The 55,450-nt window shown below is 63.0% G+C and carries 58 protein-coding genes, 1 tRNA gene, 2 pseudogenes and 1 riboswitch; of the genes and pseudogenes, 21 read left to right on the plus strand and 40 right to left on the minus strand.

Annotated elements, in window-relative coordinates; all coding sequences use genetic code 11:
• Positions 1–1,127: chaperonin GroEL (groL, locus tag M727_RS0122895; protein ID WP_027154611.1), on the minus strand; the 1,127-nt coding region annotated here is incomplete at its 3' end.
• A gap of 62 nt (positions 1,128–1,189) precedes the next feature.
• Positions 1,190–1,486, minus strand: coding sequence for a co-chaperone GroES (groES, locus tag M727_RS0122900; RefSeq protein ID WP_006203049.1), 297 nt, complete (start codon positions 1,484–1,486; stop codon positions 1,190–1,192).
• Between the two features lie 222 nt (positions 1,487–1,708).
• Here groES and M727_RS0122905 point away from each other — a divergent pair, with 222 nt between their 5' ends.
• The gene (locus M727_RS0122905; protein WP_027154612.1) at positions 1,709–2,644 is read left to right on the plus strand and encodes a helix-turn-helix domain-containing GNAT family N-acetyltransferase; all 936 of its coding nucleotides are present in this window, start codon (positions 1,709–1,711) and stop codon (positions 2,642–2,644) included.
• A gap of 99 nt (positions 2,645–2,743) precedes the next feature.
• Here M727_RS0122905 and M727_RS0122910 read toward each other — a convergent pair whose 3' ends face one another.
• On the minus strand, positions 2,744–3,574 hold the full coding sequence (locus tag M727_RS0122910) for an AraC family transcriptional regulator (protein WP_027154613.1): 831 nt from the start codon (positions 3,572–3,574) through the stop codon (positions 2,744–2,746).
• Positions 3,575–3,839: 265 nt separating this feature from the next.
• Positions 3,840–4,041, plus strand: a riboswitch (cobalamin riboswitch).
• Positions 4,042–4,127: 86 nt separating this feature from the next.
• On the opposite strand from M727_RS0122910, the gene M727_RS37105 reads away from it, so the two are divergent.
• Genes M727_RS37105 through M727_RS0122925 form a run of 4 tightly spaced genes read left to right on the plus strand, consistent with a single transcriptional unit; the run spans position 4,128 to position 6,926 of the window.
• Positions 4,128–4,691 carry an ABC transporter ATP-binding protein gene (locus tag M727_RS37105; RefSeq protein ID WP_245268864.1) on the plus strand — a complete coding sequence of 188 codons (564 nt, stop codon included), beginning with the start codon at positions 4,128–4,130 and terminating at the stop codon, positions 4,689–4,691.
• Positions 4,688–4,936 (plus strand): hypothetical protein, encoded by a 249-nt coding sequence (locus M727_RS43170; RefSeq protein ID WP_245268866.1) that lies wholly within the window; start codon positions 4,688–4,690, stop codon positions 4,934–4,936. Before M727_RS37105 ends, M727_RS43170 begins: the two co-directional genes overlap by 4 nt.
• Positions 4,933–5,880 carry an ABC transporter substrate-binding protein gene (locus M727_RS0122920; RefSeq protein WP_027154614.1) on the plus strand — a complete coding sequence of 316 codons (948 nt, stop codon included), beginning with the start codon at positions 4,933–4,935 and terminating at the stop codon, positions 5,878–5,880. The genes M727_RS43170 and M727_RS0122920 overlap by 4 nt, the downstream gene beginning before the upstream one ends.
• A 29-nt stretch (positions 5,881–5,909) precedes the next feature.
• On the plus strand, positions 5,910–6,926 hold the full coding sequence (locus tag M727_RS0122925) for an iron ABC transporter permease (RefSeq protein WP_084646850.1): 1,017 nt from the start codon (positions 5,910–5,912) through the stop codon (positions 6,924–6,926).
• Positions 6,927–7,197: 271 nt separating this feature from the next.
• Here the strand turns inward: M727_RS0122925 and M727_RS0122930 are convergent, their stop codons facing one another.
• Positions 7,198–9,432 (minus strand): exopolysaccharide transport family protein, encoded by a 2,235-nt coding sequence (locus M727_RS0122930; RefSeq protein WP_027154616.1) that lies wholly within the window; start codon positions 9,430–9,432, stop codon positions 7,198–7,200.
• 258 nt (positions 9,433–9,690) lie between these two features.
• Here M727_RS0122930 and M727_RS0122935 point away from each other — a divergent pair, with 258 nt between their 5' ends.
• The 4 genes from M727_RS0122935 (at position 9,691) to M727_RS0122950 (ending at position 14,306) form a co-directional block, all read left to right on the plus strand.
• Positions 9,691–10,254: a polysaccharide biosynthesis/export family protein gene (locus tag M727_RS0122935; protein WP_027154617.1), complete on the plus strand. Its 564-nt coding sequence runs from the start codon at positions 9,691–9,693 to the stop codon at positions 10,252–10,254.
• A gap of 5 nt (positions 10,255–10,259) precedes the next feature.
• Positions 10,260–11,390, plus strand: a complete 1,131-nt coding sequence (locus M727_RS0122940; protein WP_027154618.1) for a glycosyltransferase family 4 protein — start codon at positions 10,260–10,262, stop codon at positions 11,388–11,390.
• 124 nt (positions 11,391–11,514) lie between these two features.
• A complete protein-coding gene (locus tag M727_RS0122945; RefSeq protein WP_027154619.1) occupies positions 11,515–13,050 on the plus strand; it encodes an undecaprenyl-phosphate glucose phosphotransferase in 1,536 nt (511 codons plus the stop codon).
• Positions 13,047–14,306, plus strand: a complete 1,260-nt coding sequence (locus tag M727_RS0122950) for an O-antigen ligase family protein (RefSeq protein ID WP_027154620.1) — start codon at positions 13,047–13,049, stop codon at positions 14,304–14,306. The genes M727_RS0122945 and M727_RS0122950 overlap by 4 nt, the downstream gene beginning before the upstream one ends.
• Before the next feature lie 257 nt (positions 14,307–14,563).
• Here M727_RS0122950 and M727_RS37110 read toward each other — a convergent pair whose 3' ends face one another.
• From M727_RS37110 to M727_RS0122975, 3 genes are all read right to left on the minus strand, one after another.
• Positions 14,564–15,115 (minus strand): hypothetical protein, encoded by a 552-nt coding sequence (locus M727_RS37110; RefSeq protein ID WP_036263094.1) that lies wholly within the window; start codon positions 15,113–15,115, stop codon positions 14,564–14,566.
• A 129-nt stretch (positions 15,116–15,244) separates the two neighbouring features.
• Positions 15,245–15,321 (minus strand) — tRNA-Pro (locus M727_RS0122965).
• A gap of 176 nt (positions 15,322–15,497) precedes the next feature.
• Complete coding sequence (locus tag M727_RS0122975; protein WP_027154621.1) at positions 15,498–15,785, minus strand: helix-turn-helix transcriptional regulator; 288 nt, start codon at positions 15,783–15,785, stop codon at positions 15,498–15,500.
• Between the two features lie 458 nt (positions 15,786–16,243).
• Between M727_RS0122975 and M727_RS0122980 the strand changes: the two genes are divergently transcribed.
• Complete coding sequence (locus M727_RS0122980) at positions 16,244–16,519, plus strand: hypothetical protein (protein ID WP_027154622.1); 276 nt, start codon at positions 16,244–16,246, stop codon at positions 16,517–16,519.
• Between the two features lie 53 nt (positions 16,520–16,572).
• Here M727_RS0122980 and M727_RS37115 read toward each other — a convergent pair whose 3' ends face one another.
• The 7 genes from M727_RS37115 to M727_RS0123015 form a co-directional block, all read right to left on the minus strand.
• Positions 16,573–16,911 carry a hypothetical protein gene (locus tag M727_RS37115; RefSeq protein WP_023798385.1) on the minus strand — a complete coding sequence of 113 codons (339 nt, stop codon included), beginning with the start codon at positions 16,909–16,911 and terminating at the stop codon, positions 16,573–16,575.
• A 151-nt stretch (positions 16,912–17,062) separates the two neighbouring features.
• Positions 17,063–17,605, minus strand: coding sequence for a MerR family transcriptional regulator (locus M727_RS0122990; protein WP_023798386.1), 543 nt, complete (start codon positions 17,603–17,605; stop codon positions 17,063–17,065).
• Positions 17,606–17,801: 196 nt separating this feature from the next.
• A complete protein-coding gene (locus M727_RS0122995; RefSeq protein WP_023798387.1) occupies positions 17,802–18,125 on the minus strand; it encodes an integration host factor subunit alpha in 324 nt (107 codons plus the stop codon).
• A gap of 106 nt (positions 18,126–18,231) precedes the next feature.
• Positions 18,232–19,203: a beta-ketoacyl-ACP synthase III gene (locus tag M727_RS0123000; RefSeq protein WP_027154623.1), complete on the minus strand. Its 972-nt coding sequence runs from the start codon at positions 19,201–19,203 to the stop codon at positions 18,232–18,234.
• 9 nt (positions 19,204–19,212) lie between these two features.
• Positions 19,213–20,283, minus strand: coding sequence for a phosphate acyltransferase PlsX (gene plsX, locus M727_RS0123005; protein ID WP_023798389.1), 1,071 nt, complete (start codon positions 20,281–20,283; stop codon positions 19,213–19,215).
• 131 nt (positions 20,284–20,414) lie between these two features.
• A complete protein-coding gene (locus tag M727_RS0123010; protein WP_027154624.1) occupies positions 20,415–20,978 on the minus strand; it encodes a YceD family protein in 564 nt (187 codons plus the stop codon).
• Positions 20,979–21,004: 26 nt separating this feature from the next.
• Complete coding sequence (locus M727_RS0123015) at positions 21,005–21,547, minus strand: ubiquinol-cytochrome C chaperone family protein (RefSeq protein ID WP_027154625.1); 543 nt, start codon at positions 21,545–21,547, stop codon at positions 21,005–21,007.
• A gap of 129 nt (positions 21,548–21,676) precedes the next feature.
• Between M727_RS0123015 and M727_RS0123020 the strand changes: the two genes are divergently transcribed.
• Complete coding sequence (locus M727_RS0123020; RefSeq protein ID WP_236390076.1) at positions 21,677–22,204, plus strand: outer membrane protein assembly factor BamE; 528 nt, start codon at positions 21,677–21,679, stop codon at positions 22,202–22,204.
• 292 nt (positions 22,205–22,496) lie between these two features.
• On the opposite strand, the gene M727_RS0123025 is transcribed toward M727_RS0123020, so the two are convergent.
• Together M727_RS0123025 and M727_RS41685 are read right to left on the minus strand one after the other, a co-directional pair.
• A complete protein-coding gene (locus M727_RS0123025) occupies positions 22,497–24,638 on the minus strand; it encodes a sodium-translocating pyrophosphatase (protein ID WP_027154627.1) in 2,142 nt (713 codons plus the stop codon).
• 251 nt (positions 24,639–24,889) lie between these two features.
• A complete protein-coding gene (locus M727_RS41685; protein ID WP_156941596.1) occupies positions 24,890–25,003 on the minus strand; it encodes a DUF2165 family protein in 114 nt (37 codons plus the stop codon).
• Between the two features lie 109 nt (positions 25,004–25,112).
• On the opposite strand from M727_RS41685, the gene M727_RS0123035 reads away from it, so the two are divergent.
• Entirely contained in the window at positions 25,113–25,313 is a 201-nt protein-coding gene (locus M727_RS0123035; RefSeq protein ID WP_023798395.1) for a type II toxin-antitoxin system HicB family antitoxin, read from the plus strand.
• Positions 25,310–25,516 (plus strand): type II toxin-antitoxin system HicA family toxin, encoded by a 207-nt coding sequence (locus M727_RS0123040; protein ID WP_027154628.1) that lies wholly within the window; start codon positions 25,310–25,312, stop codon positions 25,514–25,516. The genes M727_RS0123035 and M727_RS0123040 overlap by 4 nt, the downstream gene beginning before the upstream one ends.
• Before the next feature lie 10 nt (positions 25,517–25,526).
• Here the strand turns inward: M727_RS0123040 and M727_RS0123045 are convergent, their stop codons facing one another.
• The 16 genes from M727_RS0123045 to M727_RS0123130 form a co-directional block, all read right to left on the minus strand.
• Positions 25,527–26,291, minus strand: a complete 765-nt coding sequence (locus M727_RS0123045) for an ABC transporter permease (RefSeq protein ID WP_027154629.1) — start codon at positions 26,289–26,291, stop codon at positions 25,527–25,529.
• Positions 26,288–27,226 (minus strand): ABC transporter ATP-binding protein, encoded by a 939-nt coding sequence (locus M727_RS0123050; protein WP_027154630.1) that lies wholly within the window; start codon positions 27,224–27,226, stop codon positions 26,288–26,290. Before M727_RS0123050 ends, M727_RS0123045 begins: the two co-directional genes overlap by 4 nt.
• Positions 27,223–28,389 carry an ABC transporter permease gene (locus M727_RS0123055; RefSeq protein WP_027154631.1) on the minus strand — a complete coding sequence of 389 codons (1,167 nt, stop codon included), beginning with the start codon at positions 28,387–28,389 and terminating at the stop codon, positions 27,223–27,225. The genes M727_RS0123050 and M727_RS0123055 overlap by 4 nt, the downstream gene beginning before the upstream one ends.
• A gap of 39 nt (positions 28,390–28,428) precedes the next feature.
• Positions 28,429–29,340: an ABC transporter substrate-binding protein gene (locus tag M727_RS0123060; protein ID WP_027154632.1), complete on the minus strand. Its 912-nt coding sequence runs from the start codon at positions 29,338–29,340 to the stop codon at positions 28,429–28,431.
• A gap of 250 nt (positions 29,341–29,590) precedes the next feature.
• The gene (locus M727_RS0123065; RefSeq protein ID WP_027154633.1) at positions 29,591–30,808 is read right to left on the minus strand and encodes an MFS transporter; all 1,218 of its coding nucleotides are present in this window, start codon (positions 30,806–30,808) and stop codon (positions 29,591–29,593) included.
• Positions 30,805–31,305, minus strand: a complete 501-nt coding sequence (nusB, locus tag M727_RS0123070) for a transcription antitermination factor NusB (protein ID WP_023798402.1) — start codon at positions 31,303–31,305, stop codon at positions 30,805–30,807. Before nusB ends, M727_RS0123065 begins: the two co-directional genes overlap by 4 nt.
• On the minus strand, positions 31,302–31,796 hold the full coding sequence (ribH, locus tag M727_RS0123075) for a 6,7-dimethyl-8-ribityllumazine synthase (RefSeq protein WP_036263097.1): 495 nt from the start codon (positions 31,794–31,796) through the stop codon (positions 31,302–31,304). Before ribH ends, nusB begins: the two co-directional genes overlap by 4 nt.
• A 376-nt stretch (positions 31,797–32,172) precedes the next feature.
• Positions 32,173–32,790: a riboflavin synthase gene (locus tag M727_RS0123080; RefSeq protein ID WP_027154635.1), complete on the minus strand. Its 618-nt coding sequence runs from the start codon at positions 32,788–32,790 to the stop codon at positions 32,173–32,175.
• Positions 32,791–32,908: 118 nt separating this feature from the next.
• Positions 32,909–34,030: a bifunctional diaminohydroxyphosphoribosylaminopyrimidine deaminase/5-amino-6-(5-phosphoribosylamino)uracil reductase RibD gene (gene ribD / locus M727_RS0123090; RefSeq protein ID WP_036263101.1), complete on the minus strand. Its 1,122-nt coding sequence runs from the start codon at positions 34,028–34,030 to the stop codon at positions 32,909–32,911.
• A 2-nt stretch (positions 34,031–34,032) separates the two neighbouring features.
• Entirely contained in the window at positions 34,033–34,509 is a 477-nt protein-coding gene (gene nrdR, locus M727_RS0123095; RefSeq protein WP_023798407.1) for a transcriptional regulator NrdR, read from the minus strand.
• Between the two features lie 134 nt (positions 34,510–34,643).
• Positions 34,644–35,231, minus strand: a complete 588-nt coding sequence (locus tag M727_RS0123100; RefSeq protein WP_348627179.1) for a hypothetical protein — start codon at positions 35,229–35,231, stop codon at positions 34,644–34,646.
• Between the two features lie 81 nt (positions 35,232–35,312).
• Positions 35,313–36,626, minus strand: a complete 1,314-nt coding sequence (gene glyA, locus M727_RS0123105) for a serine hydroxymethyltransferase (protein ID WP_027154638.1) — start codon at positions 36,624–36,626, stop codon at positions 35,313–35,315.
• A gap of 311 nt (positions 36,627–36,937) precedes the next feature.
• Complete coding sequence (locus tag M727_RS0123110; protein WP_023798410.1) at positions 36,938–38,191, minus strand: L,D-transpeptidase family protein; 1,254 nt, start codon at positions 38,189–38,191, stop codon at positions 36,938–36,940.
• 359 nt (positions 38,192–38,550) lie between these two features.
• Positions 38,551–39,066: a winged helix DNA-binding protein gene (locus M727_RS0123120; RefSeq protein WP_027154640.1), complete on the minus strand. Its 516-nt coding sequence runs from the start codon at positions 39,064–39,066 to the stop codon at positions 38,551–38,553.
• Between the two features lie 255 nt (positions 39,067–39,321).
• Entirely contained in the window at positions 39,322–39,744 is a 423-nt protein-coding gene (locus M727_RS0123125; protein WP_027154641.1) for a DUF6163 family protein, read from the minus strand.
• On the minus strand, positions 39,741–40,784 hold the full coding sequence (locus M727_RS0123130; RefSeq protein WP_027154642.1) for an enoyl-CoA hydratase/isomerase family protein: 1,044 nt from the start codon (positions 40,782–40,784) through the stop codon (positions 39,741–39,743). The genes M727_RS0123125 and M727_RS0123130 overlap by 4 nt, the downstream gene beginning before the upstream one ends.
• 202 nt (positions 40,785–40,986) lie before the next feature.
• On the opposite strand from M727_RS0123130, the gene hemB reads away from it, so the two are divergent.
• Both hemB and M727_RS0123140 read left to right on the plus strand, forming a co-directional pair.
• Complete coding sequence (hemB, locus tag M727_RS0123135; RefSeq protein WP_027154643.1) at positions 40,987–42,018, plus strand: porphobilinogen synthase; 1,032 nt, start codon at positions 40,987–40,989, stop codon at positions 42,016–42,018.
• Positions 42,019–42,328: 310 nt separating this feature from the next.
• Positions 42,329–42,973: a dihydrofolate reductase family protein gene (locus M727_RS0123140; protein ID WP_027154644.1), complete on the plus strand. Its 645-nt coding sequence runs from the start codon at positions 42,329–42,331 to the stop codon at positions 42,971–42,973.
• Between the two features lie 272 nt (positions 42,974–43,245).
• Here M727_RS0123140 and ppk2 read toward each other — a convergent pair whose 3' ends face one another.
• The gene (gene ppk2, locus M727_RS0123145; protein WP_027154645.1) at positions 43,246–44,166 is read right to left on the minus strand and encodes a polyphosphate kinase 2; all 921 of its coding nucleotides are present in this window, start codon (positions 44,164–44,166) and stop codon (positions 43,246–43,248) included.
• A 255-nt stretch (positions 44,167–44,421) separates the two neighbouring features.
• Here ppk2 and M727_RS37120 point away from each other — a divergent pair.
• Positions 44,422–45,464, plus strand: a pseudogene (locus tag M727_RS37120) (aldo/keto reductase).
• A 35-nt stretch (positions 45,465–45,499) separates the two neighbouring features.
• Here M727_RS37120 and M727_RS0123160 read toward each other — a convergent pair.
• Positions 45,500–46,471 (minus strand): glycosyl transferase family 90, encoded by a 972-nt coding sequence (locus tag M727_RS0123160; RefSeq protein WP_027154646.1) that lies wholly within the window; start codon positions 46,469–46,471, stop codon positions 45,500–45,502.
• A 202-nt stretch (positions 46,472–46,673) separates the two neighbouring features.
• Between M727_RS0123160 and M727_RS40320 the strand changes: the two genes are divergently transcribed.
• A complete protein-coding gene (locus M727_RS40320; RefSeq protein ID WP_084646846.1) occupies positions 46,674–46,832 on the plus strand; it encodes a hypothetical protein in 159 nt (52 codons plus the stop codon).
• A 271-nt stretch (positions 46,833–47,103) separates the two neighbouring features.
• On the opposite strand, the gene M727_RS0123170 is transcribed toward M727_RS40320, so the two are convergent.
• Positions 47,104–47,361 (minus strand): DUF982 domain-containing protein, encoded by a 258-nt coding sequence (locus tag M727_RS0123170; RefSeq protein WP_023798420.1) that lies wholly within the window; start codon positions 47,359–47,361, stop codon positions 47,104–47,106.
• 148 nt (positions 47,362–47,509) lie between these two features.
• Here M727_RS0123170 and M727_RS0123175 point away from each other — a divergent pair, with 148 nt between their 5' ends.
• Positions 47,510–48,769, plus strand: coding sequence for a multidrug efflux MFS transporter (locus M727_RS0123175; RefSeq protein ID WP_027154647.1), 1,260 nt, complete (start codon positions 47,510–47,512; stop codon positions 48,767–48,769).
• Between the two features lie 34 nt (positions 48,770–48,803).
• Positions 48,804–49,178, plus strand: a complete 375-nt coding sequence (locus tag M727_RS0123180) for a DUF423 domain-containing protein (RefSeq protein WP_027154648.1) — start codon at positions 48,804–48,806, stop codon at positions 49,176–49,178.
• A gap of 32 nt (positions 49,179–49,210) precedes the next feature.
• On the opposite strand, the gene M727_RS42450 is transcribed toward M727_RS0123180, so the two are convergent.
• Together M727_RS42450 and M727_RS42455 are read right to left on the minus strand one after the other, a co-directional pair.
• On the minus strand, positions 49,211–49,375 hold the full coding sequence (locus M727_RS42450) for a hypothetical protein (RefSeq protein WP_084646847.1): 165 nt from the start codon (positions 49,373–49,375) through the stop codon (positions 49,211–49,213).
• A 69-nt stretch (positions 49,376–49,444) separates the two neighbouring features.
• Entirely contained in the window at positions 49,445–49,585 is a 141-nt protein-coding gene (locus M727_RS42455; RefSeq protein WP_084646848.1) for a hypothetical protein, read from the minus strand.
• 136 nt (positions 49,586–49,721) lie between these two features.
• Here M727_RS42455 and M727_RS0123195 point away from each other — a divergent pair, with 136 nt between their 5' ends.
• Positions 49,722–50,822, plus strand: coding sequence for a LacI family DNA-binding transcriptional regulator (locus M727_RS0123195; protein WP_027154649.1), 1,101 nt, complete (start codon positions 49,722–49,724; stop codon positions 50,820–50,822).
• Positions 50,823–51,039: 217 nt separating this feature from the next.
• On the opposite strand, the gene M727_RS0123200 is transcribed toward M727_RS0123195, so the two are convergent.
• Positions 51,040–51,762 (minus strand): hypothetical protein, encoded by a 723-nt coding sequence (locus tag M727_RS0123200; RefSeq protein WP_027154650.1) that lies wholly within the window; start codon positions 51,760–51,762, stop codon positions 51,040–51,042.
• Positions 51,763–51,778: 16 nt separating this feature from the next.
• A complete protein-coding gene (locus tag M727_RS0123205; RefSeq protein WP_027154651.1) occupies positions 51,779–52,993 on the minus strand; it encodes an OpgC family protein in 1,215 nt (404 codons plus the stop codon).
• 203 nt (positions 52,994–53,196) lie between these two features.
• Between M727_RS0123205 and M727_RS0123210 the strand changes: the two genes are divergently transcribed.
• A complete protein-coding gene (locus M727_RS0123210; protein ID WP_027154652.1) occupies positions 53,197–53,868 on the plus strand; it encodes an alpha/beta hydrolase in 672 nt (223 codons plus the stop codon).
• 13 nt (positions 53,869–53,881) lie between these two features.
• Here the strand turns inward: M727_RS0123210 and sthA are convergent.
• Positions 53,882–55,268 (minus strand): annotated as a pseudogene (gene sthA / locus M727_RS37125) (Si-specific NAD(P)(+) transhydrogenase).
• Positions 55,269–55,450: the final 182 nt, after the last annotated feature.

The raw sequence follows: 55,450 nt of genomic DNA on the forward strand, positions 1-55,450 counted from the left end.
ACGCCGCCCGCCAGCTTGGCGAGACGTTCCTGCAGCTTCTCCTTGTCGTAGTCCGAGGTGGTCTCCTCGATCTGCTGCTTGATCTGGGCGACGCGGCCCTGGATCTCGGCCTTCTTGCCGGCACCATCGACGATGGTGGTGTTCTCCTTGGAGATAGACACCTTCTTGGCGCGGCCGAGCATGTTGAGGCCAACATTCTCGAGCTTGATGCCGAGGTCTTCGGAAATGACCTGGCCACCGGTGAGGATGGCGATGTCTTCCAGCATGGCCTTGCGGCGATCACCGAAGCCCGGCGCCTTGACTGCGGCGATCTTCAGGCCGCCACGCAGCTTGTTGACGACCAGCGTGGCCAGGGCCTCGCCTTCGACGTCTTCCGAAATGATGACCAGCGGCTTCGAGGTCTGCACGACAGCCTCGAGGATCGGCAGCATGGCCTGCAGGTTGGAGAGCTTCTTCTCGTGGAGAAGGATGTAGGCGTCTTCCAGATCCGCAACCATCTTGTCGGCGTTGGTGACGAAGTAGGGCGAGAGATAGCCGCGGTCGAACTGCATGCCTTCGACGACTTCGAGTTCGGTCTCGGCGGTCTTGGCTTCCTCGACCGTGATGACGCCCTCATTGCCGACCTTCTGCATCGCTTCGGCGATCATCGAGCCGACCGAAGCATCGCCATTGCCGGCGATGGTGCCGACCTGGGCAACCTCTTCCGAGGTCTTGATCTTCTTGGCGTTCTTGATCAGCGTCGCGACGACGTCGCTAACCGCGAGGTCGATGCCGCGCTTCAGGTCCATCGGGTTCATGCCGGCGGCAACCGCCTTGTGGCCTTCCTGGACGATCGACTGCGCCAGAACGGTCGCGGTCGTGGTGCCGTCGCCGGCGATGTCGTTGGTCTTCGAAGCAACTTCGCGGACCATCTGCGCGCCCATGTTCTCGAACTTGTCTTCAAGCTCGATTTCCTTGGCGACGGTGACGCCGTCCTTGGTGATGCGCGGTGCGCCGAACGACTTGTCGATGACGACGTTGCGGCCCTTGGGGCCGAGCGTGACCTTCACTGCGTCGGCGAGGATGTTGACGCCGCGCAGCATGCGCTCACGGGCATCGCGAGAAAATTTTACGTCTTTGGCAGCCATTTTTAGCTCCTGGCAGGGGCTTGAATTGAGCCCTAGGATTTAAGTGATGGTGAGGCCGATATTCAGCCGATGATGCCCATGATGTCGGATTCCTTCATGATCAGAAGGTCTTCGCCATTGAGCTTGACTTCGGTGCCCGACCACTTGCCGAACAGGATGCGATCGCCGGCCTTGACGTCCAGCGGGACGAGCTTGCCGGCTTCGTCGCGGGCGCCGGAACCAACGGCGATGATCTCGCCTTCCTGCGGCTTTTCCTTCGCCGTGTCGGGGATGATGATCCCGCCGGCAGTCTTGGATTCGGATTCAACCCGGCGTACGACCACGCGGTCATGAAGCGGGCGGAACTTCGACTTTGCCATTTTTTATTCCTCGGTGAGAATGGTGAGAATAGTTCCTCCGTCCGGCGGCGCCGGACCTACGCTTAGCACTCACCAATGGCGAGTGCTAACGTGGCGGTGAGATAAGCCGGTGGCTGGCGAGAGTCAAGGCGCTGAGTGAGCTGATCGACAGCCGCAGCCTGCTTCGAACTGATACTTGACTAAGTCAACTAAGTGGTGATCTTGTGCTGGCAGGAGGATGCCATGACGATTCATCATCAACCCGGCAGGGAGCGGATCGATGCGGTGCGGGGCTTCAACCGCTTCTACACCCGCCAGATCGGGCTGCTCGATGAAGGGCTGCTGAAAAGCGCCTTCTCGCTGACCGAGGCTCGGGTGCTCTATGAACTGGCGCATCGCGATGGCCTGACCGCCACCGATCTTGCGCGCGATCTCGGGCTCGACCCCGGCTATCTCAGCCGGTTGCTGAAAAAATTCGAGGAGCGTGGTCTGGTCGAGCGCGTGGCGACGCAAGCCGATGCGCGGCGCTCGTCGATTGCGCTGACGCCGGCGGGAAGAGCGGCGTTCGCGCCGCTGAACCAGGGTTCGCACGATCAGGTCGCGGCCCTGCTCGAGCGGCTTTCCGCACCGGGACAGGACAGGCTGGTCAAGGCGATGCAGACGGTGCAGCGCCTACTGGGGGAGAGTGCAGAGCCCAAGGTCCTTTACATGCTGCGGTCCTTGCAGGTCGGCGACATCGGCTGGATCATCCATCGCCAGGGCCTGCTCTACGCGCAGGAATATGGCTGGGACGAAACTTATGAGGCGCTGGTCGCCGAAATCCTCGGCGCTTTCGCCAAATCCTACGATCCGAAATGGGAACGCAGCTGGATCGCCGAGCGGGAAGGGGAAGTCGTCGGCTCGGTCTTCGTCGTGCGCCAGTCGGACGCGGTGGCGAAGCTGCGCCTGCTCTACGTCGAACCCTCGGCGCGCGGTCTCGGCATCGGCAGGCGGCTGGTCGAGGAATGCATCGGCTTTGCCCGTGCCAAGGGCTACAAGACATTGACGCTGTGGACCAACGACGTGCTCACCTCAGCGCGCCGCATCTACGAGGCGGCCGGGTTCCAGCTGGCCAATCAGGAACGCCACCACGCCTTCGGCAAGGATCTGGTCGGCCAGAACTGGAACCTGGAGTTGTAGCGTCTTTCCCTACTCCCCTTGTGGGACAAGGGGAGTAGGCAAGATAAGGCGGAGCGCCTCGACACTAGTCTCCAATACAAGTTGAAAACTGGCCCTTCCTCACCCGACCGGTATCCAGACTTCCAGCCCGCCATTGCCGCTGCGCGGATCGAATTCGGGGCCGTAGCGCTCGAATTCGGGCGCGTCGGCAATCTTGTGCCCGGAGGCCGGCAGCCATTTGTTCCAGATCGTGTTGACCGTGCGGCGGATGGTCGAGATGTGGCCACGATGGGCGAACACGGCGTATTTCTGCATCGGCACGCGTACGCGCGAAAACTCCTTCGGCAGGTCCGAAAAATCGGACACCTCGACGCCGGCGATATAGTCGAAATTGCCTGCATCGTCGCCGTTGACGCAGACCCCATAGGCGACGTCGCCGACCTCGCCTGGAATGTTGCCGATATAGGGGCCGAACCGCTGCCACTGCATCGGGATGCCGGCGCTGGTTTCGCAGCTGTAGCGCTCGCCGAGACCGGCGATGAGGAACGGCCGGCTGGTTTCGAAACGCGGCGGCTCGAGATTGGTGAGGAAGGACTGGTCCATCAGGATCGGCTCCACGAGATCGAGGTTTTTGAGCGAGCCTTGCGCGCGCACCAGTTCCGGCGTGGTGCCGAACTGGTCGCGGAAGGCACGGGTGAAAGCCTCATGCGAGGCATAGCCGGCGTCGAGCGCGACCGAGAGGATGTCCGGTGCGCCGGCGGCGAGCCTGCGCGCCGCCTCGGTCAGCCGGCGAGAACGCAGGTAGCCCATCACCGAACGGCCGGTCGCCGCAGCGAAAGCCCGCGTCACGTGAAAGCGCGACACGCCGCTGCTGTTGGCGACATCGTCGAGCGAGATGGCCTCCGGCAGATGGCTTTCGACGAACCACAGCGCTTTCTCGGTCGGGTTCATATGGCTCCTTGCTGTGGGACTGCGCATTGGCCAAGTCATGGTATCGCTTACTGGTGGAGGCAGTTTGATCGAAATTGCGCACCGCGCAATGCGACGGTGATCGGCAAGCCGAAAGCGTTGGGCGAAGGGCTTGACAGGCGCAGGCGTTGTCTTTTAACTGGTAACGTTATTACATTACGAGATTCGGTATGCTCGTTCTGACAAGACCATTGCTCGCGGGGCACTCCGGAACCCGGAAATTTATTGCGCTGGGATTGGCGGAAAACTAGGGTGGCTGACTGATGGTCCCCAAGCCGAAAGGCGAGGGGTGAAAAGGGAACACGGTGAGATCTTCGGATCGAGGCCGTGGCTGCCCCCGCAACTGTAAGCGGCGAGCAAAATCCGAAATGCCACTGGCCAAGGCTGGGAAGGCAGGATGGCGCAAGGACCCGCGAGCCAGGAGACCTGCCATCGCACGAGTTGACCGGACGGGGTGTGCCGGGAGGAGACGTGGAATCGGTCTTGTCGGCCGGTCCAGCTTCCTTCCGTCGCCATTTGAGAAAGTGACGGTAAGTTGGACGCCTGCCAGCCTCTTCTTGAAGCGCGTGAACTGAGCGCCACGGCGAATGGCCAGCGCCTGGTCAGTGCGGTCAGCCTTTCGGTCGCGGCGGGAGACCGCCTCGCCATCATCGGCCCCAACGGCGCCGGCAAGACGACGCTGCTGCGCATGCTATGCGGCACGCTGCGTCCGAGCGCGGGAGATGTGAGATTTTCCGGACGCCGGCTGGAGACGTTTCCGGCCGCCGAGCGGGCGCTGCACATGGCGGTCGTCGGCCAGACCGATCAGCCCGATCCGCGGCTTGCCGTGATCGACTACGTCGGACTTGGGCGGGTCCCGCATGCCGGCTGGCGACGAAGGAGCGAGCAACGCGACGTCGTCGTCGAAGCGCTTCGCAGAACCGGCCTGCTGCCGCTGCTCGGCCGCACGATCGGCTCGCTGTCGGGTGGTGAGCGGCAACGCGCCCAGCTGGCGCGCGCGCCCAGGAGCCGAAAATCCTGTTCCTCGATGAACCGACCAATCATCTCGATCCGCGCGCCCGCAGCGAACTCCTCGAACTTGTATCGCAGCTTGGCATGACCGTCGTGGCGGTGCTGCATGATCTGTCGCTGGTCACGCCATTTGCCACAAGGGTCGCGGTGATGAACGCGGCCCGCCTGCAGGCACTCGCCGGTCCGCGCGAGGCGCTGACCAAGCAGTTGATCCGCGAGATTTTCGGCGTCGAGGTGCTTCGGCTGCGCCATCCGACCGAAGACCGCGAACTCACGGTGTTCGAAGTCCCGAACCGTGCCTCTTCTGATCTAACCAAGGAGCAACATCCGTGAAACGCCTCGCACTGTCTTTTGCCTCCCTGCTGCTTGCCCAGACCGCCTTCGCTTTCCCGGTAACAGTCGACAGCTGCGGCACACCGCTGACGTTCGACGCCGCACCGAAGCGCGCCGTCATCCAGGATATGAACATGGCCGAGATGGCCTTCGCGCTGGGGCTGCAACCGTCGATCGTCGGTCTGACCGGCATCACCGGATGGTACAAGGTCGGTCCGGAATTCAAGGCCGGGCAGGGAGCGATCCCGGAACTCGCGCCGAAATACCCGACGCTCGAAAACCTGGTCGCGGTCGAGCCTGATTTCTTCTTCGCCGGCTGGTATTACGGCATGAAGCCGGGCGGCGAGGTAACGCCAGATACGCTGGCGCCGCACGGCATCAAGACGCTGGTGCTGACGGAAAGCTGCGTCCATCTCGACAACAACCGCCCCGCCGCCTCGATGGACCTGCTCTACGGCGACATCGAAAAGCTGGGCAGGATTTTCGGCAAGCAAGCCAGGGCTGAAAAACTTGTTTCAGGCTGGAAAGCGCAACTCGCCGCTATCACGGCAAAGGTCGGCGACCGCGCGAGGACTCGGGTGTTTCTCTACGACTCCGGCGAAGACAAACCCTTCACATCAGGCAAGTTCGCGATCCCCAGCGCCATGATCGCCGCTGCCGGCGGCGACAACATCATGGCCGACATGCAGACGAGCTGGGGCAATACGGATTGGGAAACGGTCGCTTCCCGCAATCCGCAGTTCCTGATCCTGCTCGACTACCAGGACGGCGGCGGTTACAGGAAACTGCTCGACTTCCTCAAAGTCCATCCGGCAATGAAGGAGACCGATGCGGTCAGGAATGAGCGCTTCGTCGCGCTGCGCTATGCCGAGCTGACGCCCGGACCGGCTAACATCGAGGCGATCGGCAAGATCGCCAGTGCGATGCACCCGGAAGCCTTCTGAGCTTGCGCCACAGGGCATTCGAATTGGCCATGGCAGCAGGAGCGGCAGCAATCGCCGCGCTTGCTCTGCTGTCGATCGCCTATGGATCGACGGTCATAGCGTTGAGCGACGTGATTGCTGCGCTCGGACATGCGGCCGGGCTGGACGGAGACCTCGTGCCCGGCTCGGTCGCCAATATCCCGGTCGGCAATATCCCGGTTGCAAAGATTGTCGTCGATCTCAGGCTGCCGCGTACGATCATGGCGATCTGTGTCGGCGCCGGGCTGGGCGTCATCGGCGCGCTGCTGCAGACGGTAACCCGAAACGATCTCGCCGATCCGTTCCTGTTCGGGCTGTCCTCCGGTGCCGCGGCCGGCGCTGTTTCCGTCATCACCATTTTTGGCGACCGTTTCGGCATCTGGACGTTGCCGGTTGCCGCCTTCACCGGCGGCATTTTGGCAGCCGGCATCGTGCTTTTGCTGGTTTCGCGGGTGAGGGGGCAAGGCCCCGAACGGCTGATACTGGCCGGGCTTGCCGTCTCGTTCATGTTCATTGCCTTGACCAACTATCTCGTCTTCGCCGGAGACCAGCGCGCCGCTCACTCGGTATTGTTCTGGACGATGGGCGGGCTCGGCCTGGCGCGATGGGACAATGTCGGGCTGGCTGCTCTTGGCGCGGGCACCATTCTTGCCTATGACCTATGGAACCATCGCAAGCTCGACGCCTTCCTGGCCGGCGAGAATGCTGCCGAAAGCCTCGGCGTGCCGGTTGTGCGGATGCGCAGGACGGCGTTTCTCGTCGCTGCCTTCTCGACGGCGATCCTGGTCTCGGTCGCAGGTGTCATCGGTTTCGTCGGGCTGATGATCCCGCATCTGTCCCGGCCCCTGGCCGGCCCGTTGCATCTGCGCCTGATTGCAAGCTGCGCCCTGTTCGGAGCGGTGCTGCTGCTGGCAAGCGACCTTCTGGCGCGCACGCTGCTGCCGCCGCAGGAACTGCCGATCGGCATCATCACCAGTTCGGTCGGCGCTTTCTTCGTGGTCACCATGCTCATTCGCAACCGTTCATGATGGGCTGCCATGCACACTTGCCGGCCTCTGGCACAATGCCGCGTCTTTGGACTGACCTCTGGGACCGGCGCAGCGGGCCGAACCGCCTGTCGAGATTTTCACCGGCAGGATCGGCGATCTTCTGCGATGCGCCTGCACGAGATTGGCTCCACCTTCTCCCCTTGTGGGAGAAGGTGGCCGCGAAGCGGCCGGATGAGGGGTGCTCCAGCTTGGAACCGACAGCANGCTGCAAACTCTGGTCGACAACGTTCAAGAGAATTATCGAACTGTCTCAGGCGGCGGAGCGCCGTCCGGGTAGCGGCGTCCCTGGCGTCTGATGGCCGATCGGCGTCACCAGCGTCAGGTCGGGATAGCCGCTCTCGATCAGCTCGACCGCGGCCTGCGCCACATCGTCGTTCGGCTCCAGCAGCGACAGGAAGACTTCTGTGCCCTCGCCGACAAGGCGGCTGATGCCTTGCGCGTCGGTGGGTCCGCATTCGACCACGACCAGATCGTAGGCGGTGGTCAGCGACTGCATGATGATCGGCAGCCGATCGGCGGCGCGCATGGCGCGAACCGGATCGGCGTTGCCGACGGGAATGACGTGGCAGTCCGAATAGAGATCGGCATGGATCACGTCGCTGAACTGCGCTTCGGAGGCGAGCAGATCGGTGATGCCCGGGAAAAGCCTGCTGTCCAGCGTCGGTCGCGAGGCGGCGCCCGAAGCGGTGAGATCGAGCAGGAGCACGCGCAGGCCGGTGTCGGAAACCTCACGCGCCACCAGCACCGCCGAGGCGGCCGCCTCGTCGCCTTCCGGCGAAACGAATATGGCGCGTGCCGCACCGCTTGTGATCAGTTTCTCCACCGCCTTGTCGATTTCGACCTCGCCAAGGCTGCGGCGCGCCGGCCCGACGTCCTCACCAGTTGCCGGGCCAGTTGCTGGCGCCGCGGCAGCCGCTTGCGGCTCTGCCTGGACTTCCGCCGTCCGATCCCCAAGGTCTTCGATATCGGCCGGTTCCTGATTGGGTAGCTCGTGATCGGGCGGTTCGTGATCGGATGGTTCGTGATTGGGCGGTTCGTGGGCAACCGGCATCGCGACCTGTTCGATCCGCTCGAAGCGGGCGCCGGCGGCCGGCCGCATGGCGCGACCCGAAAACAGCTCTTGCAGAAGCGTCACGATCGCCATGAGCAGCAGCGAGCCGACGAAGGCCGCACCGATGATCGGCAGGATTTTTGGGAAATAGGGTTGGGACGGCGCCACCGCGCGGGAAAAGACACGGGCGTCGACCGGCGGATAGTTGCTGTCCTTGCGCGAGGACGCCTCACGATAACGGGTCAGGTAGGATTCGAGCAGCTGGCGCTGGGCGGTCGCTTCGCGCTGCAGCGCGTCCAGTTCGACCTGCTGGTCGCCGGCGCGCGCCGATGCGGCCTTCAGCGTGTTGACGTCGGCGACAAGCTGGTTTTCGCGGGCCTGGGCGGTCTGCGCCTGCGTCATCAGCCCTGTCATGATCTTTTCCGCCTCGTTGCGGATTTGGCGGTCGAGATCGGCAAGCTGCGACCTCAGCGCCCGGATGCGCGGATGATTGTCGAGCAAGGAGGTGGAAAGGTCGGCGATGTTGGTCTTGAGCTCGACCTGCCGCTCGCGCAGCCGCTGGATCAGTCCGGACGACAGCACCTCCGGTACCGCATCAAGCGAGCCGCCATTCTGCAGCGCCCTGCGCACGCTGTCGGCAGTCGCTGCCGCCGAGGCGCGATTGGCCCGCACCCGCGACAATTCGCTGGACAGTTCGGAAAGCTGTTGCGTGGCGAGCACCGAATTGTTGCCGCCCATCAAAAGGTCGGACTGGGCGCGGTAGCTTGCCACCTTGGCCTCGGCGTCCTTCACCCGCTTCGACAGGTCGGCGATCTCCGGCGCCAGCCAGTCGGTTGCGGCGGAGTTCGATTCGATGTTGGCATTGCCCTGGACGGAGATGTAGGCGTCGGCGATGGCGTTCGGGATTGCGGCGGCGAGCCGGGGATCTTCAGAGGAGAATTCGATGACGATAACGCGAGATTTTTCAACGCGATAAACGTTGAGCTTCTCACGCATCTTCGTCAGCACGCGTTCTTCCGGCGGAATCTCGTTGGGGTCGCTCTTCAGGCCGGCGACGACAAGCAGACGGCTCAACGCCGGCATATCCGCCGTCTCGTCGAACTCGGGCAGCCGCGACAAATCAAGCTTCTGCGCCACCTGCTTGAGGATGTCGGTCGAGGAAATGACCTCGACCTGGCTGGTCACGCCTTCCTCGTCGAGTATAGGCTTGTCGTTGTCATTGGTGCCGTCGGGGCGCGTGTAGACCGATTCGCGCGTTTCGATCAAAAGCCGGGTTTCGGCCCGGTAATGCGGCGTGGCGAGCCAGGTGAGCGCGAACGCCAGGCCGGTTACAACCAGCACGACGACAAGAATGCGCAGCCAATTCCTCGCAAGGCTGGCAAAGAGCTGCCTGAGATCGACGTCGACATCTGCGGCCGCGGATTGAACGGACATGCATCCTGCTCCGGTATTTTAGTCAGTATACACCGTAAACAAATATGGTAACTCAGCCGTTAATATTACGGTAAGCACCTCTCAGGTTTTACGCGCAAGCGGCAGCTAAAAGCACCGGAACCGGCCGTCTGTTGTCGGTTGCCATCGCTTGGGCCGCCCGCCTTTACCGGCCATTAACCCTAACCGGATGATAACGGGCCTCGATCTCCAGCGTTTGCCGCGGTGTAGCGGCGGCCAGTCGAAGGTACATGTCCGGTCATGAAAAGCACTGCTCCCCTGTTCCGTGCGCTGCTCGCCGTGTCATTGCTTGCCGGTTGCTCCAGCTACCGGCCGGCGCCGGCGGCCTTTCATAAAATGCTCGATCAGCCCTATCGCCTCGGCGCCGGCGACCGGGTCCGCGTCACCGTATTCGAGCAGGAAGGATTGACCAACGTCTACAGTGTCGACCAATCCGGCTATCTGTCCATCCCGCTCGTCGGCGCCGTGCCGGCGCGCGGCCACACCGCACAGCAACTCGAAGGCGAGATCGCCGACAAACTACGCCAGGGTTATCTCCGTGATCCGGACGTTTCGGTCGAGATAGACCGCTACCGGCCGATCTTCATCATGGGCGAAGTCGGTGCTGCGGGCCAGTACTCCTATGTTCCCGGCCTGACCGTGCAAAAGGCGATTGCCATCGCCGGCGGTTTCAGCCCGCGCGCCAACCAGGGAAGCGTCGACATCACCCGCGACATCAACGGCAAGGTCATGACCGGTCGCGTTGCCACCTCCGACCCGATTCTGCCCGGCGACACGGTCTATGTTCGCGAACGCCTGTTCTAGACCACGTGGCGGACACACTCAGGATCGTCCACTGCTTTCGCTCACCTGTCGGAGGGATTTTTCGTCACGTGCGCGACCTGACCGAGGCGCAGGTCGCCGCCGGGCATGCCGTCGGCATCGTCTGCGATTCGACGACGGGCGGCGACTTCGAGGAACATCTGTTCGAACAGATGAAGGGAATAATGGCGCTCGGCATCCATCGCACGCCGATGCAGCGGCATGTCGGACCGGGCGACCTCGCCTCGGCCTGGCGCACATTTGAGATCATCAAGGAATTGCGGCCGGACGTGCTCCACGGGCACGGCGCCAAGGGTGGCGCTTATGCCCGCCTGTTCGGCTCATTGTTGCGGGCATCAAGGTCTCGCGTAGCCCGCCTTTATTCGCCGCACGGCGGCTCTCTTCACTATGACGAGACCACCGCCACGGGGAAGCTGTTCTTCGCGCTCGAGCGGTTCATGGCGCGCTTCACCGACCATCTTCTGTTTGTCTCCGACTATGAAAGGCGGACCTATCGCAGGAAGGTCGGCGAACCGCCCATCCCGAACAACCTTGTCTACAACGGACTGAGCGCCGCCGAGTTCGAGCCGGTGCGAGCCGAGCCGAACGCGGCCGATGCCCTCTATATCGGCATGATGCGCGACCTCAAGGGACCGGACATCTTCATCGATGCGCTGGTTCTTGCCGGAGCGCGGCTCGGCCGCCCGGTGAAAGCGGTGATGGTCGGCGACGGCGACGACCTGCCGCGCTACCATGCGCAAGTGAAGCGGCTCGGGCTCGAAGGCCATATGCGCTTCCTGCCGCCGATGCCGGCGCGCAAGGCCTTCGCGCTGGCCGAACTAGTCGTCGTGCCCTCGCGCGCGGAAGCCATGCCCTACATCGTGCTGGAGACGCTCGCCGCCGGCAAATCGATGATCGCCACCGGCGTCGGCGGCATCCCGGAAATTTTTGGCGCCGGCTCCCCTGCCCTGATCCGGCCCGATCCGCGCGAGCTTGCCGACAAGATGAGCGCGGCGCTGGCCGACCCCGATGCCTATGGCAGGCTGATGCCCGATACCGCCGACCTCAAGGCGCGATTCGGCGCCGACGTGATGGCCGCCGCGATCGAGACGGCCTATTTCGCGGCGCTCAAGCGCTAACCCGAAATGGGCGCTAACCCCAAAACGGCGCTGACTTCAAAGCTTCTCCAAAACCTATTTGTTGTTTCAAGGGTTTCTTAGCTCTATTTCGCTATTCACTTGCGTGAAGCTTTGCGGATGCATCATGAGCGACTTCGATCCCAAACGCCGCTTTTCGAAAGACGCGGTGCGCAATTTCAACGGCCCGGCCGGCGACGATAGCCCCGGCGGCATGAACGACGTCGCCCGTCAGGTGGCGTCGCAATACCGGCGCGACACCATGTCGCCGATCATGGTCAGCGGCGTCTTGCGGATGGTCGAATTCGCACTGCTGTTCCTGTCGGGCCTGTGCATCTATTTTTACTATGTCGGCTTCTTCAACCATCTCGCCTGGCAATATCCGCTGGCGATCGCCGCCGCTTCGTCGCTCGCCGTGGTGCTGCTCGATGTCACCGACTGCTACCAGATCGTCTCGTTTATGCGGCCGCTCGCCAATTTCGGCCGTCTGCTGATGGTCTGGGCCGGCACCTTCGCCCTGATGGCGCTGACGGCATTCGCCGTGAAGATGTCGCAAGATTATTCGCGCCTGGTTTTCGGCACCTGGTTCGTCGTCGGCTTCATGCTGATCTTCGGCCTAAGGCTGCTGATGTCGAAGCTGATCCGGCGCTGGGCGCGCGACGGGCGCATGGAGCGCCGCGCCGTCATCGTCGGCGGCGGCACGACGGCGGAAGTCCTGATCCGCTCCGTCGAAAAGCAGCCCTACAACGACATCCGCATCTGCGGCATCTTCGACGACCGCGGCGACAAGCGCTCGCCACCCCTCGTCGCCGGCTATCCAAAGCTCGGCACCGTTTCCGAGCTCATCGAGTTCGCCCGCATCGCCCGTATCGACATGCTGATCGTATCGCTGCCGCTGACCGCCGAAACGCGCGTCCTGCAGCTTTTGAAGAAGCTGTGGGTACTGCCTGTCGACATCCGGCTCTCGGCGCATTCGAACGCGCTGCAATTCCGGCCGCGCGCCTATTCCTACATCGGCTCGGTGCCGATGCTCGACATCTTCGACAGGCCGATCAACGACTGGGATTCGGTCGCCAAGCGCGCCTTCGACATCGTCTTCTCGATCATCGGTATCATCGTGTTCTCGCCGGTCATGCTGGCGACCGCGATCGCCATCAAGCTCGACAGCAAGGGACCGGTGCTGTTCCACCAGAAGCGGCATGGCTTCAACAACGAGATCATCGAGGTCTACAAGTTCCGTTCGATGTACACCGACAAGGCCGACCCGACGGCCAAGCAGACGGTGACCAGGAACGACCCGCGCGTCACCCGCGTCGGCCGCTTCATCCGCAAGACCTCGATCGACGAGTTGCCGCAGTTCTTCAATTCGCTTTTCGGTTCGCTGTCGCTGGTCGGCCCGCGCCCGCACGCCATTGCCGCCCAGTCGCACAACCTTCTCTACAACGAGGTGGTCGACGGCTATTTCGCACGCCACAAGGTCAAGCCCGGCGTCACCGGCTGGGCGCAGATCAATGGCTGGCGCGGCGAGATGGATACCAACGAGAAGATCCGCATGCGGACGGAGTACGACCTCTATTATATCGAGAACTGGTCGCTGCTGTTCGATCTGAGGATCCTGTTCCTGACACCGATCCGGCTGCTCAATACGGAAAATGCCTATTGAGCGCAGTCGCGCATGAACTGTCGCCGGCCGCGGTCAACGCCAAGCTGATCGCGCTGATTGCGTCGGGCGCGGTTTTCCTCGGCGTCTTCCTGTCCGGCTTCGTCATCGCCGAGCCGGCGCCATACGACCTCTACATGGTCGCGCTGATGGCGGTGTGGGCCCTGTTCGGCCTGCGCATATCGCGCGCGGCGGCGCCGCTGCTGGTGCTGCTGGTGGTCATGAACATCGGCGGCATGATCGCGATGACCCAGATGTCGGATATTGCCGGCACCCCGCTCTATCTCGCCGTGTCGCTGTTCCTGGCGTTTACCGCGGTGTTCTTCGCCTCGGTGACATCGGTCCAGCCAAATCTCTACCGGGTGATCTTCCGGGCCTATGTGATGTCGGCGGTGCTGACCTCGCTGCTCGGGATCGCCGGCTATTTCCATGCGTTCCCGGGGGCGGAGATCTTCACCAGATACGACCGCGCCACCGGCGCCTTCCAGGATCCGAACGTGTTCGGGCCGTTCCTGGTGCTGCCCGGCATCTACCTGCTCCATCTCCTGCTGACCGGCCCCGTCTCCCGCATGCCGTTGCTGGCGATGCCGCTGCTGATCATCACCGCCGGGATTTTCTTCTCGTTTTCGCGCGGCGCCTGGGGCATGTTCGGCGTTTCGGCGATCCTGCTCACCGGCGCCCTGTTCCTGCAGAGCGCCAGCGGAAAATTCCGGCTGCGTGTCGTCGTCATGACCATCGCCGCCATTTCGCTGCTGGTCATCGCGACGCTCGTCATCCTGCAGCTGCCGGGCGTCTCGGAAATGTTCTCCAGCCGCGCCCAGCTGGAACAGAGCTACGATACCGCCCGCCTCGGCCGTTTCGCCCGCTATATCTTCGGTTTCCAGATGGCGCTGGAGCATCCGCTCGGCATCGGCCCGCTCGTCTTCGGCACGATTTTCGGCGAGGACACGCACAACATCTGGCTGAAAATGCTGCTGGACTATGGCTGGCTCGGCTTCGTCTCGTTCCTGACGCTGACCTGCTGGACCATAGCGGCCGGATTCCGCATTCTCCTGCGCGACAGGCCGTGGCAGCCCTACCTTCTGTGCGCCTATGTCGCCTTCATCGGCAATATCGCGCTGGGCACCTTCATCGACATCGATCACTGGCGCCACGTCTATCTGCTGCTCGGGCTGATCTGGGGCGCCATCGCGCTCGAGTACCGCCATCAGCGGCAATTTCGGCCGGCGGCGCTGCCGTCGCCGGCGGCTAAGGCATGATGAATTTCTGGGGCAAGTCTAAGTCTTGAAAATGGTCGGAGTCCAGCACGTGGGCGTAGCGAGTGGTGGTCTTAGCCATTGCCGTCGAATATGGCGGGAACTCGCTGCAGGGCTGGTGATGGGCATAGGCATAGCCGTTGGCATGGCGCTGGCCGGATGAACTTAGGCGAGCGTTGCGCAATCTAACGTATAGGCGGCAACGCCATCACTACGACCGCGGCAACGGCCGTATCCGGGGGCGAAACGTTGATCGTCATCTAAGCACCCCACCAAACGATGGCTGCACACAGCAAAAACACGAGCATGGCACACGCGATGAACATACCTCTTCGCGTTCGCCACCTTGGCGGCTCAGCCGGCACAAGCCTGAACCGCTGGGCATGCTCCGTTGCGATTTTCAGTAGGGCTGCAGCCGTTTCGCGCGGCGTCCACCCCTTCGCTTCCGAGGCAGTCACCAAGGCTGTAAATGCGGCTTCCAAGGCGACTTCACAGTTGACGTCCCGATCTGGGCTACCCTTTGGCAATATGGGTGGTTGCACGGCTTGGGACATGCACACAAAGCGGCTCGCGGATGAAAGGTTCCCGCGTTTCGACCCTTCACTTTCGAAGGTCGGCTTCCAGGTGCGGTTCCGCTCCCGCTGCTGGCCTTTGTCGTCGGGAATGAACGTGAAGAACACCGGGCGGCAGTCGCGGCCTTCGGCCTTGCATTTTGAGCAGCCAAACAGCCCGACCAGATCCTGATGCATCGATCCGTGATCTGATCCGTGCCTGTCGATCAGCGCTTGGCCGCCGATCGTCAGCCCGTTCACGGCGCGATTCGGGCGGCATGGCCCCAGACTGGCACGGCCCAAAAAAGGAAAGGGGCCCAATTTCTCGTTTTCGCGGCTCAGCTAGTTTCCCCGGATTTCAAATAAGCCTTAGGGTTCTAAGGGCTTATTTGGTCGGAGTGGCCGGATTCGAACCGACGACCCCTTGACCCCCAGTCAAGTGCGCTACCGGGCTGCGCTACACTCCGGACCGGTCGCGATGTATCGTGATAACCCGGTTCGGGTCAACCGAATTCGGCGGCCGTCGTGCCGATGCCCGGCATGGTGGATTTGAAGTTCCTGCCCTGTTGGACGTCGTCAGCATTCAGGAACTTCAAATCCAGTACACAGCTCGCTTGTCTGGCTTGATCCTCTGGCGTCGCTGCTATGAGACGGGTCTTGGATTTTCCACGGATTGTGCCAGCGCGGCCGTATCGATCAGCGCGCTTTCCGGAAGCCGGAGCGCAGAGGCTATTCGCCTGAGCTTCGACACATCGGCATTCCTGCCGTTCTCGATGTCCGCGATCTCATCGACCGACAGTCCGCAGGTCAGAGACAGCTCTTCCATGCTGTATCCCCTGGTTTCTCGGATGGCCTTGAGGGCGCTGTGGTCGGGCGCAGCTTCGGTCGCCGACAGTTCGGAAAAAGCTTCGCTTGTTGCTATTTGGGGCATTTGGCAACTCCGTGGATTTAAAGAGTTTGATCAAATCAAGAAGTTGCCTGAGACGGCGCAGAGAATGCCCTCTCGATGGTGATTTGCCAAGCGCCAAAAATGCCGTCACGGCATCGTGATTCCGATCGGCGCAGCCCGGCACAGGCCTCGGCGGCACCGGCACGGGACCTTCACCCCGATCGGGGTCTTTGACTGGCCGATCGCCGAATTGTTCGACGGTTCTGAGCCGCTCCCTTGTCAAGCGGCTGTCGCTGGCCCGTCAGCCGTTTTGAGCGGATCGAATCTCAGCAGCGGGAGCCGGAGCACGCAGAACGCGTCAGGGGCTGCGAATTTTCTTGAACCGACGCGTGAACCTTTTCTCTCCGGGCCGCACCAACACGGCATGGACGCCACAAAGGCGGTCCCAACCGGAAGGACGCCCTGACGGCGATCCTCGATCAAGAGAAGGAAATGCTCAAATGACCAACATCTCGAACTTCAAGCTCCTGTCGCTCGCCGCTGCCATCGTCGTCTCGGCCTTCGGTTCGATTTCACTGCCGGGCTCAGCCTTCGCCAACGGCACGCATCCGAGCGGCGGCGGCGCGGTTTGCAAGGGCGCGGGTCACTGCCTGGTGCTGCAGCTCGACTGCAAGGGCACTTATACGGACGCCACCGACTCCAACGGCACCGTCTACGGCAAATGCAGCCAGACCGCGCAGGTCAGCCCGAAGAACAAGCTCAAGCTCGCCCGCTGATCGACCTTTTGGTCAACGAAGATGGCGGCCGTCCGCGCCGCCATTTTCTTGGCTCAACGTGCCGATCTCGATCTCGTCCGCGACGTTTTCTGCTGGCGGCTGAGGAACAGGCTGGCGACGAGCCCGACCACAACCAGACCGACTGCGGCGGCTGTCGCGGGATGATCGCGGGCTGTCTTCTCTATCACCCTGCCATGCCTCCTGATCGCAGGCAGAGCGTCACTGAAACGCTCGGCGAGGTCCGAGTAATAGTCCGACGCGGTGTCACGCCCGTCTTCGTAATAGGCGCTGCCGCGCCTGGAAACGGCTTTCCTCAACGCCGCCAGTTCCCTGGAGAGAGCCGCGACCTGTTTTTCAAGATCGATGTCGGAGAGGGTCGAAAATGATACCATGACAGGCTTCCTTCTTTTGCGAAGGAACGCACGATCGCAAAACCGGTTCCGGTTTTTGCCGCGACCGATCGGGGCCCAGAGCGCGTCGCGTCAGAAGCGATTCATGCGACCCGCGTGACGTTCTATGCAGTCGCTATCCCGGGGCCATGCGCTAGCGCACCTGATCGAGCAGGCGCTTGCATTCCAGAAGATCGAACAGCGCCTCCTGCAGCAAAGCGCGATTGTCGCGCGAGAGTTTCGACGTGCCCGGCTGCACCGGGCCTTCTTCCTCGGTCTTGCCCAGGCCGAAAAAGCGCCGGCTGGGTTTCACCTTGGGCTCGCCGACCAGCATCTCGTCATCGGCGCCGCGCGGCTGGGCCGCCGGCGTCAACGGCACCGCATCGGCCTGCCGGCGCTGCGAGATCGCCTCGACGGCCGCCATGTCGCCATTGCCGATGGCGACCAGGAAATGATTGCCGTTCTCGCGCAACAGCTTCTGCACACCCTTGATCGTGTATCCCTGATCGTAGAGCATGTGGCGGATGCCCTTGATCAGTTCGACATCCTGCGGCCGGTAGTAGCGGCGGCCACCGCCGCGCTTCATCGGCTTGATCTGGTTGAAACGCGTTTCCCAAAAACGCAGCACATGCTGCGGCAGGTCGAGATCTTCTGCGACCTCACTGATGGTGCGGAAAGCGTCGGGGCTCTTGTCCATGGGCGAAATCCTCACGCTGGAGCATGGTCCCGAAAAGTGGGAAAACGGTTTTCGTCCAGGATCATGCTCAACAAAGAGTCATTCCGATCCGGCTTGTTGTGCCGAATCGAGCCTTATTTCAGCGGTTTATGAAACAATATTCAAGCCCGGCGTCAAAGCAGGCGACCGTTTTCAACCGGGCTTTGAAGCGCAGGCGCTATTTGCTGCCCTTGGCCTTGCTGATCTGGTGCGCGCGCAGGATGCGGTTTTTCAGCACATTCGACGATTTGAAGGTCATCACGCGGCGCGGCAGGATCGGCACTTCCTCGCCGGTTTTGGGGTTGCGCCCGATGCGCTCGTTCTTGGAGCGGACATGGAAGGTTGCGAACGACGACAATTTCACCGTCTCGCCGCGAACGATCGCCTCGCAGATCTCGTCCAGAACCGCTTCGACGAGCTCGGCCGATTCAGTACGCGACAGGCCAACCTTGCGATAAACGGCTTCAGCAAGATCGGCTCGCGTAAGTGTCTTTCCCCCCATGCGAACCGTCCCCATCAGCTCAAAAAAACATAACTCTATATAAGCAAAGATAGAGCCTAAGTAATTGATCCGGCAAGGTCAAGGACCGAACCTGTCCGTTCGGCACTTACCAGCGAAGCAGGACCGCGCCCCAGGTGAAGCCGCCGCCCATCGCCTCGATCAGCACCAGATCACCCTTCTTGATGCGGCCGTCGGCGACCGCCACCGACAGCGCCAGCGGCACCGAGGCAGCCGAGGTGTTACCGTGCAAATCGACGGTAACCACCACCTTTTGTTCTGCTATCCCGAGCTTCCTGGCGGAAGCGTCGATAATCCGCTTGTTGGCCTGATGCGGCACGAACCAGTCGAGATCTTCAGCGGTGATCCCGGCAGCTGAGAACGTCGCCTCGATGACGTCGGTGATCATGCCGACCGCGTGCTTGAACACTTCGCGGCCTTCCATCCTGAGATGGCCCACCGTTCCGGTGGTCGACGCTCCACCGTCGACGAACAGCTTGTCCTTGTGAGCCCCGTCGGAGCGCAGGCTGGCCGCCAGCACGCCGTGGTCGGCAATGCCGCCCGCCCCCTCGCCTGCTTCCAGCACCATCGCGCCGGCGCCGTCGCCAAACAGCACGCAGGTCGAGCGATCGCTCCAGTCGAGGATGCGCGAAAAGGTTTCGGAGCCGATCACCAGCACGCGTTTGGCGAGGCCGCCGCGGATATAGAGGTCGGCCGTCGTCACCGCGTAGACGAAGCCCGAGCACACTGCCTGCATGTCGAAGGCGAAGCCGTGATGCATGCCGAGCCGGTTCTGGATGTCGACGGCGGTCGCCGGAAAGGTGTTGTTGGGAGTCGAGGTCGCCAGCACGATCAGGTCGATATCGGCAGGCGTCAGGCCGGCATTGTCGAGGGCTGCGCGCGCCGCCGCCTCGCCGAGCGAAGCCGTCGTCTCGTCGTCGGCCGCGATATGGCGCTGGCGGATGCCGGTGCGCTGGGCAATCCATGCGTCTGACGTCTCGACCATGCCTTCGAAATCGGCATTCTTCATGATGCGGCGGGGCAGCGCGGCGCCTGTGCCGCGCACGACTGATCTGATCAAGGCTCTTTCCTATTCCTCTGCGTCGGCAACGACGTCGGATTTCCTGGATGTCTGGGCATGCGGATTGCGCGCATGGAACAGATCAAGATCGGCTTCGATGCGATCGAGCAGATTGTTGCGCACCATGTCGTAGCCAAGCTCGATCGCCGCCGCGAAGCCGTCCGAATCGGCGCCGCCATGGCTTTTCACCACGACGCCGTTCAGACCCAGGAAAACCCCGCCGTTGGAGCGGCCGACATCCATCTTTTCGCGCAGGCGATCAAAGGCGCCCTTGGCGAATACATAGCCGATCCTGGCCATCAGCGTGCGGTCCATCGCGGCGCGCAGGTAACCGGCGATCTGCCGTACCGTGCCTTCCGCCGTTTTCAGCGCGATGTTGCCGGCAAATCCTTCGGTGACGACCACGTCGACCGTGCCCTTGCCGATGTCGTCGCCCTCGACGAAACCATGGTAGTTCATCGAGGCCATGTTGGCCTCGCGCAACATGCGGCCCGCCTCCTTGACCTCTTCCTGGCCCTTGATCTCCTCGACGCCGACATTGAGCAGACCGACGCTCGGCCGTTCGATGCCGAAAACCGAGCGCGCCATGCCAGTGCCCAGAATGGCAAAATCAACCAGTTGATGCGCATCCGCGCCGATGGTGGCGCCGACGTCCAGCACCACGCTTTCGCCACGCAATGTCGGCCACAGCGCCGCGATCGCCGGACGGTCGATGGTCGCCATGGTGCGGAGGCAGAATCTCGACATCGCCATCAGCGCGCCGGTGTTGCCGGCCGAGATGCAGGCGTCGGCAGTGCCTGCCTTGACCGCCTCGACCGCTTTCCACATCGACGACTTCCAGCGGCCATGGCGCAGCGCCTGGCTCGGCTTGTCGTCCATCCGGACTGCTATCTCGCAGTGGATGAACTCGCTGACTTCCGCCAGCTTGGGCAGCTTTGCGAGTTCGGGGCGCACTGCCTCCTCGCGACCATAGATGACGAAGCGGATGTCGGGACGCCGGGTCGCGACCGTCATGAGCGCCGGGATGACCACGCTTGGTCCGTGATCGCCGCCCATGGCATCGATGGAAATCCTGATCACGCGGTGTTCATCTCACAGTTTGCTTGAGCGAGCGCCTGGCGCTGGCAACGGGTTTGGGGCTCGCGAAGGTTCGGCGAAAATAGCGTTTTTGGGCTGCCGCACAACCGGCTTTCTCCGATTGGGTCGGGTTTTCAGGATTTCCCCAGCAGGGAACGCAGCTTTTGCTGAAATTCGCTTTCCACAGTCCCGGCATCGTCGGCAGCCTCCATCGAAACGCCTTGCTTGCGCGGATAGGGATCGATCGCCAGTCCAAAGAACTGTTCGGCGAACGCCCCGACATCGATTGAATTGCCGGAAAATGTTTCCGGGCTGTCCGGCCCTTCGGCATCGAGCATTATCTCGCCACCGCCCTCGAAACCCTGCCGCCCGAGCTTCGACTGCTCCGGCAGGAACAGTGCGTCGACCGCCTCGTCGATATGCGCCTCGATCGGGTCCAGGGTGACGATGCAGGCCTGGGTGATATCGGCCTCGACGCGGCCGCTGACCTTGACGCCGTTGCGCTTCCATGGCGCCACCAGCAGTTCGGCGCGATAGTTCTCGACCGACAGCAACTCGTGCTCGCCTGCCAGCGCGGCGCGCTGCGCGGCGTCGGCCTCGATCAGCACCGGCAGTCCCTTTTGCGGCAGCCGGGCGACGTTGGCCACGAAGGACACGGGGCTCTGGCGATCGGGGCTCTGGGAATCGGCGTGTTTCATCTTTTCCTTTAAATAGGCTTGTTTTCTTAAATAGGTTTGGCCGCGGGGAATGCCACAGTGCCGGAAACAATCGATTCGGTCGGCTGTTCCGCGAGTCGCCTGGAGACATCGGCGACGTAGCCGGCCAGATGCGTCGCCTGCGGCCAGGTGCCGGCATCGGGCCTGACATTGCGGGCAAGCGCCGCGACGAGTGCGTCATGGTCGTTTCGTTCCAGCGCATCGTCATAGGCGGCGGTGCGGCCATAAAACATCTTCGCCAGTTTCTTCATGCGCTTCGGCACGCCGACGTCGCCGATGCCGAGTTCGCGCAGCGAATGCTCGACATCCATGAAGAACTCGTCGATCAGCACCTGCGCGACCTCCCCGGCAACACCACCCTCGCCGCGCAGCCGGTGCTGGAACAGGAACATGTGCAGCGACAGCATCTCGAAGCGGCCAAGCGGCGTGTCCGGGACATCCCAGTCGGAATAAAACACGGTTTGCCGCGCCGCTGCCACGATTTGTGCGTAAAGCGCCTCGGTGATAGCGCGGTTGGCGTGACGTTCGCGACCAAAAAGGCGCTGGAACATTGAGGGTGGTCTCCCGGGGACCGTTTGTTGAATTGGCCTTGTTGCATCGGCGAGCAAGCTGGTTTACCGGTTTTGCGGCCCAGCGCAAGTTGCGGCCAGCTAATGGAGTTGTAGTTGCGCGCGCTGAAAATCAAGTCGACTTTTCTGCCCAGGTCCGCTTTTCCGAGATCCGCCGGCGCGATCTCGCTGCTGGTGGCAGCTTCGGCGCTTTGCGGCTGCAACTCGTCGAAGATGATCGGTGATCTCAATCCGAGCGAGACGCTGACGCAGGGCTACGTCATCGACCAGCAGGCGATCGACCTGGTGCCGGTCGGCTCGAGCCGCGAACAGGTGCTTCTGGCGCTCGGCACCCCGTCGACCAAGGCGACTTTCGACAACGAGGCCTTCTACTACATCTCACAGACGCGCAAGCGTTACGTCGCCTTCGACAAGCCGAGGCTGGTCGACCAGAAGGTGCTGGCCGTCTATTTCGGCGAGGACGGGCGCGTTACCCAGATCGCCAATTACGGCCTGAAGGACGGCAAGGTGTTCGACTTCATCTCGCGGACCACGCCGACCGGCGGCAAGGACCAGAACTTCCTCAGCCAGATCATGGGTGGCGCCAGCAAGCTGGCGCCCGGCCTCCCCGGCGGCGGCGGCGCCTCGCCCGACACCTGATCAATCCCGGCAGAATCGGCTTCTCATCCTTTTTTTGCTTCCCTTCTTTTAACTTCGAGGGGAAGCAGCAACATCTCAGGCGACCGAAAACCCGCGGGAGCGATCCTGCGGGTTTTTGTTTTGAGCCAGAAAGCCATTGTCGCAGGCTGCGGGCCGCAGACGACTTGAACGCGAGCTTTTGGAGCTGTCACGGGCGTCAATTCCCTGATGCTGGACGTCCAAAATAGACGAACCCGCGGGATCGCTCCCGCGGGTTCGGTTGTGGATCTCGGCCTCGGAAGGCCAAGCCGCCTCAGCCGTGCGCGAGCACGGCCAGCAGCAGCAGGGCGACGATGTTGGTGATCTTGATCGCCGGGTTGACTGCCGGACCGGCGGTGTCCTTGTAGGGATCGCCGACCGTGTCGCCGGTCACCGAGGCCTTGTGCGCCTCGGAGCCCTTGAGATGCTTGACGCCGTCCTTGTCGGTAAAGCCGTCCTCGAACGATTTTTTCGCATTGTCCCAGGCGCCGCCGCCGGAGGTCATCGAGATGGCGACGAACAGGCCGTTGACGATGACGCCGAGCAGCGAGGCGCCAAGGGCTGCAAAGGCGGACGCCTTCGAGCCCGAGATCAGCAGCACGCCGAAATAGACGACCAGCGGCGCCAGCACCGGCAGCAGCGACGGAATGATCATTTCCCGGATCGCCGCCTTGGTCAGAAGATCGACCGCACGCGCATAGTTCGGCTTCGAGGTGCCGGCCATGATGCCCGGATCCTCGCGGAACTGCTTGCGCACCTCCTCGACGATGGCGCCCGCCGCACGGCCGACAGCCGTCATGGCGATGCCGCCGAACAGATACGGAATCAGACCGCCGAAGATCAGACCGGCGACGACATAAGGGTTGGAGAGGTCGAAAGAGACTTCGCCCATGCCCTGGAAGTAAGGGTATTTGTCGCCATTGGCGGCAAAGAACTTCAGGTCGTTGGAGTAGGCCGCAAACAGCACCAGCGCGCCGAGACCGGCCGAACCGATGGCGTAACCCTTGGTCACCGCCTTGGTGGTGTTGCCGACGGCATCGAGCGCATCGGTCGACTGGCGCACTTCCTTGGGCAGGCCGGCCATTTCGGCGATGCCGCCGGCATTGTCGGTGACCGGGCCGAAGGCGTCGAGCGCAACGATCATGCCGGCAAGGCCGAGCATCGTGGTGACTGCGATCGCCGTGCCGTAGAGGCCGGCGAGTTGGTAGGTCGATATGATGCCGCCGACGATGACGATCGCAGGAAGTGCCGTCGATTCCAGCGAGACCGCAAGGCCCTGGATGACGTTGGTGCCGTGACCGGTGACCGAGGCCTGGGCGATGGAGTTCACCGGGCGCTTGTCGGTGCCGGTGTAGTATTCGGTGATCACCACGATGAGGCCGGTCACCAGAAGGCCGATCAGGCCGCAGATGAACAGGTTGGTGCCGGTGATGGCCATGCCGGCGACCGTGCCGATTTCGCCCCAGCCCAGGGTTGCCGAGGTGGCGATGCCGAGGCCGACGATCGACAGCAGGCCCGTGACGATCAGGCCCTTATAGAGCGCGCCCATGATCGAGCCGTTGGAGCCGAGCTTGACGAAGAAGGTGCCGACGATGGAGGTCAGGATGCAGGCGCCGCAGATGGCCAGCGGATAGAGCATCGTGACGCTGAGAACGGCGGTGCCGCCGAAGAAGATGGCGGCGAGGACCATGGTGGCGACCACGGTCACCGCATAGGTCTCGAACAGGTCGGCGGCCATGCCGGCGCAGTCGCCGACATTGTCGCCGACATTATCGGCGATGGTGGCCGGGTTGCGCGGATCGTCTTCGGGAATGCCGGCTTCGACCTTGCCGACGAGATCGCCGCCGACGTCGGCGCCCTTGGTGAAGATGCCGCCGCCGAGACGGGCGAAGATCGAGATCAGCGAGGCGCCGAAGCCGAGCGAAACCAGCGAGTCGATGACGACGCGGTCGTTGGGCTGGAGGCCCATGAATTGGGTGAGGATCAGATAATAGATCGAGACGCCGAGCAGGGCCAGGCCAGCGACCAGCATGCCGGTGATGGCGCCCGACTTGAAGGCGATCTCGAGGCCGGCTGCGAGGCTGTTGGAAGCCGCCTGCGCGGTGCGCACATTGGCGCGCACCGAGACGTGCATGCCGATGAAGCCGGCGGCGCCCGACAGAACGGCGCCGATCAGGAAGCCGATGGCGGCGGTGATCGAAAGCAGCCACCAGGCGAGCAGCAGGACCACGACGCCGACGATGGCGATGGTGGTGTACTGGCGCGCCAGATAGGCCTGCGCGCCTTCGCGGATGGCCGCGGAAATTTCCTGCATGCGTGCATTGCCCTGATCGGCCGCGAGGACCGATTTTGTCGCCCAGATGGCGTAAAGGACTGAAAGCAGACCGCAGGCGATGACAGCTAAAATTATGGTCATTGCCGGATTTTCCTCGATTGATGACCCAAAAGAACCCCTCCCTGGGCCGTTGAGACGGGGAGCGGATTCCGCGCGCCGAATCCGCTCCCCTCGCATCGGCTTATGCGAAACAGGGCTGCGAACGTCAAGATATTGTTCGGTTTTTGCCCGGCTTTCGCCCAAAAGCCTCGGCTTTCGCCCAAAAGCAATGGCGGCAACACGCTCGCAAGTGCCGCCACCCGATCAGATCGATTGAAATTGGCTGGCGGTTGTCAGCCTTTGCGCAGGTCGCAGTCCAGCCTGACGGCGAAGATCAGCACCGCCAGCATGGTCATGTAGAACATGAAAGCCTTCTGCTGGCCGTTGCAGACGTTGGACTGCCACACCCGTCGAGAGCCTGATCAGGCAGGCAGAACTTGCAGATAGACAGTGCTCATGCAGCTTTGCAAATATCGGCGGGGCAGCCTATCTTCAGGGTGGAGTTGGAGATGACCGATGAAGTTCAAGGCGATCATTCACGAAGCCGAAGAAGGTGGCTACTGGGCCGAAGTGCCGGCAATTCCCGGCTGCGCGACCCAGGGTGAAACCTTGGACGAACTTGTCGAGAACTTGCGTGAAGCAATCGAAGGCTGCCTCTCCGTAGAGCCGCTATCTTTCACTTCAGAACCCGGCCGGGTCATGGAAATCGCTGTTTGAAGTCCATTTCCGGCAAGGAGCTTGCGCGTGCCATCGAGCGGCAAGGACGAAGGCTTTTGCGTGTTGCCGGCAGTCATCACATCTACGGCAAGGAAGGCAGCATCGTGCGCCTTTCGATCCCGATTCACGGCAACAGGCCGCTCAAAACAGGACTCTTGCGACATCTCTTGGCGCTGGCCGAGATGAGCGAAGGCGATATCTGAGTTTTGCTAATTACGCCGTCTCCTGCCCCATGCGGCGTGCGGTGTAGCGCTCGATCGCCGACAGCCCGTCATAGATCAGCACGGCAAGCGCGGCGACGATCAGCCCGCCCTGCAGGACGAAGGCGAGATTGTTGGACAACAGACCGGCGATGATCACCTCGCCGAGCGTCCTGGCCGCCACGGTCGAGCCGATCGTCGCAGTGGCGAGGCTGATGACCACCGAAAGCCGGATACCGCCGAGAATGATCGGCGCGCTGAGCGGCAGCTCGACCTTGACCAGCCTTTGCCAGCCGGTCATGCCGGCGCCGCGCGCCGCCTCGACCACATTGGCTGGCAGCGTCGTCAGCCCGGTCAGCGCGTTCTCGAAGATCGGCAGCAGGCCGTAGAGAAACAGCGCGATCAGTGTCGGCTTCTCGCCAAAGCCGACGGCCGGCACGGCCAGCGCCAGCACCGCCACCGGCGGAAAGGTCTGGCCGATATTGACCAGGCTGCGCGACAGCGGCAGGAATTCGACGCCGGCTGGCCGGGTGACCAGGATGGCGAGCGCCACGGCAACGATGGTTGCCGCCACCGTCGCGATCAGCACGGTCATCAGGTGCAGCAGCGTCAGCGTCAACAGGCTGCCCTGGTTGTAGATTGCCGGCGCGTTGCTCTCGGTCAGCGGCTTCAGCAGCGGCTCGAACCAACCCGGATTGGTCACGAACGCAATGAGCAGCACCACCAGGGCAAGCCTGAGCAGTGACGGAAGCCAGGCTTTTACACCGGCCTCTTTCATGCCGGCCTCGCCGCGCGTTTCACCAGCCCGTCCACGGTCACGCGGCCGAGCGGCTTGCCGTCGGCGCCTGTCACCGGCAGCGCCGGGCGGCCCGACCACAACAGTTCGGCCAACGCATCGCGCAGGCTGGCGTCGGCGGGGATCGCCTCGCCTTCGGCGGCGCCCGTCTCTACGGCATCGCGCACCCGACCGAGCGACAGCAGCCTGAACGGTTTTTCGCTGGCGCCGACCAGGGTCTCGACGAAGGTGCTGGCCGGCTTCGCCAGGATCTCGGCGGGCCTGGCATATTGCACCAGCTTGCCGGCATCCATCACCGCGATCTTGTCGCCCATATGCACCGCCTCTTCCATGTCGTGGGTGACGAGGATGATGGTGGTGCCGAAGCGCTTCTGGATCGCCAGAAGGTCCTCCTGCGCCTTGTTGCGGATGATCGGGTCGAGCGCGCCGAACGGCTCGTCCATCAACAGCACGTTCGGCTCCGCGGCAAGCGCCCTGGCGACGCCGACGCGCTGCTGCTGGCCGCCGGAGAGTTCGTGCGGATAGCGTGGCCCGAACGCCTGGGGATCGAGCTGGTAGAGCGTCATCAACTCGTCGACACGGCGCTTGATGCGGGCCGCGTCCCAGCCGAGCAGCACCGGCACGGTGGCGATGTTCTGCGCCACGGTGCGATGCGGAAACAGCCCATGGCCCTGGATGGCGTAGCCGATGCTGCGGCGCAGTTCGTAGCCGGGCAGCGAGCGGTTGTCGGCGCCGTCGAGCCTGATCACGCCGGCGGTCGGCTCGACCAGCCGGTTGATCATGCGCAGCAGCGTCGTCTTGCCGGAGCCGGAGGTGCCGACGATGACGGAGATGGTGCGCGGCTCGATCACCATCGACACGTCGTCGACGACGGTCGTCGCGTCATAGCGCTTGGTAATGCCTTCGATCTCGATCATGCCGGTTGTGCCTCGCGTCGCCTGGTGGAGGTCATTTCGATCAATGCGTCGAGAATGATGGCGGCAACAAAGGCCAGCGCCACCGTCGGCACGGCGCCGAGCAGCACCAGGTCCATCGCCGTCTGGCCAACGCCCTGGAACACAAACACGCCAAAACCGCCGCCGCCGATCAGCGCGGCAATGGTGGCAAGGCCGATGTTCTGCACCAGCACGATGCGGATGCCGGTGAGGATCACCGGGAAGGCCAGTGGAAATTCGACGCCGAACAGGCGCTGGCGCTCGGTCATGCCCATGCCGTGTGCGGCGTCGTTGGCGGCGCGCGGCACGCCGGCAAGGCCGACCACGGTGTTGGCCACCACCGGCAGCAGCGAATAGAGAAACAGGGCGACGAAGGCGGGCGCGGTGCCGATGCCGCGAATGCCGAGGGCGGCCGCGCCGGGCACATGCGTTGCGACCCAGCCGAGCGGCGCGATCAACAGGCCGAACAGCGCGATCGAGGGAATGGTCTGGATGATGTTCAGCACGTTGAGCACGCCGGCCCGCAATTTTTCGACGCGGTGGCAGAGGATGCCAAGCGGCAAGCCTGCTATCACCGCCGCCGCCAGCGAGCCCAGCGCCAGCGTCACATGCTTGGAGCCTTCGGCCCAAAAACTGTCGGCACGGTTGGCGTATTCCTTGAGAATCGACAGACTGTTCCAGCTGCCCGAGACCAGCAGCAGGCCGATCGCCGCTGCCGCGACGACGAGCACGCCGATCCGCGCCGATGGCGACAGGTTCAGCCTCGTCAGCCCATCGGCGAGTAACAGCGTAAAGGCGAAGATGAGCAGCCAGAAACCCGAAGCCGGCGAGATGCGGGCAAAGCTGTTGCCCTCAGGCGTCAGGAAGCTGCCGGCGACGCCGATCAGCAGCGCCAGTGCGGCAAGCGCGACCACGCTGGCGGCCAGGCGCGGTACCAGCGGCGTTTTCAGCAAGGCGACGACCGCCGCAACGACGACGACTGCAAGCAGCAGCGGCCCCAACGTCGGCGGCAGCGCTTCAAGAATCGAGCGCGCCTCGCCTGGCACGATGCGATTGGCGCGCAAGGTGGCAAAGGGCGCGGCGAAGGCGGCATAGGCAACGATCGCGGCGATGACCACGCCGAGCTTGTCGAGGCGGGTGGTCATGGCGCGCCTCGCACCGGCGTCATTTTCAAACGGGCTGGCCTACTTCAAAAACCCGTTCTTCTTCAAAAAGTCTTCGGCGACGCCCTTGACCGGCTCGCCGCCGACCTGAACGCGGCCGTTCAGTTCCTGCAGGGTGACGAGGTCGAGCTTGGCGAAGACCGGCTTCAGCAGCGTCTCGATTTCGGGATGCTGCTTCAGCACCGCCTCGCGGATGATCGGAGCCGGCTGGTAGACCGGCTGCACGCCCTTGTCGTCTTCGAGCACGACCAGGCCGGACGGCGCGATGCCGCCGTCGGTGCCGTAGACCATGGCGGCGTTGGCGCCGTTGGTCTGGTTCGCCGCGGCGGCGATGGTCGCCGCCGTATCGCCGCCGGAGAGCGTGATCAGCTGGTCCGGCTTAAGCGTGAAGCCATAGGTGGTCTGGAAAGCCGGCAGCGCGGCAGCCGAATTGACGAATTCGGCCGAGGCCGCCAGCACCACCTGGCCGCCGCCGGAGACATATTTGCCGAAGTCGGACAGCGTCGCCAGCTTGTTGGTCTCGGCGACATCCTTGCGCAGCGCAATCGCCCAGGTGTTGTTGGCCGGCGACGGCGACAGCCAGACGATCTTGTTGGCGTCGTAGTCCAGCTTCTTGGCCGTTTCATAGCCCTTGGCGGAATCCTTCCACACCGGATCGTCGGCCTTTTCGAAGAAGAAGGCGGCATTGCCGGTGTATTCCGGATAGATGTCGATCTCGCCGGCGGTGATCGCCTTGCGCACCACAGGGGTGCCGCCGAGCTGGATGCGATCGGTGATCTGGATGTTGTTGGCGTTCAGCACCAGCTGGATGATGTTGCCGAGCACGCCGCCTTCGGTGTCGATCTTCGACGACACGACCACCTGAGCGCTCGCCGAGGCTGCGGTGATGCCGAGCGCCAGTGCCGCGCCGGCCAGAACCTTGACTGAAAACATTTCACAAATCCCTTGCTGAGAACCGGACTGCGGCTGCCGCATATGAGCATGGCTTCAATGCCCCGTCGGGGCACACGGTTTCATAAGAAGGGGGATGGGGGCAATAATTTTGTTCGGATGCGGGTGAATCCGCTGCTGTCTGATCCCGACAGCGTCATGTCACTACAGCGCGTCGCGTCCGTTTGGACGCGCAAAGGACGCTATAGCACTATTGATTTGCGCATGGTCCTTCCGAACCTTCGGTTCGGGGTCATGAGCTGGTCGGCCGCGCGGTCATCTTCAGCACGCCCAGCGCCACGAAGCACAGCACCGTCACCGGGAAGATGATCCAGTTCAGCATCTCCCAGCCCCAGGCGTTGTAGATCGCGCCCGACATCAGCGAGGCGAAGGCGACGGAGCCGAACAGGACGAAGTCGTGAAAACCCTGGACCTTGGCCCTCTCCGATGGCCGGTAGCTGTCGGCGACCATGGCGGTGGCGCCGATGAAGCCGAAATTCCAGCCAAGGCCGAGCAGGATCAGCGCCGTCCAGAACTGCCACAGCGCCAGGCCCGACAGCGCCACCACCGCGCAGCCGATCAGCAGCACAAGGCCTGTTGCGACAATCCGTTCGGCGCCGAAGCGATAGATCAGCGAGCCGGTGAAGAAGCTCGGCGCGAACATCGCCATGACATGCCAGGAAATGCCGAGCGTGGCGTCGTCCGTCGACAGGCCGCAGCCAACCATGGCGAGCGGCGCGCCGGTCATGACGAAGCTCATCAGCGCATAGCTGCCAACGGCGCAAAACAGCGCCGCAACGAAACGCGGCCTGGTGACGATCTCGGCGAGCGGCCGCGCGTCGCTGTCGGCGATTTCCGCTTTGCCCGTCGCCTTGGCCGGGATGCGCAGCAACGACAGGATGGCAGCGCCGACCGCCGCCAGCACCAGGATGGAGGCAAACGAGCCGGCAAACATCACCGGCGCAAACAATTCGCGGGTGAAGATGACGATCTGCGGTCCAAGGATGGCGGTGACGATGCCGCCGGCCAGCACAAAGGAGATGGCGCGCGCCTTGAATTCAGCCGGTGCGTTGTCGGCGGCGGCGAAGCGGAATTGCTGGACGAAAGCGCCGCCGATGCCGATCACCAGCAGGCCAAAGGCGAACAGCCAGAAGCTGGCGTAAAATAGCGCCAGCGTGGCGACCAGACCGCCGAGCGCAGTGACGATCGTCCCGGTCATGAAGCCGTCGCGCTGGCCGAGCCGGCGGATGATGGCTGCTGCCGGCAGGGCGCCGAGCGCCACGCCGACGTTGAAGCCGGTGATCGGCGCCGTCGCCAGCGACTTGTCGGAGCCGAGCAGATAATATCCGGCCAACCCACCCACGGAAATGGCGATGGGTGCGGCCGAGCCGATGATCGCCTGCGAAGCGGCAAGGATGAGCGCGGTGCGGCGCGCTTCCCTGCCGGCCTCGGCGATAGCGACGGCCGTCATGAAGCGTCCTTGCCACGCCCTTCGCCGCGCACCCGGCGCGACACGCGATCGAGCACCGCGTTGACCAGCTTCGGCTCGTCTTCTTCGTAAAACGCCTTGGCGATATCGACATATTCCGAGACGATGACAGCCACCGGCACGTCCTCGCGCTTCATCAGTTCGTAGACGCCGGCGCGCAATATGGCGCGCAGTGTCGAGTCGAGCCTGGACAACGGCCAGTCCTCGGTCAGCGCCTGGCGGATGATCGGATCGATGGTCTTCTGGTTCTCGACGACGCCGGCGAGGATGGCGCGAAACCATTGCGCGTCGGCCTCGCGATAGAGCGCGCCGTCGACTTCCTTGCCGAGCCTGAACGCCTCGTATTCGGCGGTGATCTCGAAGACGCCGCTGCCGGCCACATCCATCTGGTAGAGCGCCTGCACGGCGGCCAGACGGGCTGCACCGCGCTTGTTGGCGTGGCGCACCGCGGGCTGGCCGGGCGATGCGGGCTCGCTCACGATCGCTCTCCCAACTGTTGCTTGAGGGCAATCATGGTCAGCGCCGCACGCGCGGCAAAGCCACCCTTGTCGCCTTCCGAACGCCTTGCCCGCGTCCAGGCCTGCTCGTCATTTTCGGTGGTCAGGATGCCGTTGCCAATGCAGACCGCTTCCTGGACGGACAGGTCCATCAGGGCACGGCTCGATTCATTTGCGACGATGTCGAAATGATAGGTGTCGCCGCGCACGATGGTGCCGAGGGCGACAAAGCCGTCATAGCTCGACCCGCCTTCGGCGGCGCCGTCGAGGGCGAAGGAAATCACTGCGGGAATTTCGAGCGAGCCCGGAACGGTGACGACGTCGTATGTCGCGCCCGCTTCCTCGAGCGCGCTTGTCGCGCCTTCGAGCAGCGCGTCGGCAAGGTCGTCATGGAAGCGTGCCTCGATGACAAGAAGGTGGGCCTTCTTCTTCGGGCGAATGAACGCTTTGCCGTGTTGGGATGTGCCAGCCATAGATGTCTCCGGGATCGCCGGTGACTTAGGCCGAAGCCGGTTTGATCGCAAGCAGAAGATTGGTGGAGATGCGGACGTGCCTGATTATTGGTTTCATTGGTTTCCTCAGAAGCCGGCGCTGCCCCTCATTGCCCTGCCGGGCATTTCTCCCCGTAAACGGGGCGAAAGAGGCTGCCCGCATCGCCGGCGCCCTTTTTGCAACGCTGGTGATTGGCGAAACCATCGATCACAGCGCCTCGCCCCGTTTACGGGGAGAGGTCGCCGGCAGGCGGGTGAGGGGCAGCGCCAACGGAACGGAACAAGGCGCTAATCAGATCCGAGGTGCTCGTCCTGTTCGGACAACCGTATGAATCCACGCCGCTCTCCGGCAGGGCCATCAAAGCCCCTCTTTCGCGGCCTCGGCCAGGCGGGCCGCATAGCGGGCCATGGTGTCGATCTCCAGATTGACGCGGTCGCCGACCCGGCGTTCGCCCCAGGTAGTCACGGTCAGCGAGTGATGGATCAAGAGCACGTCGAAGCGCGTGCCGTCGACCTTGTTGACGGTGAGCGAGGTGCCGTCGAGCGCGACGGAACCCTTGGGTGCGATGAACTTGGCCAGATCGCGCGGCGCTTCCAGCGTAAAGCGCACGGCATCGCCCTCCTCCTTGCGCGCAACGATCTCGGCCATGCCGTCGACATGGCCTGAAACGATGTGGCCACCGAGTTCGTCGCCGATCTTCAGCGGCCGCTCCAGATTGATCCTGGTGCCGGATTTCCAGCCCATGGCCGTCGTCAGCCTGAGTGCCTCTTCCCAGGCCTCGACCTCGAACCAGCGCGCGTTGGCGCCGCTTTCCGGCAGCGCCGTCACCGTCAGGCAGACGCCGCCGCAGGAAATCGAAGCCCCAATGGCGATCGTCTGCGGGTTATAGGCGGTGTCGATGCGCAAGCCGACGCCCTCTCTCAGCGGCTTGACGGCAGCGACGGTGCCGACATCGGTGACAATCCCGGTAAACATCAGATCCTGTCTTCTTGGTTGGCCATGATCTTTTCCGAAAACCGGTTCCCACTTTTCGGGATCATGTCTTTCAGTTTGACCATGTTCTTGTCCAAAAACCGGTTCCCACTTTTTGGGATCATGGTCTTATCCACTCGGCGTAGCTGTCTTCGCCGAAACGCATGTCGCGCAATTTGCGAAATCCTGCCGGGATATGGTCGGCGTCGATGGGCGATACAATGCCGCTCCTGCCGATCGGCTCCTGCCCCTGGAACAGCACGATGCGGTCGACCAGCCCTTCGGCGAGGAAGGCCTTGGCCACCTTGGCGCCGCCCTCGACCAGCACGCTGGCCATGCCGAGCGCTGCCAGATCCTCGAGCAGTTCCGGCAGCGCGATATCGCCTTCATATGTCTCGGTGCCGATGAAGCGCACGCCGGCGCGTTCGAGCGCGGCCCGCCGCTGCGGGTCGGCTTCGGCACAGGCGGCGACATAGAGCGGAACCCGGTCGACGCCGGCGACCAGTTTCGACGTCTCCGGCAGCCTGATCTGGCGGTCGAGCACGATGCGCGCCGGCGAGCGGTTCTCCAGCCCCGGCAACCGCACCGTCAGCGCCGGATCGTCCTCTAGCGCCGTGCCGATGCCGATCAGTACGCCGTCGGCTTCGGCGCGCATCAGATAGACTTCGCGCCGGGCGATGTCGCCGGTGATCGAGACCTGCCCCGCGCTTTCCATGCCGATCTTGCCGTCGCTGGAAAGCGCAAGTTTCAGGATCACTTCCGGACGTTTTTTCAGAGATCGAATGAGATAGCCGGCCATCTGCTCGGCGGCTTCTGCCACCAGCACCTTTTCGACCACTTCGACACCGGCGGCACGCAGGATCGCATAGCCGTTGCCGGACACGCGTGGATCGGGGTCGCTCGCAGCCCCAACCACCCGCGCGACGCCGGCATTGACCAGTGCACTGGCGCAAGGCGGGGTGCGGCCATGGTGGGCGCAGGGCTCCAATGTGACATAGGCGGTGGCGCCGCGTGCGAGCTCGCCGGCCTCGGCCAGCGCCTCGGTCTCGGCATGTGGCCGGCCGCCGACAGCGGTGACGCCGGTGCCGACGATCATCGGCCCGGTGCCGTCGTCGCGCACGATCAGCGTGCCGACGGAAGGGTTGGTCGAGGTCCGTCCGGCGTTTTTCCGCGACAGCCTCAGTGCCGCCGCCATGAAGCGGCGATCAAGAACCTCTTGCTCGGCTTGGCTGCGCCTTGCCATGCTCAGCCGGCGTCCTCTTCCTTGAGCTCGTCACCTTTCAGTTCACCCAGCACGTCGTGAAAATCCTTGGCCTCGCGGAAATTGCGATAGACCGAGGCGAAGCGCACATAGGCGACGTCGTCGAGCGACTTCAGTGCCTCCATCACCAGGCGGCCGACCTCGCCCGAGGCGACCTCGGTCTCGCCGGAGCTTTCGAGCTGGCGCACGATGCCGGTCACCGCGCGGTCGATGCGCTCGGGATCGACATTGCGCTTGCGCACGGCGATCTCGACCGAGCGCAGCAGCTTGTCGCGGTCGAACGGCACCTTGCGTCCGGACTTCTTCACCACAACGAGGTCGCGCAACTGCACCCGTTCGAAGGTGGTGAAGCGGCCGCCGCAATCGGGGCAGACGCGCCGCCTGCGGATCGCCGCGCCGTCTTCGGCGGGGCGCGAATCCTTCACCTGCGTATCTTCGGACTGGCAGTAGGGACAGCGCATGGGCAGCCTTGTGTTCGCGATTCTCGTGGAGCGAAGGCTTAGAGGTTTTTGCCGCGATGGCAAAGTATCGGGTCGCGCCTCAGAGATAGCGAGGTGCGGGGAAAATTGCCAGCATCAACGGCAATACTGGCCGATTACGGCGCGACGTCAGCAGTCGGGAACCCACATGACACGCCGAGGCTGCGATAGGCCTTGGTGAAGCCGTCCATCGATACGGTCGCGACCGGCGTGTCGGCGAATATGACGTCGAGCGCGCTGGCGCGGCGCATGGCACGCAGCAGCGCCAAGCTGATCTCGGGCTTGTTGTTCAACATCCATTTTCCGCTGGCACCGGCCATGGCATCGACGGTCGCCTTAACCTTGCCGTTGCCATCGCCGAACACCGCCGGAATGTTCTCGCCAGTCGGCAAGTCCTTGTTCTTCATGGCGATGACGAGGGTCGGATAGCCATTGGGCGGCAGTGCATCACCATTCGAGATGGCAAGCGTGAGCGTGCCGCTGGTACCGCTCGCGTCGAGAAAGGCGGTCGAGGCGACGCAGGTTTTGCGCAGATCCTCACCGGTATCGATCTCGTCCAGGGTGGTGGACCAGTTGCCGAAGGTTTCGGTCTTCGGTGCGGCCGGGGTGGGCGCAGACTGTGCCAGGGCGGCGGACGGCAAGGTGGTCAATGTGACCAGCACGCCAAGCGCGCCCAAGCCAGCGACACCGAAAATCTGCATCATCGTCAAGGCTCCTGTCCGGACTCCGTCCCCGCTGAAAAAGTGCTTCTCGTCCGCCGATAAGGGACGACACTTTGCGTGAGCTCAACCGAGATAGGGATAGAGCGGAAAACGATCCGTCAACGCGGCCACCTTCGCCTTCACCGCGGCTTCGACGGCTGCATTGCCCTCATCGGAATTCGCGGCCTTGAGCCCGTCCAGCACCTCGACGATCAGCTTGCCGATCTCGCGGAACTCGGCCTGGCCGAAACCGCGCGTGGTGCCGGCCGGCGTGCCGAGGCGCACGCCCGAGGTGACGAACGGCTTTTCGGGATCGAATGGGATGCCGTTCTTGTTGCAGGTGATGTTGGCGCGGCCAAGCGCTGCCTCGGCACGCTTGCCGGTGGCGTTCTTCGGCCTGAGGTCAACCAGCATCAGATGGTTGTCGGTGCCACCGGAGACGATGTCGAGGCCGGTTTCCTGCAGGCTGGAGGCCAGCGCCTTGGCATTGGCGGCAACGCCCTCGGCATAGATCTTGAAGCTTGGCTTCAGCGCTTCGCCGAAGGCCACCGCCTTGGCGGCGATGACATGCATCAGCGGACCACCCTGCAGGCCTGGAAACACCGCTGAGTTCATCTTCTTGGCAATGTCCTCGTCATTGCACAGGATCATGCCGCCGCGCGGGCCGCGCAGCGACTTGTGCGTGGTGGTCGTTACCACATGGGCATATGGCAGCGGCGACGGATGCACGCCGCCGGCGACCAGGCCGGCGATGTGGGCCATGTCGACCATCAGATAGGCGCCGATCGAGTCGGCGATCTCGCGAAAACGCTTCCAGTCCCAGACGCGCGAATAGGCAGTGCCGCCGGCCAGGATCAGCTTCGGCCTGGTCTCGTGGGCGGTCTTCTCGATAGCGTCCATGTCGAGCAGGTGATCGTCCCTGCGCACGCCGTAGGAAACGACCTTGAACCATTTGCCGCTCATGTTGACCGGCGAACCGTGCGTCAGGTGGCCACCGGAATTCAGGTCGAGCCCCATGAAGGTGTCGCCGGGCTGCAGCAGCGCCAAAAAAACCGCCTGGTTCATCTGGCTGCCGGAATTCGGCTGGACGTTGGCGAAGTTGCAGCCGAACAGTTTTTTAGCGCGCTCGATGGCCAGGTCCTCGGCCACGTCGACGAACTGGCAGCCGCCATAGTAGCGCTTGCCGGGATAGCCCTCGGCGTATTTGTTGGTCATGACCGACCCCTGCGCTTCCAGCACGGCGCGGGAGACGATGTTTTCCGATGCGATCAGCTCGATCTCGTGGCGCTGGCGGCCGAGTTCGTTGCGGATCGCGCCGAAAATCTCCGGATCGGCATCGGCAAGCGTGGTTTCGAAGAAGGATTCGAATTTGTTCGACACTGCCGCTGCTGTTGCCATGCTTGAGATCCTTGTCGTCCGGGGGTCTGCCGCGCCATTAACACAGTTGCTCTCGCCCCGCCACGTTTGCGGCGCGAAATTTGCTGGTCGGATTGCGGCAGCGAGGCGAAGAGCCAACCTATTTCCTCGCCTGCCGGCCGTTCAGCAAGGCTTCGCGACGCCACCTGGGCCAGCAGAGGACTTTCACCTCCAAGTCATTGACCGGCTACCATCCCGGCCAAACGGTGCTTGCGCACCACGCGCCATGCCTGGCGCACATCAAAAAGGCCGCCTCGATGGCGGCCTTTCATCAATTCAATAACATCAGTGGCTTAGAGCGCAGAGGTGATCTGCAGCTCGTTGGCTCCGTCGAGCCCGTAGATGTCGTCGCGGAACTGCACGACGCCAGGCCCCGTCGACCAGGCCGAGATGTAGAGGAAAAAGACCGGCACCGGATTGGTGACCTGCACCGGGATGTTCTCGCCGCTCTTGATCGACGCCTCGAAATGCTGGCGGCTCCAGCCCGGCGTGTCGCGCAGGATCCAGGTGACGAGGTCGCGCACGTTCTGGACGCGCACGCAGCCCGAGGAATCGAAGCGCATCATCTTGCCGAACAGGCTCTGCTGCGGCGTGTCGTGCATGTAGACGCCGTCCGGGCTCGGGAAATTGATCTTGACCGAGGCCATAGCATTGCCGGCGCCCGGATCCTGGCGAAAGCGGTATTTCTCCGCGTCGTCGGTCGACCAGTCGACAGTCAGTGGATCGACCTCGCTGCCATCCGGTGCGAACAGCCGGATCTTGCTGTCCTTGAGATAGTTGGGGTCCTTCCGCATCAGCGGAATTATGTCCTTGCGCACGATCGAGACCGGCGCGTTCCAGTAAGGATTGACGATGATCTCGTTGATCTTGGAATCGACGATCGGCGTCTGGCGATCGATCTTGCCGACGACGGCGGTGTGGCGCAGCACGACGCGGTCGTTCTCGACCGCTTCGATCTGGGCGCCAGGGATATCGACCAATACATAGCGGTTGCCCAGCGTACCGGCGCGTTCGTTCAGCCGCTGCAGATTGGTCTGCAGCTGGCCAAGCCGGACCTGCGCCGAGACATTCATCGCCGCATAGCTATATTGGCCCAGGGTGCCGTCGGAAGGCAGTCCATGACGCGCCTGGAAGCGCTTGACCGCCGCATCTACATAGGAATCGAAGGCCTCTGAAAGGCCGGCGCTCTGCGCCAGGTCGCCCGAAACCATCAAGCGCCTGCGCAATGGCACCACGTCGGGATCGATGACGCCGAGTTGCAATTTCTTGGTGTCCGGGACCCGCTCCCAGCCGCCCTGCGCGACAATGTTCTGATACTGCGCGATCGCCTGCTCGGTGTACGCAACGGTCTGCAGGCTGACGATCGGCAGCGTCGAGGCCACCTTGCCGCCCTCGCTGGCGCGGGCGTCGAACTGGTCGTTCCAGTTGCCGCGGCCCGAGGATTTCAGGATGTCCGCGATCACGTCCTGCGCGCTGGCGCCACCGGCAACCATCGTCGCGGCCAACGCGGAGGCTCCGGAAAGGAAGAAACGGCGACTGGTTCTCATGTACGCTCCAGATAGTCCTGTAACAGTTTTTTCACCGGGCGATCCGCCCGCATGCTAGGCTCGGCCCACTCTAAGGTTGGCGCCCTTAACAATTAGCCAACCATGCCCCAATCGCTTCTGTCGAGAACGCGCCGGGCGCGACGCGCCTTCACTGAGGCGGTTGGCGGGGAGACGGATTGGCTCGCGCCGCAACATCACCCGCGTTCTCGCTTCCACCGGGAATATGGCGGCAACGTGACCCTGACCGCGATTTGGATCGGCTGGCCTCACGAAACGCAAAGACCGATGCTTTTCGGCACCGGTCTTTTGTATCGCTCCCCGACCGCGCCTGTGGCGCGGTTGCATGCGATGGACATGCTTTACATGCGATAGGCGATGGTGTCGTTCCAGAAGCGGTCGAGGCGCTGCAAGGCGCGGTTCATCTGCTTGAATTCTTCCGTGTTGATGCCGCCGACCTGCTCGATCGAGCCGACATGGCGCTCGTAGAGGCCGGCGACGACTTCCGCCACCTCACTGCCCTTCGGCGTCAGCGAGACCCGCACCGAACGGCGGTCGATGCGCGAGCGCTGGTGGTTGATGAAGCCGAGATCGACCAGCTTCTTCAGATTGTAGGAGACGTTCGAGCCGAGATAATAGCCGCGCGAGCGCAGCTCGCCGGCGGTCAGTTCCGAATTGCCGATATTGAAGAGCAGCAGCGCCTGGATCGCGTTGATATCGGAACGGCCGTTGCGGTCGAATTCGTCCTTGATCACGTCAAGCAGGCGGCGGTGCAGCCGTTCCACCAGTTGCAGCGATTCCATGTACAGCGAACGGATCGCCTCGCGGCGGTCATCGGATACGTTGGCGGTCTTCGCCGCCGGACGGGAATTGATCATTGTCTTTGCCTCTCGTTTGTCGCCTGGTGATTTTTTGTTTTTCACCTTGATCGCGACACTATCGAATACTCATAAAATTCGACTTAAACGCTAGGGCTAACAAGAGCTTACCGGTAATAGGTTTCGAAAGAGGCTTAACGAAGGGTCACCCGAACAAGGACGATTAACCTAAAGATTTAGCCAATGAATCCGGGCGGTAATTTGCCCGTACAACCGGACGCGTGGGCTATTCTTGTAGAGCATCGGTCCGATGCTCTATTGCCGGCTCCGGCGCTTCTGTATCCAGATCACCACGCGAAAGACGATGTAGAGCAGCGCCACCGCCGCATGCGAGGCGAGGATCAGCGGCCGGTGACCGAAGAGTTCGGGAAAGCCGGCATGCATGACGGTCTCGGTCGCCGCGCAGATGAACCAGATCACCGGCCCCCAGGAGGCCAGCATCCACAGACCGGCTGCGGCGAAGGGAAAGAAGACGGCGAGCGTCACCGCCGCCACCTGCCAATGCACCGGCATCAGGTCGAAGCGCCACAACGAGCCGGGATAGAAGCCGATCAGCCGGATCCAGTACAAAATCCCGAACAACAGACAGTAGCCTGAGATGACGCGCTGAAACCAGGCGAAGATGACCTCGACCGTCGAGGGCTGGAGCACGACGCGTCTCGACGTGACCTCGCTCACAGCTTGAGTTCCCGTTCGCTGAGCGGAGCGAAATAGGCTTCGACGTCGGCAGCACTGACGTCGTCGATGCCTGCCGGCCGCCATTGCGGCGTCGAGCCCTTGTCGATGATGGCGGCGCGGATGCCTTCGTAGAAATCGTGGCCGGCAAGCATGCGGTTGAGGATGCGGAACTCCATCCGCATGCATTCGTCCATCGACAGCGTCAGCCCGGCGCTGATCTCGCGCCAGGCAACATGCAGGCTGGTCGGCGAGCGGGTGCGGATCGTCGCCAGCGTCTTTGCCGCGAACGCGTCTGCGGGTGCGGCGCGCTCCAGGCTGCCGATGATGTCGCTCAGCGACGGCTGCGCGAAATGGCGAGCTATGGCTTCCAGTGTCGGACTGTCCGTTTCGCGCCGGGCCGGGACGGAAAAGCCGCGCAGCGCCGCTTCAGGGTCGCCTGTCGCAACCAGCCGGTCGAGAAAGCCGGCCTGGTCCTGCGCCTTGATCGTGTGCGTCGCCAGGCCCGACCACAAAGCGTCGCCATAGCGGATGCGGTTTCCGGTCAGGGCCAGATACATGCCGAAGCTGCCGCCGAGGCCCGGCAGCAGATGACTGGCGCCGACATCCGGGAAGAAGCCGATGCCGACTTCCGGCATGGCGAACTGGGCGTTCTCGGTCAGCAGCCGATGCGAGCCGTGGAAGGAGATGCCGACACCGCCGCCCATGACGATGCCGTCGATCAGCGCGACATAGGGTTTTTCGAACCGCGCGATGCGGGCGTTCAGCCGGTATTCGTCGGCGAAGAAATCGACCGGCGGCTTTCCCGCCCGGCCGGCCTCGTAGATGTGGAGGATGTCGCCGCCGGCCGAAAACGCCCTGCCCTCGGCCTTGACGACGACAACATCGATGCCGTCGTCGCGCTCCCAGGCGCGCAGCGCCTTGTCGAGCGCCTTGACCATGCGATGGGTGACGGCATTGAGCGCCTGCGGCCGCGTCAGCGTGACAACGCCGGCCCTGCCCGATCGTTCGAAGCGGATGTCGTTGCCGCCGCCAAAATCCATTGCCTAAGTATCCCTCCCCCGCGCCGCCGGGACTGAAGTGCTAAAGCGTGGCGCATGGCTGCGTCAATGCCAAGCCGCAATCCTGTCCGGCAACAACGGTCGGGAACTCGTATACCGTATCCAGCTTGTGCCTGGCACTATCGTGCCGCATTGGTCAGCGGCGGGGGCTCGTGTTAAAAGCCGCCAATCCGGAGTTTTGGCGATGAACAAATTCACCCCAGCAAAGCCTGCCGGCGCGCGCAGCGTCGACGAGATCACCGGCAGCCGCCGTTTGCGCCGCATGCGCAAGGCCGACTGGTCGCGCCGCCTCGTGCAGGAGAACCGGCTCTGCGTCGATGACCTTATCTGGCCGATCTTCGTCATCGATGGGAAAAATATGCGCGAACCGATCGCCGCCATGCCTGGTGTTTTCCGCCTGTCGCTCGACCTTGCCGTCAAGGAGGCCGAGCGCGCGGCAAAGCTCGGCATTCCGGCGATCGCCACCTTCCCCAATGTCGAGCTCGGCCTGCGCGACCAAACCGGCTCGCACATCCTCGATCCGGAAAACGTCATCAACCGCGCCACGCGCGCCATCAAGCGCGCGGTGCCCGAGATCGGCATCATCACCGATGCGGCGCTCGATCCCTTCACCTCGCACGGCCACGACGGCATCTTGCGTGACGGCATCATCGTCAACGACCAGACCGTGGAGCAGGTGACGGCGGCTGCCGTCATCCAGGCTTCGGCCGGCGCCGATATCATTGCCCCGTCCGACATGATGGACGGCCGCATCGGCGCCATCCGTGATGCGCTCGACGCCAATGGTTTTCAGGATGTGGCGATCATGTCCTACGCGACGAAGTTCGCCTCCGCCTTCTACGGACCCTATCGCGAGGCGGTCGGCACCGCCGGCCTGCTCAAGGGCGACAAGAAGACCTATTATCTCGACCACGCCAATTCCGACGAGGCCGTGCGCGAGGCCGAACAGGACCTCGCCGAGGGCGCCGATATGCTGATGGTCAAGCCCGGCCTGCCCTATCTCGACATCATCCGCAGGCTGAAGGACGAATTCCGGATGCCGACCTTCGCCTATCAGGTGTCGGGCGAATATTCGATGATCAAGGCGGCCGCCGCCAATGGCTGGATCGATGGCGACAAGGCGATGCTGGAATCGCTGCTCGCCTTCAAGCGCGCCGGCTGCGACGGAATTCTCACCTATTTCGCGCCCGAGGTGGCGGCGATGCTGAAGGGATGATGCGCATCTGTAGCGCCTACGTCGGGTAACATCCGTTGGTCCAAAGCGCGACATGGCCGTCGCAGAGCAATCGCTTCAGGTTTGCGCTGCCCCTCATTGCCCTGCCGGGCATTTCTCCCCGTATAGTGACGGGGAGAAAGGGGCCTTCGCAAAGGATTTCGCCAATCTCCAACGTTGCAGAAAGCGAGCCGAGGTTGCGGCCAGCCCTTCGCCCCGCCACCTCCACTCCTAAAATACCGCTTGCAAAATGCAATCGGTCTGGGTAAAAACAACTGCTTGCATTTCACAACTGGATTAGAGGGAGGTCCTCATGTCAAAGCTTCGCGTCAACGCTTTCACCGTATCTATCGACGGCTTCGGCGCCGGTCCCGGCCAGGACCTGAAAGAGCCGCTGGGCGTCGGCGGGGAAGCCCTGCACACATGGATGTTCGGCACCCGAACCTTCCGCAACATGTCCGGCGAAGATGGCGGGACCGCGGATACCGATGACGCGTTCGTAACGCGCAGCTTCGAAAACACCGGCGCGTGGATCATGGGCCGCAACATGTTCGGGCCGGTTCGCGGAGCTTGGCCCGATGACACCTGGAAAGGCTGGTGGGGAGACAATCCGCCCTACCATGTGCCGGTCTTCGTGCTCACCCACCATCCGCGGGATCCTATCGTCATGGAGGGCGGCACGACCTTCCGTTTCGTGACCGACGGCATTCACTCGGCGCTGGAAAAGGCGAAAGCCGCGGCTGACGGCAAGGATGTCCGGCTCGGCGGCGGCGTCGCCACGATCCGGCAATATCTGAGGGAAAAGCTCATCGACGACATGCATCTGGCGATATCGCCGATGCTGCTCGGCTCAGGCGAGAACCTTTTTGCCGGCATCGACATGGTCAAACTCGGCTACCGCTGCAGCGAGCAGGTGGGCACGCCGAATGCCATGCATGTCACCATCGAGCGCGATTAGGAAGTTTCGTCTGCTCTGTTGGCGAAAGCCTCGGTGCAGGCCCCTTTCTCCCCGTCACTATACGGGGAGAAATGCCCGGCAGGGCAATGAGTGGCGGCGCAATCGATCAAAGGTTAAGCTGCCGGACAGTACGCCCTCCCGCAATATGCATCAGAATAATTTTTGTCCCCATGCAGTGACATTGGGGGGCAAATTGTCGAGGTTGGCGCAGCCCCTCATCCGCCTGCCGGCACCTTCTCCCCGTATAGTGACGGGGAGAAGGGAACCATGAATCAATACTTCTCCGGAACATACAGTTCGCGCGGCAGAACCTGGCGCTCATATTCGGGATTGAAGACGCGGTCGGGCAGCGTGATCTCCTCGTGCGGCACCTCCTCATAGGGCACCTGCTTGAGGAGATGATCGATGCAGTTCAGCCGTGCCCGCTTCTTGTCGTTGCCCTCGACGATGAACCAGGGGGCTTCGGGAATGTTGGTGCGGGCGAAGGTCTCTTCCTTGGCCTTGGTGTACTGTTCCCAGCGCACGCGCGACTGCAGGTCCATCGGCGACAGCTTCCACTGCTTCATCGGATCGTGGATGCGCATCTGGAAGCGCATCTGCTGTTCCTCGTCGGTGATGGAAAACCAGTATTTGACCAGGGTGATGCCGGAGCGGACCAGCATGCGCTCGAACTCCGGCACGTCGCGAAAAAACTCCTCGACCTGGTCCGGCTCGGCGAAGCCCATCACACGCTCGACGCCGGAGCGGTTATACCAGGAGCGGTCGAACAGCACGATCTCGCCGCCTGCCGGCAGATGCGGCACGTAGCGCTGAAAATACCATTGCGATTTCTCGCGCTCGGTCGGCGCCGGAAGTGCGACGACGCGGCAGATGCGCGGATTGAGCCGCTGGGTGATGCGCTTGATGACGCCCCCCTTGCCGGCCGAATCGCGGCCCTCGAAAACCACCACCAGCTTCTTCCTGGTGTAAGCCACCCAGGACTGCAGCTTGATCAATTCGGATTGCAGCGTGATCAGGTCGCGAAAGTATTGCAGGCGATCCATCGAGGGCGGATGCGCGTTCTTGTAGATCTTGGCGATTTCCAGCGACAGCGCCGGTTCCGACATCTCCAGCTCGTAGTCCTCGTCGAGCGTGTCGGCGAGTTCCGCTTCCAGCCAGTCCCTGGCGGGAGAATTCTGTTTTGCTTCGGTCATTTATGCTGCTCCGCGTGCACGCCCGCGTCGGCCTCGGCCTGCGGGCCGAGATCGGACACCTTGAGCCGACTTGCATATAGGCCGGCAATGACGGTTTTATTGCAGCCGGCCCGCACGCCGGTCGCCCAACTCCGCGAGATGTGATCGATCAGCCTCCCTGGCACACACGACAAGCGGCTCGAATTGTCCTACAAATGCCAGGTTTCCCCGAGCAACCTTCAAAGCACCTTTTCAACGCAATCGCGAGGATCTGACATGGAATACCGCACACTCGGCCGTTCCGGGCTGAAGGTTTCGACGCTGACCATGGGCACCATGACTTTTGGCGGCGCCGGCGCATTCTCGCGGTCGGCAAGACCGATCTCGACGAGGCACGCCGGATGATCGACCTCTGCATCGACGCCGGCATCAATCTCATCGACACCGCCAATGTCTATTCGAACGGGCTTTCGGAAGAGATCATCGGCGAAGCGCTCGACGGCAAACGCAAGGGCGATGTGCTGATCGCCTCCAAGGCGCGCATGCGGATCGGCGACGGCCCCAACGATGAGGGCCTGTCGCGCTACCATCTGATCCGCGAGTGCGAGAAGAGCCTGAAACGCCTCAGGACCGACGTCATCGACATCTATTTCCTTCACGAATGGGACGGCACGACGCCGCTCGAAGAGACCATCGCCGCGCTCGACACACTCGTCAGCCAGGGCAAGATCCGCTATGTCGGCTGTTCCAACTATTCCGGCTGGCAGGTGATGAAGGCGCTGGGGGTCAGCGACCGCCAGCACCAGCCGCGTTTCGTCACCCAGCAGATCCACTACACGCTGGAAGCGCGCGAAGCCGAATATGAACTGCTGCCGATCTCGGTCGACCAGGGGCTTGGCGTGCTGGTGTGGAGCCCGCTCGCCGGTGGACTGCTGTCCGGCAAATACCACCGCGACCAGGCCACCGCCCGCCAGATCAGCGGCTGGACCGAACCGCCGATCCGCGACGAGGACCGGCTGTGGCGGATCGTCGACGTGCTTGCCCATATCGGCGAGAACCATGGCGTTTCGGCGGCGCAGGTGGCGCTTGCCTGGCTGCTCGGCCGGCCCGCGGTCAGTTCGCTGGTGATCGGCGGACGGACCGAAGCGCAGTTCAAGGACAATATCGCCGCAGCCAGTCTGGTGCTGACCGGCGATGAGCGCGCACGCCTCGACGCTGTGAGCCGCCCGCCCGTTCTCTACCCCTATTGGCACCAGCAATTCACGGCAAAAGACCGGTTTGGTCCGGCCGATCTGGTTCTTGACCGGGAAGATATCTGACAACGATCCGGATCAGGTCGAAGGTCGCCGCGGGCTTAGCCTGAGATAAAACGCCAGACCTCGGGATCAGGCTCGATCTGGCCGCTGAGCACGAAATATTTGTAGAGCACGAGCAAGCAGATCGCCTGCTCGGCCCGCTCGTCGGCGAACTTGCGGCAATAGGCGTTGGCGGCGGCAACGATGCGTTCGGCCTCAGTCGGATGGCGTTCGAGATATTGCACCCGCTCGGCAAGATCCGTGAAATCAGGTTCGAGCGGCACATAGTGAACACCAGCCACGAGTTCGCTTTCGGCGAACCATGTCTCATATGTCGGCGGCGGCATCAGGCACAGCGAATTCGAACTCATGACCCATTTCAAGTTGGTCGCCACATCGTTGCCTTCGAGCGAAATGACGTAGCGACAGCGCCGCTGCTGGTCGATGCTCAGATAAGGCTTGCGATATTCCGGCGCTGCCGTCGGTTTGGGCGTTCCGACATCGCAAAAGGGCAGATCGCGCGCAACGTCCAGATGCAAGGTCCTTATCGGGTTGTTGAGCTCGCCGCGCCACACCGCAACCGGAAGCTTGTCCGCGAAGGCTACATCGTCGGCGGGCATGTGGAAGTGGCGGAACTTGTTGAGCTTGAACAGGATCCCGTTGCTGTTGTCGCCGGCGATCGGCCGATCCTTGACGATCGACGGCATCGCTGGCACGTCGACGACGTCGCCGAATTCGAGATCGATGCGCAAATCGGGATCGAAGTAGCGGGTAAATTCCTTCAGATCGTAGTAATACATGCTCCGGCCTCTCGGTAGCCGGCTGACCGGCACGGCCCCGCCGCTCGGCGCGAAAGCGTCCTGCAATCTGTTGTAGCAGTTGAGACCCGCGCGGACCGATCCGTCCGAAAGCCTGGGCTGATCGAGCAGCCCGGCGAGCCTGCGGCGGAACAGCGCCTGCGGTGCGATATCGCGCACGGCATTGCGCGCATAGTAGAATAGTTTCTGTGCGTTTCTTTGAAGGGTGGCCATCGGTCACTTGGCGAAAAGTCGGCTTGTGATTTGCCCCCCGGTGCCTCCTACACCATTGTGCCGGCTATCTAGCAAGCAACGGAACCGTGTTCAGCCGGCCTGCCGGCTGTCTATGGAGCCGATCGCTCTTTGCGGTGTTGTGTTTGGAGCCCAATGCTCCTAGGCAGGGCTAAGAACCTTTGGGATTGTGAAAGGAAGAGATATGGCGCGAGCACCGAATTACGGTCAGGAACGCAAGGAACGCGACCGGCAGAAGGCTGCCAAAAAGGCGGAAAAGCAAGCGGCCAAGGTTGCAGCCAAGGAACGTTCGAAGCCGGAAGACGAGACCACGTCCGAGAGCGAAACGGAAACCGCAGAGTAAACTGCAGGCAATCGCTTCATAGTGACGGCGAGAAGGGAACTGGCCGCAACCTTGGCGCGCTTTCTGCAACGCCGGAGATTGACGAAACCGTTCGTGCAGGCCGCTTTCTCCCCGTCCGGTGAGAAATGCCCGGTCCACCCTCCGCAGCTGCAGCGCAGCTGCTGCGGAGGACGGGCAGGGCAATGAGGGGCAACGCGAAGCTGAAGCGATTGCCCCTTAGTAAAGGCGCACCCGGCCCGCGAGGCGGATCAGATCAGATTTCGCTGCGTCTTCAGACCGGCGCCTTGTCGCTGACGAAAACGTTCACTTCGCGGGCGGCGGCGATGAAGGCACGCCTTGCGATCATTGCCGGTTTGTCGCCGGCCAGCGCATCATGGCAGGCCTGCAGCGCTTCGCGATGCTTTGGACTGCGCTTGCCGGGCCAGTTGTTGAGGAGGTAGTCGGAAGCCTCGCGGGCCGTGCGCAAGAGCTGAGTGGTTCCCGCCGCGCCCTTGACGGTCACGGGTGTTTCAAATCGGTTGTTTTCCATCGCCGCTCTTACGCCATCGCCGCTCGCGAAGCGAGCGCGAAAGTGGTTGCCACCGCAATCACGCCGCGAAGCTGCTAATCCCCTGGCAGGCAGGCCGCGCCAGTTCTTGTGCAATGATGCCGTCGAGAGGCTGCCGGACAGGACAGACATGCCGCAAGACTCCACCCCTGCCACCCAAGGCGCCCACAATATCCATTGGCGCCGCAATCTCGCCGTGTGCTTTGCCGGCTCGTTCAGCACGCTTGTCGCCATGACTCTGCTGTTGCCCTTCCTGCCGCTTTACGTCGAGCAGCTGGGCGCCGAGGGCCACGCGGCTGTTGTGCAGTGGTCCGGCATCGCCTATGGCGCGACCTTCTTCGCCGCCGCGCTGGTCGCGCCGCTGTGGGGACGGCTTGGCGACCGCTACGGCCGCAAGCTGATGCTGGTGCGCGCCAGTTTCGGCATGGCCGTCTGCATGTCGCTGACCGGCATGGTGGAGACCGTCTGGCAATTGGTGCTGCTACGCCTGCTGATCGGTTTCGCCGGTGGCTATTCCTCGGGCTCGACCATTCTCGTCGCCATGCAGACGCCGAAGGAGCGGTCGGGCTGGGCGCTCGGCGTGCTGTCGGCCGGCATCACCGGCGGCGCTCTCGTCGGTCCCCTGCTCGGCGGCGCGCTGCCGCCCTTGATCGGCATCCGCGCCACCTTCCTGGTCGCCGGCGGCGTGATTTTCCTGGCGTTCCTGGCAACGACTTTTCTCATCAAGGAGAACCCTCGCCCGGCGACCGACAAATCGGCAACGACCGAGAAGCCGAAAGGCGGCTGGTCGCAAATCCCGGACAAGCGCCCGATCGTCGCAATGCTGGTGACCGGCATGCTGCTGAGTTTCGCCACCATGTCGATCGAGCCGATCATCGCGGTCTATGTGCAACAGATCATCGAGGACCAAAGCCGGGTCACGCTGATGTCCGGCGTGGTCATGTCGGCGGCGGCACTTGGCGCCATCCTGTCGGCCTCGCGTCTCGGCAAGCTCGCCGACCGCGTCGGTCACTGGAACGTTATCATTGCGGCGCTTGCCGTTTCGGCGCTGCTGCTGATCCCGCAGGCTTTCGTCACCCAGGGCTGGCAGCTCGTCGGCCTGCGTTTCCTGATGGGACTGGCGCTTGGCGGCCTCTTGCCCTGTATCACAAGTGTCATCCGCCACAATGTTCCGGACGGCGTCGGCGGCAATGTGCTCGGTCTGTCGATCTCGGCGCAATATGTCGGACAAGTAGCTGGCCCGCTGCTCGGCGGCTTCGTCGGCGGTCATTTCGGCATGCGCGCAGTGTTTCTCGGCACGTCGGTGCTGATGGCGGGCGGAGCGGCGTATAATTGGCTGGTCCAGTCGCGCCGCGCACGCGACATGCTGGTGCAGGCGGGCAAATCCTGACACCGTTTGCGGGCCACTTCACGGAATCCAAGCCATGAGCACAGCCGACCACCCAGCAAGCGGCATCGGCCGCATCCTCGTTTTCGCCGGCGGTCTGTGCGGCGCGGCCGGTGTGGCGCTTTCTGCCGCGGCGGCACATCTGGGCGGCGCTTTCGTCGGCACGGTCGCGTCGTTCCTGCTCATGCATGCACCGGTCTTTCTTGCCGTCGGCCTCGTTGGCGCAAACCGGATCATGCGAACCGCAAGCCTTATTCTTCTCGTCGGGCTTGTCGTGTTCTGCGGCGATCTGCTTGCCCGCGACTTCCTCGGCTCGCGGCTTTTTTCGATGTCGGCGCCGATCGGCGGCACCTTGCTCATCGCCGGCTGGCTGGCGGTTGCGGCCTCGGCGCTGAGGCGCCCGCGCTCCTGAGGCGGCTGGATTCGGCTTCCGCCAAACGACGGTCAGTCAGACGATGGCCACTCTTGCCGGCGCGCGGGCCGGACCGGCAGGTCGCGATTGTGTGCCGCCGGCTTGGCCAGGCGCCGCCGCTCCGGCCTGTCGATGGCCGGCGAGATGCCCCAATAGTTGCGATAGATCTCTTCGAACAGATGGTTGATCGGGTGCATGGCTTGGTTTCCTTTTCGATTTGCGATTTGAATCGATCCAATCGACAGGCATGAAAAAAGCGCTGCCGATCAGTTCCGCTTGCGCTCCACGAGAAAGCGCAGATCGCGGATCCAGCCGGCGCTGCCGCGGCGAGTCCGGGTCACCGGCTTCGAACTTATGCTCCAGTCGTTGCGATAGATGTCTTCGAACAGATAATTGACGGGGTGCATGGCTCGCTCGTTGCTGAATCGATCCAATGACAACACTCAATTGGATCGATTCAAAACTAGGCTTGGACCACGCTGATGTCAAGCAAAATTTGAATCGATCCAACAAAGATGCTAGATAGCAGGCTGGAGGCAGAAAATGGCATCATCCAGCGAAAGCAATACAAGGCCCATCCGGCTGGCCGACATCGCCAAGGCCGCAGGGGTTTCGCACGGCACCGCCTCCAACGTCTTCAGCCGTCCCGAGATCGTGCGCGAGGAAGTCCGCGAACGGGTCAAGGCGGCGGCCGAGGCGCTGGGCTATGCCGGTCCCGACCCCAAGGGTCGGCTGCTGCGCGCCGGCAAGGTCAACGCGATCGGCGTCGCCACGACCGAGCCGCTGTCCTATTTCTTCGACGATCCCTTTGCCCGCGCGATGATGGCCGGCATTTCCGAGGCCTGTGACGCCACCGGCGCGGGAATAGCGCTGGTATCGGCCGGCAACCAGGAAAAACTTGCCTGGAACATCCAGAGCGCGCTGGTCGACGGCTTCATCCTGTTCTGCATCGAGGGCGGCTCACGGCTTGTCGAACTGACGCGCGAACGGAAACTCCCCTTTGTCGCGCTTGAGCTCGGCTTCGACGACGACACTGTTTCGGCAATCGGCGTCGACAATGTCGCCGGCGCCCGCCTGGCGGCGCAGCATCTCGCCGAGCTTGGCCATCGGCGCTTTGCCGTGCTGGCGCTGCCCTTCGCCGACGGCAGCACCGGCCTTGTCTCGCCGGAGAAGGTCTGGACGGCCCTTTACACCGGCACGCGCGATCGCCTCGTCGGCTATTTCGAGGCGTTTTCCCGGTACGGCGTCGATACCGCCGGGATACCGGTATACGAGACCGAAAACGACGAAGCCAGCACAAGGGCCGGCCTCGAAACGATCTTCGCCTCGGCAGAGCCGCCGACCGCCATCCTGGCGATGTCGGACCGGATTGCCATGGTCGCGATCGAATGGTTGGCCGCGCATGGCATTGCGGTTCCCGGCGACGTCTCCGTGGTCGGCTTCGACGGCGTGCCCGACGCCGCACTTTGCGATCCTCCGCTGACCACGGTCGCGCAGCCAATCGCCGAGATCGGTCGCCGGGCGGCACGAACGATCCTCGATTTCGACGGCACGGTGCGGCGCGAGACGCTTGGCGTCGAGCTTGTCGTCAGGGCATCTTCGGGGCCGCCGCCCAAGACAGCCTCAGCCCGGACGTCTAATTAATACGGGCGCGGTTTGCTGCGCCTCGCCAGTGTTCTTGCCCCGCAGGGAGCGCGAGGTGACCCCCGCGTGTACAAGCCTCGGTCGGGGCCCGGACCTTTGGGCTCGTCACCCACTGCCGCGCCACCGTAGCGCGACCGATCCGGTACCACTGCCTCCCCGCCCTTTTTGTCCCGATGCGGAATCTGTAGTCAAGCGTCGGTTGCGCATGGGGCCAGGCTCACTTTACCAGCCATACGGCTTCCACTCCTTCATAGTAAACCGCGACATTCGGCACCGATGTCGCACCATAGTCGGCGTTGAGGGTGAGGCTGGCATTCGACTTGATCCACACCTTCCGGGCGATGACGTTTGTGAAGGCCGAATTTGCAGCGATGGTGGAGTTGCTGTCAGTGGAAAAAATGCCGCGTGACAGGTACATGGAACCCGTCTCCCTGGTGATGCTGTTGCTATCGAAATAATGGAGGCGCTCGACCGGCGCGCTGCGGTCCTCGAAGAAAAGAATTCCAGCCAGGGCACCGGTCGAAGGCGCGGTGAAATCGATTCTCGTATTGCTGGTGAAATGCAGCGTCGCGTTGTTTCCAGTCAGGTAGAAACCGACGCCGTCGCCTTGGACCTTCGCGTTGGAGTCGACAAAGAACTTCCCGTCCTTGACGAAGTAAATACCAGGGCGGAACGTGACAACGGAGTTGTTGAGGATGGATATTCCTCCACAGTAGACGCCAGGATCAATTGTGACCGTCTTATTATCGTATACCTTGTTGCTGAAGTCGCAGTTTGGAGCGACGGGTGCCGGAACAGTCGCCAGCGGATCGGCAAGGACGGGACATCCGACCTCGGGCGCGGCGAATAGTGCGAAGCGCCGCCGGCTGCGCTGCCGACGACGCAGACCGACCGCCGGGAGGGAGGGTGGACCGACCGCGACTACGCCAAGTGATTCCACTCGGCTGCAAAAATCTCTAGGGGTCGCTAGTTGCCATGCCGCCCACGCCGAAGGACGCATGGATCGGCGGCGCCTGGCTGCGGACCGGCTTGCTGTTGCCGCCAATAGAAGACAGCCATTCGAGATAATAGGCGAGCGCGAACTGCATGGCGATGCCGGCGGCGATCAGCAGGCTGTCATAGGCAAATCCGCCCGGGTTGATCAGCTTCATCACCTGCGCCGCCATGGCGATCAGCGTGCCGGCGATGAAAACCGGCAGCGATCGCTTGCCCAATATGGCGAGCGGATGATCGCGGCTGGTGCGGAACAGGTTGGAGACAGAAGGAAACGCCACGATCAGATAGCTCACCGCCAGGATGTGCAGCAGCCTCGGCAGCGACAGGAAGGTCTTGTCGAAGCCGGTCAGCACCACCGGCAGGTTCAGCCACGACACGTGCCCCCATAGCGGGCTGTGCACCCAGACCAACGCCGTCGCGACATAGGCCGCCGACGCGCCGACCAGCCAGCGATTGACCGGAATGACGCCGCCGCGCCTGATGTGCAGCATGCTCGCCAGGCCGATGTTGAAGAGGAACTGCCACGACAGCGGATTGAGGAACCAGAAGCCGGGCTCAGGGTAATTCGGCGGGGCGATCTGGTAGATCCCGGCAACCAGCCACAGAGTTCCGGACAGGGCGAGCGCCGTGAAAGGCCGGTAACTGATGAACAGCAGGAAGGTTGGCGCCATCAGCAGCAGCACCGCATAGACCGGCAGGATATTGTTGTAGCCAAGCTGATGGCCAAGCGTGACGATGCCGATCAGCACATGTTGCGGGTCCCTGATCAATGGCTCGATGTTGATCAGCGTCAGCATGTCCGGCCGCTTCGCGAACATCGCCGCCGCGCAGAAGATGGCCAGCACCGCCATTGTCGTGACGATGTGGGCGACATAGAGCACTCCGGCGCGGCGCCACAATTTCAGTGTCGCCAGGAGCCGGTCTCCGGACTGGAATTTTGCGCCGTAGGCGAGCGCGACGGACATGCCGGAGATCAGCACGAAGGCCTCGGCGGCATCCGAAAAGCCGAAATTCTTGTAGGTCAGGGTTTCGAAAACCGTGCCCGGGACATGGTCGACGAATATGATCAGCAGAGCGAGAGCGCGGAACACATCAATGCGCGTATCGCGTTCCGCGGCACGCGTGCCGCGCTCCGGGATACGCGTGCCGCGACCCGGTGAAATTGGCATGGTCATTGATAAAAGGCCTCAAAGCTGGTTGTTCATGCCGCGATCGATGCGACCGCCGGACGCACCGCTTCGATTCCTCCCGCAGGAGCATATCGGCAAACAAACGGACTGAACTGCGCCCGGTTCAATCAACTTTGAAGGAGCCCGAAAATATTCCGTTTTGAAGCCGGCAAATGAATAAAAACCACACGAAATCAAAAGGATGCAATATGGCCGAAAAACCTCCGGAAGACGGCTTTTTGCGGCGCGACCTGCCGTTTTTCTACCGCCTTTACCGGCCCGTGGATGCGAGTGGCGAATGCCTTTTCCTGCTGCACGGGTCCGGCGTCGACGAGACTACGCTGGTGGCGCTGGCGCGGCAAATCGCACTGCGCGCCGTGCTGGTGGCGGTGCGCGGCCGTATCGCCCAGGAGGACGGTTTCCGCTGGTTCGCGCGGATCACGCCGACGCGCTTCGGACAGGAGAGCATCCGCACCGAGGCGGACGCTTTCGCCGGCTTCATCACCGCGGCCGCGAAGCGCCACGGTCTCGATCTCGCCCGGACGAGTTTCCTCGGCTATTCAAACGGCGCCAATCTGGTTTCGAGCATGATGCTGCTGCATTCCGGCCGCATCGAACGGGCAGCGTTGCTGCGCCCGATGCCGGTGCTCGACGACGTGCCCCCGGCCGATCTGTCCAAAGCGCGCGTGCTGATCATCGCCGGCGCAGATGACCTGACCTACGCGCCCTTCGCCCCGGCGTTGGTCGCATTGCTCGAATCGCATGGCGCCGCGGTCGAGGCCCACACCATCGCCTCCGGCCATGAAATCGGCGACCGGGATGCTGAAATCGTCGGGCAGTGGCTGGCAGGCCCGGCAGCCGCGATCGCGCAGGCGAATTGATGAGCCCGTCGCCCTATGCCCGCCCCATCCGGTTCCAGGCATCCAGCCCGGCGATCTTGTAGGCTTCGGCCAGCGTCGGATAGTTGAAGGTGTTGTTGACGAAAAAATCGACGGTGCCACCGAGATTGATCACCGCCTGGCCGATGTGGATCAGCTCGGTTGCGCCCTCGCCGACGATATGCGCGCCGAGCAGCCGGCGCGTTTCGATCGAGAACAGAAGCTTCAGGAAGCCGGTGTTGACGCCCATAATATGGCCGCGCGAGGTTTCGCGGAAGCGCGCCACGCCGACCTCATAGGCGCCGTCGCGCTCGCGCACCTGCTCCTCGGACTGGCCGACGGTCGAGATTTCCGGCACGGCGTAGATGCCGTAGGGAAAGGTTTCCGGCGGCGGCGGCAACGGCACGCCGAAGGCGTGGCAGGCGGCCACCCTGCCCTGTTCCATCGAGGTCGAGGCGAGGCTCGGAAAGCCGATGACGTCGCCGGCGGCATAGATGTTCGGCGCGCTGGTCCGGAAGCTCTGCGGGTCGACCTTGATGCGGCCCCGCGCGTCGGCTTCGATGCCGACCACATCGAGGCCGAGCGCGCCGACATTGCCGGTGCGCCCCGCCGCATAAAGCACCATCTCCGAGCGTATGCTGCGGCCGTCGGCAAGCGTCACCTCGGCATAGTCTGGTTTCGAGGCGATCTCCTTGATCGCACTGCCGAGCCGGATCGTCATGCCGCGGTCGCGCATCTGATGGATGAAATCGTCGACGATCTCGCGGTCGACGAAATCGAGGATGCTGTCGCGCGGCTCGACCAGCGTCACCGGCACGTCGAGCGCCGAAAAGATCGTCGCGTATTCGACGCCGATGACGCCGGCGCCGATCACCGTCAGCGTCCGCGGCAGGCGCTCGAGTTCCAGCATCTCGTCGCTGTCGAAGACACGGATCATGTCGAAGGGCACGTCGCGCGGCCGGTGCGGGCGGGTGCCGACCGCGATCAGCGCATGCGCAAAACCGACTCGCTGTAGTCGCCGGTATCCGTCGTCAGGCTGGCTCTGTTGGGACCGAGAAACTTGACTGTGGCGCGCGCGCTCTTGACCGTGTTGCGCATGAACTGGTGCTGCAGCACCTCGACCTCGTGATCGAGCGTCTTGTGCAGCCGTTCGATCAGATCACCGACCGATATATCCTGCTTAACCCGGTAGCCGCGCCCGTAGAAGCCGCGCTCGCGCCAGCCCGAGAGGTTGAGCACGGTTTCCCGCAAGGTCTTCGACGGAATGGTGCCGGTATGCACGGACACGCCGCCAAGGCGCCGGCCCCTGTCGGCCACCAGCACGGATTTACCGAGCTTGGCCGACTGCACCGCGCGCGGCGCCCTGAGGGCCCGCTGCCGATGACCAGCATGTCGTAGTCCATATTGGCCCTGTCCCTCGCCCCTTGGGCGCATTTGCCGTATTTGTTGCGCTGCAGCAAACTAACGTCATCCGTGCTGCAAATTCAACCGATCCAGTCTACATTCGGCGTTGCCTCCGGTAGCAGGGCCGAAAAAAGGCTCGATCTTGATTCCGCCGCAGGACTTCACCATTTCAACACCAGGC

It is taken from the genome of Mesorhizobium sp. WSM2561, assembly GCF_000513915.1.
Lineage (GTDB): Bacteria > Pseudomonadota > Alphaproteobacteria > Rhizobiales > Rhizobiaceae > Mesorhizobium > Mesorhizobium muleiense.

What these genes read in the sequence shown, in the direction of transcription:
- groES (WP_006203049.1), bottom strand. Translation starts at nt 1,486, where the DNA reads ATGGCAAAGTCGAAGTTCCGCCCGCTTCATGACCGCGTGGTCGTACGC.
- M727_RS0122905 (WP_027154612.1), top strand. Translation starts at nt 1,709, where the DNA reads ATGACGATTCATCATCAACCCGGCAGGGAGCGGATCGATGCGGTGCGG.
- M727_RS0122910 (WP_027154613.1), bottom strand. Translation starts at nt 3,574, where the DNA reads ATGAACCCGACCGAGAAAGCGCTGTGGTTCGTCGAAAGCCATCTGCCG.
- M727_RS43170 (WP_245268866.1), top strand. Translation starts at nt 4,688, where the DNA reads ATGACCGTCGTGGCGGTGCTGCATGATCTGTCGCTGGTCACGCCATTT.
- M727_RS0122925 (WP_084646850.1), top strand. Translation starts at nt 5,910, where the DNA reads ATGGCAGCAGGAGCGGCAGCAATCGCCGCGCTTGCTCTGCTGTCGATC.
- M727_RS0122930 (WP_027154616.1), bottom strand. Translation starts at nt 9,432, where the DNA reads ATGTCCGTTCAATCCGCGGCCGCAGATGTCGACGTCGATCTCAGGCAG.
- M727_RS0122935 (WP_027154617.1), top strand. Translation starts at nt 9,691, where the DNA reads ATGAAAAGCACTGCTCCCCTGTTCCGTGCGCTGCTCGCCGTGTCATTG.
- M727_RS0122945 (WP_027154619.1), top strand. Translation starts at nt 11,515, where the DNA reads ATGAGCGACTTCGATCCCAAACGCCGCTTTTCGAAAGACGCGGTGCGC.
- M727_RS0122975 (WP_027154621.1), bottom strand. Translation starts at nt 15,785, where the DNA reads ATGCCCCAAATAGCAACAAGCGAAGCTTTTTCCGAACTGTCGGCGACC.
- M727_RS0122980 (WP_027154622.1), top strand. Translation starts at nt 16,244, where the DNA reads ATGACCAACATCTCGAACTTCAAGCTCCTGTCGCTCGCCGCTGCCATC.
- M727_RS37115 (WP_023798385.1), bottom strand. Translation starts at nt 16,911, where the DNA reads ATGGTATCATTTTCGACCCTCTCCGACATCGATCTTGAAAAACAGGTC.
- M727_RS0122990 (WP_023798386.1), bottom strand. Translation starts at nt 17,605, where the DNA reads ATGGACAAGAGCCCCGACGCTTTCCGCACCATCAGTGAGGTCGCAGAA.
- M727_RS0122995 (WP_023798387.1), bottom strand. Translation starts at nt 18,125, where the DNA reads ATGGGGGGAAAGACACTTACGCGAGCCGATCTTGCTGAAGCCGTTTAT.
- M727_RS0123010 (WP_027154624.1), bottom strand. Translation starts at nt 20,978, where the DNA reads ATGAAACACGCCGATTCCCAGAGCCCCGATCGCCAGAGCCCCGTGTCC.
- M727_RS0123015 (WP_027154625.1), bottom strand. Translation starts at nt 21,547, where the DNA reads ATGTTCCAGCGCCTTTTTGGTCGCGAACGTCACGCCAACCGCGCTATC.
- M727_RS0123025 (WP_027154627.1), bottom strand. Translation starts at nt 24,638, where the DNA reads ATGACCATAATTTTAGCTGTCATCGCCTGCGGTCTGCTTTCAGTCCTT.
- M727_RS0123035 (WP_023798395.1), top strand. Translation starts at nt 25,113, where the DNA reads ATGAAGTTCAAGGCGATCATTCACGAAGCCGAAGAAGGTGGCTACTGG.
- M727_RS0123045 (WP_027154629.1), bottom strand. Translation starts at nt 26,291, where the DNA reads ATGAAAGAGGCCGGTGTAAAAGCCTGGCTTCCGTCACTGCTCAGGCTT.
- M727_RS0123050 (WP_027154630.1), bottom strand. Translation starts at nt 27,226, where the DNA reads ATGATCGAGATCGAAGGCATTACCAAGCGCTATGACGCGACGACCGTC.
- M727_RS0123055 (WP_027154631.1), bottom strand. Translation starts at nt 28,389, where the DNA reads ATGACCACCCGCCTCGACAAGCTCGGCGTGGTCATCGCCGCGATCGTT.
- M727_RS0123060 (WP_027154632.1), bottom strand. Translation starts at nt 29,340, where the DNA reads ATGTTTTCAGTCAAGGTTCTGGCCGGCGCGGCACTGGCGCTCGGCATC.
- M727_RS0123065 (WP_027154633.1), bottom strand. Translation starts at nt 30,808, where the DNA reads ATGACGGCCGTCGCTATCGCCGAGGCCGGCAGGGAAGCGCGCCGCACC.
- ribH (WP_036263097.1), bottom strand. Translation starts at nt 31,796, where the DNA reads ATGGCTGGCACATCCCAACACGGCAAAGCGTTCATTCGCCCGAAGAAG.
- M727_RS0123080 (WP_027154635.1), bottom strand. Translation starts at nt 32,790, where the DNA reads ATGTTTACCGGGATTGTCACCGATGTCGGCACCGTCGCTGCCGTCAAG.
- ribD (WP_036263101.1), bottom strand. Translation starts at nt 34,030, where the DNA reads ATGGCAAGGCGCAGCCAAGCCGAGCAAGAGGTTCTTGATCGCCGCTTC.
- nrdR (WP_023798407.1), bottom strand. Translation starts at nt 34,509, where the DNA reads ATGCGCTGTCCCTACTGCCAGTCCGAAGATACGCAGGTGAAGGATTCG.
- M727_RS0123100 (WP_348627179.1), bottom strand. Translation starts at nt 35,231, where the DNA reads ATGATGCAGATTTTCGGTGTCGCTGGCTTGGGCGCGCTTGGCGTGCTG.
- glyA (WP_027154638.1), bottom strand. Translation starts at nt 36,626, where the DNA reads ATGGCAACAGCAGCGGCAGTGTCGAACAAATTCGAATCCTTCTTCGAA.
- M727_RS0123110 (WP_023798410.1), bottom strand. Translation starts at nt 38,191, where the DNA reads ATGAGAACCAGTCGCCGTTTCTTCCTTTCCGGAGCCTCCGCGTTGGCC.
- M727_RS0123120 (WP_027154640.1), bottom strand. Translation starts at nt 39,066, where the DNA reads ATGATCAATTCCCGTCCGGCGGCGAAGACCGCCAACGTATCCGATGAC.
- M727_RS0123130 (WP_027154642.1), bottom strand. Translation starts at nt 40,784, where the DNA reads ATGGATTTTGGCGGCGGCAACGACATCCGCTTCGAACGATCGGGCAGG.
- hemB (WP_027154643.1), top strand. Translation starts at nt 40,987, where the DNA reads ATGAACAAATTCACCCCAGCAAAGCCTGCCGGCGCGCGCAGCGTCGAC.
- M727_RS0123140 (WP_027154644.1), top strand. Translation starts at nt 42,329, where the DNA reads ATGTCAAAGCTTCGCGTCAACGCTTTCACCGTATCTATCGACGGCTTC.
- ppk2 (WP_027154645.1), bottom strand. Translation starts at nt 44,166, where the DNA reads ATGACCGAAGCAAAACAGAATTCTCCCGCCAGGGACTGGCTGGAAGCG.
- M727_RS0123160 (WP_027154646.1), bottom strand. Translation starts at nt 46,471, where the DNA reads ATGGCCACCCTTCAAAGAAACGCACAGAAACTATTCTACTATGCGCGC.
- M727_RS40320 (WP_084646846.1), top strand. Translation starts at nt 46,674, where the DNA reads ATGGCGCGAGCACCGAATTACGGTCAGGAACGCAAGGAACGCGACCGG.
- M727_RS0123170 (WP_023798420.1), bottom strand. Translation starts at nt 47,361, where the DNA reads ATGGAAAACAACCGATTTGAAACACCCGTGACCGTCAAGGGCGCGGCG.
- M727_RS0123175 (WP_027154647.1), top strand. Translation starts at nt 47,510, where the DNA reads ATGCCGCAAGACTCCACCCCTGCCACCCAAGGCGCCCACAATATCCAT.
- M727_RS0123180 (WP_027154648.1), top strand. Translation starts at nt 48,804, where the DNA reads ATGAGCACAGCCGACCACCCAGCAAGCGGCATCGGCCGCATCCTCGTT.
- M727_RS42450 (WP_084646847.1), bottom strand. Translation starts at nt 49,375, where the DNA reads ATGCACCCGATCAACCATCTGTTCGAAGAGATCTATCGCAACTATTGG.
- M727_RS42455 (WP_084646848.1), bottom strand. Translation starts at nt 49,585, where the DNA reads ATGCACCCCGTCAATTATCTGTTCGAAGACATCTATCGCAACGACTGG.
- M727_RS0123195 (WP_027154649.1), top strand. Translation starts at nt 49,722, where the DNA reads ATGGCATCATCCAGCGAAAGCAATACAAGGCCCATCCGGCTGGCCGAC.
- M727_RS0123205 (WP_027154651.1), bottom strand. Translation starts at nt 52,993, where the DNA reads ATGACCATGCCAATTTCACCGGGTCGCGGCACGCGTATCCCGGAGCGC.
- M727_RS0123210 (WP_027154652.1), top strand. Translation starts at nt 53,197, where the DNA reads ATGGCCGAAAAACCTCCGGAAGACGGCTTTTTGCGGCGCGACCTGCCG.